Origin of the sequence: Epilithonimonas sp., assembly GCF_036780765.1 — a bacterium.
Lineage (GTDB): Bacteria > Bacteroidota > Bacteroidia > Flavobacteriales > Weeksellaceae > Epilithonimonas.
Map to the genome: position 1 here is coordinate 1 of NZ_DAIQCG010000013.1, position 45,027 is coordinate 45,027.

The 45,027-nt window shown below is 32.7% G+C and carries 38 protein-coding genes, 2 tRNA genes and 1 pseudogene; 8 read left to right on the forward strand and 33 right to left on the reverse strand.

The window, feature by feature from the left end; translation table 11 throughout:
• Positions 1 to 96: 96 nt before the first annotated feature.
• From V7P73_RS13475 to dnaN, 3 genes are all read right to left on the reverse strand, one after another.
• The gene (locus V7P73_RS13475) at positions 97 to 369 is read right to left on the reverse strand and encodes a Txe/YoeB family addiction module toxin (protein WP_333854483.1); all 273 of its coding nucleotides are present in this window, start codon (positions 367 to 369) and stop codon (positions 97 to 99) included.
• Complete coding sequence (locus V7P73_RS13480; RefSeq protein ID WP_333854485.1) at positions 366 to 599, reverse strand: hypothetical protein; 234 nt, start codon at positions 597 to 599, stop codon at positions 366 to 368. Before V7P73_RS13480 ends, V7P73_RS13475 begins: the two co-directional genes overlap by 4 nt.
• A gap of 128 nt (positions 600 to 727) precedes the next feature.
• Positions 728 to 1,858 (reverse strand): DNA polymerase III subunit beta, encoded by a 1,131-nt coding sequence (gene dnaN, locus V7P73_RS13485; RefSeq protein ID WP_333854487.1) that lies wholly within the window; start codon positions 1,856 to 1,858, stop codon positions 728 to 730.
• Positions 1,859 to 2,050: 192 nt separating this feature from the next.
• On the opposite strand from dnaN, the gene V7P73_RS13490 reads away from it, so the two are divergent.
• The 3 genes from V7P73_RS13490 to coaD all read left to right on the forward strand — a co-directional run bounded on the left by V7P73_RS13490 (position 2,051) and on the right by coaD (position 4,166).
• Positions 2,051 to 2,416, forward strand: a complete 366-nt coding sequence (locus tag V7P73_RS13490) for a diacylglycerol kinase family protein (protein WP_333854489.1) — start codon at positions 2,051 to 2,053, stop codon at positions 2,414 to 2,416.
• Positions 2,417 to 2,668: 252 nt separating this feature from the next.
• On the forward strand, positions 2,669 to 3,652 hold the full coding sequence (locus V7P73_RS13495; protein ID WP_333854491.1) for a D-alanine--D-alanine ligase: 984 nt from the start codon (positions 2,669 to 2,671) through the stop codon (positions 3,650 to 3,652).
• Positions 3,653 to 3,695: 43 nt separating this feature from the next.
• Complete coding sequence (gene coaD, locus V7P73_RS13500) at positions 3,696 to 4,166, forward strand: pantetheine-phosphate adenylyltransferase (RefSeq protein WP_333854493.1); 471 nt, start codon at positions 3,696 to 3,698, stop codon at positions 4,164 to 4,166.
• A gap of 59 nt (positions 4,167 to 4,225) precedes the next feature.
• On the opposite strand, the gene V7P73_RS13505 is transcribed toward coaD, so the two are convergent.
• From V7P73_RS13505 to V7P73_RS13525, 5 genes are all read right to left on the reverse strand, one after another.
• Positions 4,226 to 10,906: a T9SS type B sorting domain-containing protein gene (locus tag V7P73_RS13505; RefSeq protein ID WP_333854495.1), complete on the reverse strand. Its 6,681-nt coding sequence runs from the start codon at positions 10,904 to 10,906 to the stop codon at positions 4,226 to 4,228.
• 152 nt (positions 10,907 to 11,058) lie between these two features.
• A tRNA-Phe gene (locus tag V7P73_RS13510) sits at positions 11,059 to 11,131 on the reverse strand.
• A 70-nt stretch (positions 11,132 to 11,201) separates the two neighbouring features.
• Positions 11,202 to 11,274: transfer RNA gene (locus V7P73_RS13515), tRNA-Phe, on the reverse strand.
• Positions 11,275 to 11,366: 92 nt separating this feature from the next.
• On the reverse strand, positions 11,367 to 13,211 hold the full coding sequence (locus V7P73_RS13520; protein ID WP_333854497.1) for a lysophospholipid acyltransferase family protein: 1,845 nt from the start codon (positions 13,209 to 13,211) through the stop codon (positions 11,367 to 11,369).
• Positions 13,212 to 13,218: 7 nt separating this feature from the next.
• Positions 13,219 to 14,457 (reverse strand): aspartate kinase, encoded by a 1,239-nt coding sequence (locus tag V7P73_RS13525; protein WP_333854499.1) that lies wholly within the window; start codon positions 14,455 to 14,457, stop codon positions 13,219 to 13,221.
• 241 nt (positions 14,458 to 14,698) lie between these two features.
• Here V7P73_RS13525 and fbp point away from each other — a divergent pair, with 241 nt between their 5' ends.
• From fbp to map, 5 genes are all read left to right on the forward strand, one after another.
• Entirely contained in the window at positions 14,699 to 15,721 is a 1,023-nt protein-coding gene (fbp, locus tag V7P73_RS13530) for a class 1 fructose-bisphosphatase (RefSeq protein ID WP_333854501.1), read from the forward strand.
• A 60-nt stretch (positions 15,722 to 15,781) separates the two neighbouring features.
• Positions 15,782 to 16,789 carry an o-succinylbenzoate synthase gene (locus V7P73_RS13535; protein ID WP_333854502.1) on the forward strand — a complete coding sequence of 336 codons (1,008 nt, stop codon included), beginning with the start codon at positions 15,782 to 15,784 and terminating at the stop codon, positions 16,787 to 16,789.
• Between the two features lie 139 nt (positions 16,790 to 16,928).
• Positions 16,929 to 17,207, forward strand: a complete 279-nt coding sequence (locus V7P73_RS13540) for a co-chaperone GroES (protein ID WP_074235464.1) — start codon at positions 16,929 to 16,931, stop codon at positions 17,205 to 17,207.
• A 52-nt stretch (positions 17,208 to 17,259) separates the two neighbouring features.
• Positions 17,260 to 18,882, forward strand: a complete 1,623-nt coding sequence (groL, locus tag V7P73_RS13545; protein ID WP_333854504.1) for a chaperonin GroEL — start codon at positions 17,260 to 17,262, stop codon at positions 18,880 to 18,882.
• Positions 18,883 to 19,005: 123 nt separating this feature from the next.
• On the forward strand, positions 19,006 to 19,710 hold the full coding sequence (map, locus tag V7P73_RS13550; protein ID WP_333854506.1) for a type I methionyl aminopeptidase: 705 nt from the start codon (positions 19,006 to 19,008) through the stop codon (positions 19,708 to 19,710).
• 68 nt (positions 19,711 to 19,778) lie between these two features.
• Here map and V7P73_RS13555 read toward each other — a convergent pair whose 3' ends face one another.
• The 25 genes and pseudogenes from V7P73_RS13555 to V7P73_RS13675 all read right to left on the reverse strand — a co-directional run.
• Complete coding sequence (locus V7P73_RS13555; protein WP_333854508.1) at positions 19,779 to 20,147, reverse strand: septal ring lytic transglycosylase RlpA family protein; 369 nt, start codon at positions 20,145 to 20,147, stop codon at positions 19,779 to 19,781.
• Positions 20,148 to 20,666: 519 nt separating this feature from the next.
• Positions 20,667 to 21,968 (reverse strand): 30S ribosomal protein S12 methylthiotransferase RimO, encoded by a 1,302-nt coding sequence (rimO, locus tag V7P73_RS13560; protein ID WP_333854510.1) that lies wholly within the window; start codon positions 21,966 to 21,968, stop codon positions 20,667 to 20,669.
• 88 nt (positions 21,969 to 22,056) lie between these two features.
• A complete protein-coding gene (locus V7P73_RS13565; protein WP_333854512.1) occupies positions 22,057 to 23,448 on the reverse strand; it encodes an exopolysaccharide biosynthesis polyprenyl glycosylphosphotransferase in 1,392 nt (463 codons plus the stop codon).
• A 90-nt stretch (positions 23,449 to 23,538) separates the two neighbouring features.
• Positions 23,539 to 24,084, reverse strand: coding sequence for a dTDP-4-dehydrorhamnose 3,5-epimerase (gene rfbC, locus V7P73_RS13570; RefSeq protein WP_333854513.1), 546 nt, complete (start codon positions 24,082 to 24,084; stop codon positions 23,539 to 23,541).
• Between the two features lie 7 nt (positions 24,085 to 24,091).
• Positions 24,092 to 24,538, reverse strand: a complete 447-nt coding sequence (locus tag V7P73_RS13575; protein ID WP_333854515.1) for an adenylyltransferase/cytidyltransferase family protein — start codon at positions 24,536 to 24,538, stop codon at positions 24,092 to 24,094.
• A 162-nt stretch (positions 24,539 to 24,700) separates the two neighbouring features.
• Entirely contained in the window at positions 24,701 to 25,669 is a 969-nt protein-coding gene (locus V7P73_RS13580) for an NAD-dependent epimerase/dehydratase family protein (protein ID WP_333854517.1), read from the reverse strand.
• 7 nt (positions 25,670 to 25,676) lie between these two features.
• Entirely contained in the window at positions 25,677 to 26,750 is a 1,074-nt protein-coding gene (locus V7P73_RS13585) for a glycosyltransferase (protein ID WP_333854519.1), read from the reverse strand.
• Positions 26,751 to 26,872: 122 nt separating this feature from the next.
• Positions 26,873 to 27,553, reverse strand: a complete 681-nt coding sequence (locus V7P73_RS13590; RefSeq protein ID WP_333854521.1) for an NAD-dependent epimerase/dehydratase family protein — start codon at positions 27,551 to 27,553, stop codon at positions 26,873 to 26,875.
• Between the two features lie 33 nt (positions 27,554 to 27,586).
• Positions 27,587 to 28,906 carry a GH39 family glycosyl hydrolase gene (locus tag V7P73_RS13595; RefSeq protein ID WP_333854523.1) on the reverse strand — a complete coding sequence of 440 codons (1,320 nt, stop codon included), beginning with the start codon at positions 28,904 to 28,906 and terminating at the stop codon, positions 27,587 to 27,589.
• A 76-nt stretch (positions 28,907 to 28,982) separates the two neighbouring features.
• A complete protein-coding gene (locus V7P73_RS13600; RefSeq protein ID WP_333854525.1) occupies positions 28,983 to 29,711 on the reverse strand; it encodes a glycosyltransferase in 729 nt (242 codons plus the stop codon).
• Between the two features lie 59 nt (positions 29,712 to 29,770).
• Complete coding sequence (locus V7P73_RS13605) at positions 29,771 to 30,613, reverse strand: hypothetical protein (protein WP_333854527.1); 843 nt, start codon at positions 30,611 to 30,613, stop codon at positions 29,771 to 29,773.
• Between the two features lie 5 nt (positions 30,614 to 30,618).
• Positions 30,619 to 31,467 (reverse strand): DUF4422 domain-containing protein, encoded by an 849-nt coding sequence (locus V7P73_RS13610; RefSeq protein ID WP_333854529.1) that lies wholly within the window; start codon positions 31,465 to 31,467, stop codon positions 30,619 to 30,621.
• Positions 31,468 to 31,474: 7 nt separating this feature from the next.
• On the reverse strand, positions 31,475 to 32,608 hold the full coding sequence (locus V7P73_RS13615) for an EpsG family protein (protein ID WP_333854531.1): 1,134 nt from the start codon (positions 32,606 to 32,608) through the stop codon (positions 31,475 to 31,477).
• A 14-nt stretch (positions 32,609 to 32,622) separates the two neighbouring features.
• Positions 32,623 to 33,747: a UDP-galactopyranose mutase gene (glf, locus tag V7P73_RS13620; RefSeq protein WP_333854533.1), complete on the reverse strand. Its 1,125-nt coding sequence runs from the start codon at positions 33,745 to 33,747 to the stop codon at positions 32,623 to 32,625.
• Positions 33,744 to 35,195 (reverse strand): flippase, encoded by a 1,452-nt coding sequence (locus tag V7P73_RS13625; protein WP_333854535.1) that lies wholly within the window; start codon positions 35,193 to 35,195, stop codon positions 33,744 to 33,746. The genes glf and V7P73_RS13625 overlap by 4 nt, the downstream gene beginning before the upstream one ends.
• A gap of 53 nt (positions 35,196 to 35,248) precedes the next feature.
• A complete protein-coding gene (locus tag V7P73_RS13630) occupies positions 35,249 to 37,606 on the reverse strand; it encodes a GumC family protein (RefSeq protein ID WP_333854537.1) in 2,358 nt (785 codons plus the stop codon).
• 81 nt (positions 37,607 to 37,687) lie between these two features.
• Complete coding sequence (locus V7P73_RS13635) at positions 37,688 to 38,473, reverse strand: polysaccharide biosynthesis/export family protein (protein ID WP_333854539.1); 786 nt, start codon at positions 38,471 to 38,473, stop codon at positions 37,688 to 37,690.
• A gap of 42 nt (positions 38,474 to 38,515) precedes the next feature.
• Complete coding sequence (locus tag V7P73_RS13640; RefSeq protein WP_333854541.1) at positions 38,516 to 40,447, reverse strand: polysaccharide biosynthesis protein; 1,932 nt, start codon at positions 40,445 to 40,447, stop codon at positions 38,516 to 38,518.
• A gap of 13 nt (positions 40,448 to 40,460) precedes the next feature.
• Entirely contained in the window at positions 40,461 to 41,600 is a 1,140-nt protein-coding gene (locus V7P73_RS13645; RefSeq protein WP_333854543.1) for an aminotransferase class I/II-fold pyridoxal phosphate-dependent enzyme, read from the reverse strand.
• A 112-nt stretch (positions 41,601 to 41,712) separates the two neighbouring features.
• Positions 41,713 to 42,324: a NeuD/PglB/VioB family sugar acetyltransferase gene (locus V7P73_RS13650; protein ID WP_333854545.1), complete on the reverse strand. Its 612-nt coding sequence runs from the start codon at positions 42,322 to 42,324 to the stop codon at positions 41,713 to 41,715.
• Positions 42,317 to 42,922: a sugar transferase gene (locus V7P73_RS13655; RefSeq protein WP_333854547.1), complete on the reverse strand. Its 606-nt coding sequence runs from the start codon at positions 42,920 to 42,922 to the stop codon at positions 42,317 to 42,319. Before V7P73_RS13655 ends, V7P73_RS13650 begins: the two co-directional genes overlap by 8 nt.
• A 44-nt stretch (positions 42,923 to 42,966) precedes the next feature.
• The gene (locus V7P73_RS13660) at positions 42,967 to 43,269 is read right to left on the reverse strand and encodes a hypothetical protein (RefSeq protein WP_333854549.1); all 303 of its coding nucleotides are present in this window, start codon (positions 43,267 to 43,269) and stop codon (positions 42,967 to 42,969) included.
• A 107-nt stretch (positions 43,270 to 43,376) separates the two neighbouring features.
• Positions 43,377 to 43,658: a T9SS type A sorting domain-containing protein gene (locus V7P73_RS13665; protein WP_333854551.1), complete on the reverse strand. Its 282-nt coding sequence runs from the start codon at positions 43,656 to 43,658 to the stop codon at positions 43,377 to 43,379.
• Between the two features lie 31 nt (positions 43,659 to 43,689).
• A complete protein-coding gene (locus tag V7P73_RS13670; protein ID WP_333854553.1) occupies positions 43,690 to 44,145 on the reverse strand; it encodes a hypothetical protein in 456 nt (151 codons plus the stop codon).
• Between the two features lie 147 nt (positions 44,146 to 44,292).
• Positions 44,293 to 44,780: pseudogene (locus V7P73_RS13675) on the reverse strand (transposase); the annotation flags it as partial.
• Between the last annotated feature and the right edge of the window lie 247 nt (positions 44,781 to 45,027).

Here is a 45,027-nt window from a genome sequence, read left to right on the forward strand (position 1 = left end):
AAGGTCTGTTTTGATATAATCTTTAAGCCAATTATTAGAAATTTTCATTCTTTTTTATATTTGATTTTTTTGAACACCAAGTGTGCAAAGATTTAATTATTTATCGTCATAATGTCCCCAAGCAGAAAGCATAAGAACATTATCAGATTCTATTTCGTAAACCAAACGATGCTGTTTATTGATTTCACGAGACCAAGTTTCAATTTTTCGATGTTTGAGTTGTTCTGGCTTTCCAGTTCCAATTCTTGGATTTTCTAAACTTTCTGTAATAAGACGTTCTAGTTTTGACAGCAATTGTTTTTGTCCAGATTTTTTATATTTTCTCAAATCATCCAGAAATTTCTCAGTGTAACCAACAGAAAAACTCATAAAGAATCAAAAAGATTTTTGACATCATCTTTTGAGTTCAGCAATTTATCACTTTTGCTTTTCTTTGATTCATCAAGCATTTCGCCAAATTCTTTGCGAGAATACTTTATTTTTTCAGATGATTCAGAAGCATCTTCTTTTACCTTGAGTTTTTTGACACCAAGTGCTTTTAAAATTGTGCGGATTTTTTCAACTTCGGATTTATCCGCTTCAAATGTGAACGTTGTCATATTCCGTTGTTTTTATGTTAAAAAAAAGTTTTTAATTTAAACTAAAATTTGAGACTTGAATCATCAAATCTCAAATCTTATTATTTATAAAATTGATAAATAATCATTCATCAATTATCATTTATCACTTATAAACCGATCACAGGCATTGACAGCATCAGGATACTTTCGTTGTCTTCCAATCCGTCAACTGGCTCTACAATTCCTGGTCTGTTTGGTTGAGACATTTTCATAGTAATATCATCAGAACCTAAAACTGACAACATCTCTGTCAAGAATTTTGAACTGAAACCAATATTGATATCATCTCCATTATAATCGCAAGGAATCTGCATATCTGCTTTGTTTGCGTATTCTGTATCTTCTGCGTGAAGGTGAAGAACGTTCCCAGACAATTTGAATCTTACCTGATTTGTAGATTTGTTTGACATAATAGATGCTCTTCTGATAGAACTCAAAAGCAAACTTCTGTTGATTGTCAAAACGTTTGGATTTTCTTTCGGGATTACAGCGTTGTAATTTGGATATTTTCCGTCAATCAAACGACAAATCCAGATGTTATTTCCGAATGTGAATTTCGCCATATTATCGCTGAATTCAATCACAACATCTTCGTTGGAATTGTTCAGGATATTTTTGAAAATTGACAAAGGTTTCTTTGGCATAATGAATTCCAAAGTCTCTGGATGTATGATATCTGTTCTTTTGTAAACCACCAATCTGTGAGAATCTGTGGAAACAAAATTAGTTTCATCTTCTTTGAATTGGAATAAAACACCAGTCATCACAGGACGAAGAGAATCGTTACTTGTAGCAAAAAGTGTATTGTTAAGAGCCTCTGCCAAAACGCCTCCACCGATGGTTACTTTCTGAGATGCATCAAACTCCGGCAATTCCGGATAATCATCTGCATTGTCCAAAGCTACTGCAAAGTTGTCTTTCTCATCCAAAATTTCCAAAACGCTTCCGTTTCCGTCTTCGGAATCTTTAACTGCTAAAGTCAAAGGCTGTTCACCGTAAGTTTTCAAGAAATCCTGAAAAATCTTCCCCGGAACTGCTAATTTTCCTTTGTCATCCGACTTCACTTCAAGAGAAGTAATCAACGTCGTTTCACCGTCAGAAGCCGTAACTGTCAATAAGTTCTGGTCTAACTCGAAAAGAAAATTCTCCAAAATTGGTCTGGATTGTGAACCTGAAATCACGCCACTCACCGTCTGTAAAGCTTTTTGCAAATCGCCACTGGCAACAATAAATCTCATAAACTGTATTTATTTCAATTCCACAAATATAATGATTTCGGTTCGATTGTAAAAGTTGATTTTATTTAGTTATTAACAATTTTTGAATTGGAGTAAAATAAGTTTGAATAACTTTGTGAAAATTTGATTATTGCTGAATTTTTAAACACGCAAAGACTTAAAGAGATTATTTAAGTAGAATTTAAATTAATAATGAAAAAACCGCCATTTCATAAAAGTGTTCTGTTCACGTTTCGAGGAATTATTTGGATTTTGAAAAACGAAAGAAATTTCCAATTCCATATTCTAGGATTGATAATAAATCTTTTTTTGATTGTTTTGTTAAAACTATCAAAAATAGAAACAGCCTTAATTCTTCTTTGTTGTTTTTTTGTTTTGGTGACTGAAACTTTGAATACTTGTGTTGAAAAAATATGCGATTATATCCAGCCTAAGTTTGATTCCCGAATAGGAATTATTAAGGATTTGGCTGGTGGCGCTGTAATGTTGGCGACTATTTCTGCGATTTGCGTTGGAGTTTTGATTTATTGGCCTTATTTGAAATTGTTGTTTTATTGATTGTGAATAATTTAACACAAAGACACGAGGGTTTTTTCTTGATTTTTACAATGTTTTAAGGCACAAGGAAAATCAAAGATTTTTTTATTTAATGAAATTAAACTTTGTGCCTTAAATACCACAATAAATATAGATTCTTTGTGCATTTGTGTTTTTAATTCACGAACAAAGTCTGAATTTCAAAATTTACAGAAATTTTAATCACAACTTTTTACATAAAATCTTTACATTTGTTTTCAATATAATTCTAAAATGAGCAAAAAAAATGTAGCCGTTGTAATGGGCGGTTATTCTGATGAATACAAAGTTTCTTTGAAAAGTGGAGAACTGATTTTTGATTCGCTTGACCGTGAACTTTACGATGTTTACAAGGTTATAATCTTGAAAAATGAATGGTATTTGCTAGACGAAAAGGATAAAAAAAAATTCATCAACAAGGCAGATTTCTCTGTTAACATTGGCGATGGAGACCTCCTTAACTTCGATGTTTGTTTCAACACAATCCATGGCACACCTGGCGAAAACGGGATTATGCAAGCTTATTGGGATGCCATTGGACAAAAATACACCGGTTGCGATTTCTATCAAAGTGCATTGACCTTCAACAAAAAAGACACCTTATCTGTTTTATCAAAATACGGAATTCCTTCTGCAAAAAGTATTTATTTAAGAAATGGCGAGGAAATTTCTGATGACGAAATTGTTGAAAAATTAGGACTTCCGGTTTTTGTTAAACCCAATCAAAGTGGTTCTTCTCTTGGAATTTCTAAAGTGAAAGATAAAAACGAACTCAAAAACGCAATTGAATTTGCTTACAAAGAAGATGACGAAATCCTTATCGAAAGTGCTTTGATTGGAATGGAAGTTTCTGTTGGCGTTTTGGATTATCAGGGTGAAGTGATTGTTTTGGGAATTACGGAAATCGTTCCCGATAAAGAATTCTTCGATTACGAAGCTAAATATGAAGGTGCTTCTCAGGAAATCACCCCAGCAAGAATTGATGAAGAAACCAGAAAAAAAGTAGAAGAAATCTCTATCAAAGCTTACAAATCGCTTGGAATGAGTGGATTTTCTCGTTCGGAATTCATTATCGTTGATGGAATCCCGCACTTGTTGGAAATGAATACCAATCCAGGATTTTCGCCAGCGAGTATCCTTCCTCAACAAGCAAAAATCTACGGAATCTCTATCAAAGACCTTTGTGGGAACGAAGTAGAAAAAGCACTTAACAAATAATGACTAATTGTTAATTATCAATTATTAATAAATCTGAAAATAAATGAAAATTGCTGTTTTCCCAGGGTCATTTGACCCGATTACACTTGGTCATTATGATATCGTGGAACGTGCGGTTCCGCTGTTTGACAAAATCATCATCGCCATTGGAAAGAATTCTCAGAAAAAATATATGTTCTCCTTGGAACAACGTAAAGAATTCATCAAAAAAACTTTTGAAAAATTCCCGAATGTGGAAGTTGATGATTTTGAAGGTTTAACAATTGATTATTGTAAAAGCAAAGATGTGAATTTCATTTTGAGAGGACTTAGAAATCCAGCCGATTTTGAATTCGAAAAGTCTATTGCTCAAACGAACCGAGCTTTGACCAGAGAAAATACAGTTGAAACCATTTTCCTTTTGACCTCTTCTGGGAAATCCTACATCAGCAGTAGCATTGTGAGAGAAATCATTTCTTATGGTGGGAATTATGAGATTATGGTTCCGGATGCCGTGAGAGTTGAGAAAAAATAAATTTATAATTTTCTAAATACAAAAGGCGCTTGGTTAAGCGCCTTTTTTGTTTCAATATTTTAGTTTCTATTTTTAATTACCAAGAATCCCGTCAGCAATCTTCCGTCTGTTAAAATTATTTGATACCAATAGTTATCTGTCGGTAAAGGCCTGCCAGAGAACGTTCCGTCCCAAGAAAATTTTTCCTTTACCGTTTTCTGCAGAACTATTCTACCATTTTTATCTATCACACGGACTATAGTTCCCAGATAGTTTTCCAGATTTTCTATTTCCCAACTATCATTAACACCGTCCCCATTTGGCGTGATGATATTATTAATTTTGAAAATTATAAAATCCTTAACTGAAACTGCGCAAATATTAGATTTTTCTCTAACATATACTTTATAAACACCTGTAGGCAAATCTTTGTAAACATTAGAGTCTTGCCAACTATTTTGATTATTAAGTGAATATTCGTAAACAGAAGTTCCTTTTATAACGACAGTAGCATTAGCATTCTCGATACTTATCTTAGAAATCTCCGGACCCAATAAGCCTGGAATTTCATTAGAAGTAATATTAACCGTAATAGGGGTCCTCAAAACACTTTCGCAACCATTTACAGTTTGGGTAGCATAATAAGTAAAACTGTCCTGCAACGCTGTTGTAGCAGGAAGAGAAACTGTTGAAACTTTATCAGAATACCATTTGATAGCACTACCTGTAATATTAATATCTGAAAGTTTCGAATTTCTACTGATACAAAACAATTGTTTCAAATCGCCTGTTGGTGGCGATGTTGCCAATATTGACACCGTAACAGGAATACGATTACTTTCACATGTCGCTACAATCTGTGATGCAAAATAAGTTTTCCCATCAACCAATAATGTTGTAACTGGCAGTAACGAACCTCCCAAAGGAGAATCATACCACTTGACGGAAGTTCCTGTAATTTTTATTTCTGCAATTGTAGATTGATTTTGAATACAAAAATTCTGCTGGACAGCCGCTAAAGGAGTTGGCGTAGTATTGACATAGCTATTAATAACAACCTGAGTAGGATCTGAAATACAACCTATTGCATTTTTATATCTTACATTGTAGGTATTTGGAATCAAAGACTGATAAATGTTAGATGTAGACCAGGTAAGACCATCATCTATAGAATACTGAACACCCAAAGTATTAATAATGATTTCTCCGCTTGGATGATGACAATCTAATTGCTGCACTTTAACCACCGGCATAAGAGGTGTATCAATAGGTTTTTTTATCGTAACCAAAACAGCTACAGATTCGCAACCGGCAGAATTTTTTGTTTTCAATTGATAAGTACCCGGTGCTAATTGTCCTGAATTTGAATTAGGCGAATAAGTCATTCCATTATCAAAACTGTACATAGCAGATGGTGTTGAAATTGTAATATCACCAAACGGATTGGTACAAGACACTGGATTATTGACTGAATAGACTGGCAAAACTGGTGCATCAGGAGGAGAATCTATTGTAACACTAAGCGGCAAAGATGGACATCCGCTATTCGTGAGTTTTTGTCTTACTAGATAAGTTCCCGGCGCAAGTGTAACATTGGAGCTAGCAGACCAAGTTGCGCCGTCATCAAAACTATAAAAACCAGCTGGCGATATGACAGAAATACTTCCCGTACTTGCTGTACAGCCCAAAGGTTGTGTTATAGCAACCTGAGGTACACCCGGTGTAATTGGTTTATTATTAATAGTTACCATAGCCCCTAACGAAATACATCCCGCAGCATCCTTTATCATTAAATTGTATGTCCCCGGAGACAAGTTAGATTTTGTATCAGAAACTCCGAATGTCAATCCATTATCAAAGCTGAATTCTGCAGCGGCACTTGTAATTTTGATTTGACCTAATGCATTATTACAATCTGGATGGTTTACTGCAAAAAGAGGTGCCGGTAATGGTGCAGGAGTAGAAATAACCGCTGTTGCAACATTGGAGATACAACCACTTGCATTTTTAACTTTTACTTTATATGTTCCAGGTAATAATCCACTTTTGGTATTGCTGTAAGTAAACGTCAATCCATTGTCAAAACTATAGGTTGAAGCAGCACTTGTAACGGTAATGCTACCTGTAGCAACACTACAGGTTGGCGCAGTTACCAAAACATCCGGAGCCGCAATTGTTATTCCTGAATCCAGATTAACAATAGTTGTTTGAGAGTCACAGCTATAGGAATTGGTTTTGATTTTAATAATATATGTACCAGATCCCAAGTTGTTCTTGACCGGATTAGTTGTCCAGGAAGCACCATCATTAAAAGAATAACTGACTGCAGTTGTGTTAATTTTGATACTTCCGTCTGTACTATCGCACGCTGTTGGTTGTACCACAGATACTGCAGGAGCCGCAGCAATATTAGGAATGGAATTGATATTTGCGTAAGCAACTTGCGAAACACATCCAAAATTATTCTTAATTAACACATAATAAGAACCCGAATTCGCATCCGTTTTGATTGGATTGGTAACCCAAGTTGTACCATTATCAAAACTATAAAGATCCGCAATTGTATTTACAATAATAGTTCCTTTTGGTGAAGCACAAGTTGGCTGAATGGTCGTGACTTGTGGTGAGCTCAGGAAATATTTCTGAATATTCTCATTGGTCGCAGTAGAAATACAACCTGCCGAGTTTTTAATTTTAATACTATAATATCCCGGTGTTGGATTAAGCAATGTAGAACTTGTTCCCCAAGTTGCCCCATTATCAAAAGAATAAAAGGCCGCATTAGAGACTACTGTTATACTTCCGTTGTTGGTACATGTGGGCTGTACAACCTTTGTCATTGGTCTTGGAAGATAGTACGGCGCAATACTAACTGAAAATGATTCTGAAATACAGTTCTGCGCATTTTTAATAACAATATAATAATATCCGGAAGTTAAATTATTGAGGACAGGATTCGTAGTCCACGTATTTCCATTATCAAAACTGTATTGAGCTGCAGGAGTTGCTATCTTGATACTACCATTTAAACCACATTTAGGTTGGACAATTTCCACATCTGGTTTTGGAAGATAATATCTATTAAGCGTTAAATATCCGCTATAAAGATTGGAAGTACAATTCAAGTTATTTTTGATAGCAATATTGTATGATTTGGGTTGCAAATTCGAGAAAACAGGATTTGAGCTCCAAGTACTTCCTCCATCAATACTATAAAAGCTTGAGGGCGTAGTAATGGTTATACTGCCACCTACTCCACAAGATGGCTGAGTAAAAGTATAATCTGGATTATCAAGATAGAATTGCTTAAGATCAACAGAGGTGATATTGGATTTACAACTTCCGGTTTTAATTACAACATTATAATATCCAGAATTTAAATTATTAAAAACAGGACTCGCTGTCCAGGTGTAACCACCATCTATACTATAAGAATCTGCAACTGCATTAACAGTAATACTTCCTTTTGTACCGCAAGAAGGCTGAACAGTACTTACTGAAGGCGCAGCTAGATTTATCTCGTCCAAATACAAGCTGATATAATTAGAAGTACATCCTGCTTTTCTTACCATTAAACTATAATAACCTTTTGACAGGTTAGGAAAATCAGGATTTGTAGACCAAGAACTTCCCCCATTTACACTATACTGATCTGCAACTGAAGTAAATTTGACACTTCCCACTGTATTACCACAACTAGGACTTGTGGCAGTGTAAGTTGGATTTTCAAGATACGCCTGATTAAAAGATGCATAGCCGGCTTCTGACACACAATTCAGATTATTTTTAATCATTATATTATAACTGTAGCCTGACAAATTATTAAAAACAGGATTGGTAGTCCAGGTAGATCCGCCATTGATACTGTAATAATCTGCAACTGTTGTAATAGTAATACTTCCTTTTACAGTACAGGTTGGTTGTGTAACGGTGAAATTTGGCTTTGGTAGTTTTTGTTCATAAAGTGAAACATATTGGGCATCTGATTTACAACCCATACTATTTTTGACCATAATAAAATATGTTCCTGCGGGCAATATTTTGGAATTTGTTGTCACCCAAGTAACTCCACTATCGAAGCTATAAAAATCATGAACACTATTAATCGTTATTTTTCCATTTACACCACAACCAGGATCCTCTTTTGTATAGATTGGATACGGAAGTCTTGCCGGATTCAGTGTAATTGTTTGTACCTGCGAAATACAATTGGCTGCATTTTTAATTTTAATTCTATAAGTTCCAGCCGGCAACTCTGCCAAATTACTTGTGGTCCAAGTAACGCCGTTATCAAAACTGTATTGCGCAGCTTCTGTCTTTATATAAATAGTTCCGTCTGTTCCGCACTCTGGCTGGATAACTTCATATTCCGGAGATTGAGCTTCAAACTTGTTGACATAGATTGTCTTATAGTAGGAAATACATCCCAAATAATTTTTAACGCCAATGGAGTAATTCCCTGCAGCAACATTATTCAGAACGTTGGAAGTTCCCCAAGTCGTACCACCATCGAAGGTATAAAAATCTGACGGGGTATCAATTGTAATACTCCCCAGAACAGAGCAAGCAGGACTCACCAAAGTATACTCTGCATTACCTAATGTTTGACTTTCTATTAGCACAACCTGCGGATTGGATATACAGCCTGCAGTATCTTTTGTTCTTACAATATATTTACCAGGTTGTAACTTGTCTGCAACAGGATTATTGCCCCAGGTTACACCATTATCAAAACTATAATATGCCGCCCCTGTAGTTACAGTAATTGTCGCAGTATCTCCACAAAATCTCGGTTGAGTAGGATAAGCACTAGGATATGGCAATAATGACTGTACAATATCCACTTCTTGAGCATAAGAAATACAACCTTTGACGGTTTTAATTTTTATAAAATATTTTCCCGGATAGAGATTAGCTTTTGTTCCATTTGTAGTCCACGATACGCCATTGTCAAAACTATATTCTGATGCCGGAGATGTAACCTTGATGGTTCCGGATGACACAAAACAAGAAGGCTGGGTTACGGATAATGTTGGAGAAACAGCAGTTACACTTGGTTCGATACTAACACTTGCAGTGCTGCTGCAACCATAACTATCTATTACGGTTACACTGTAAACTCCAACGTCTGTAACGGTGATTTTTTGTGTGGTAAGATTATTATGACTCCACAAATAAGAACTTCCCGCTGGAGCTGTAAGCTCTGTACTCCCAGAACAAACATTCAGAATTCCCGTTATGTTGGCAGTAGGATTTCTAACTTCCAGGGAAGCAGGAATGATTTTGTAACAGCTTGGATCTCTGGAAACTCTAACATAAATTGTAGTTGTACCAGAAGAATAATTTGTAAAACCAGATATCGCATTACTATTATTGAAAGCATCACTATAATTTTTGAAATAGGTAAAACTAAGTCCCGAAGTGGAGTTTACGATTTCACTATCCAAATCGGTAAGATTAAAATTTTCTATACCATCTTGGCCGATATCACACTTATTAAGTTTAGCTGTCACCACCGGTATATTACAAGAAGATGAGCAATTGAGAAAACTAATATCCCACCCTTCATTAGCATCACTATCGGAAGCATTGGAAAAGAAATTACCACCTCCACAGGAACTTCCTTGGATGTCATAATTAATATCTACACCTACATTATAATTCGCTTGAGTTATATTGGGGATATCGGTATTATTAAGAACAAAATTGAATTTTTTGTTGACATTATCTATTATTGCAGCCTGAGTGGTATGAACAACTGTTCCAGCATCATTAGAAAGTTTCAGTGTAATATTTTTTACAGAAGCTGTTACGCCACCAGAATTAGGTAAAGTAAAAACTCCGGAAACATTGATTGGTAAAGTGGGACAAACAGCATTCAAAGGATCCAAAGTAATACTTCCCACAAAACTCTCATCAGAATGCAAAAGACAAATATCATCTACATAAGCATAACCAAAATGCCCTCCCAATCCACATCTGGATGCCATAAACTCAACAGTAAATTCCTCATTATTCGGAATAGAAGAGATATCAAGCAAACCTGACTGCCAATTTGCGGTATAAAGCGTCACATAACCGTAACCACCATCTGGAACTTTTGTAAAAATGCAATTCTTCTCATCTCCTACCAAACAAAACTCACTTACTACTACGTTTGATTTATTTAAAATCCTGGCTTTGAAAAATGCCTGATTATCGGTATGACTGTTATCATAAACACTTTGCAAAATAGCTTTGTAATTGAATTTTAAAAAATTTTCATTGTTTGTTTTAAATCTTTTACCTTGAACAATAGATCCGTAGGTACTGGAATTAGTATGATTGATTTTCAAAGCATATTGGTCAAATGCCTTAATATCTCCCATATATTGATCTATGAGGTTGGATGGCACTGTGGTCGCCATCAGATTATTTGCAGAAGGACTGTATTGCTCTATATAAGAGTCTGCTTTATTGGAAATAGATCTACACTGCGTTGGCCCTGGTGGATCACCTATTGTATGCAAGAAATTTTTAAGATAATTGTTACCTCCGACAGTTTCTATTTGTTCAAAACCACCATTGGAACACATCTCTACAAGGACTGGTGTAGCAGCTTTTTTTAATTTTTGATTTTCCAAAAAGACCTTACTGGTACGGTCTTTTAAGAAATTTTCTTTAAGTTTTTTATCTGTAATAATTTTTCCAGCTTTATCTTCAACAATTCCGTTACTCAGGTAATTAAGATTATCATTTTGCTGAGCATTAAAAAATGACATTGTAAATAAGACAAAAAGGAAATAAGACTTTTTCATGCAATAAGTATTATGGAAATAAGTTTGCACAAAAGTATTCTTTTTTAAGAAAACTTTAACAAATAATTTTCAAATTAATGCATAAAAAAAACCGCCTATAAATAAGCGGTTTTAAGTGGTTTCTCCAGGAATCGAACCAGGGACACACGGATTTTCAATCCGTTGCTCTACCAACTGAGCTAAGAAACCAAAACTTGTTTGATTCGTTGATGTAACGTTTACATCTATTTTTTTTAATCGTTTAAATAACGACTTTTTGTGGTTTCTCCAGGAATCGAACCAGGGACACACGGATTTTCAATCCGTTGCTCTACCAACTGAGCTAAGAAACCATCACTCATTTTGTTTTGAGTGGTGCAAAAGTATAGCCTTTCTCGTTATAATGCAAATTATATCAAGATTTCTTTACACTTTTTATTTAAAATCATTGATTATCAGAAGATTTTTTTTCGGTTTGAGCTTTGAAAAAATCACTTAATTCTTCCAAAACCGGTTTGATCGTATCTTCTGGAAGATCACTAATCCTGATATACATCAAACCATCAATCGCATCATTGAAGTTTGGATCTACGTTGAACGCTATCATTTTCGCATTTTGTTTGATGTATTTTTTGATCAAAACAGGCAATCTCAATTCTGGTTCAAGATCGTCTATGATTTTATCCAATTTATTAAGATCAGCATCCATATCTTCAAAGAACAATGCTTTGTCGCGCTCTTTCATCACAACCTTAAATTCATTTTTCGGATGGATGTATTGTGCAACAGCAGAGTCATAATAATGAGATCGCATAAACTCTATCATCAATGATTTTGAAAATTCTGAGAACTTATTACTGATACTCACGCCTCCCATCAGGAATTTATGCTCAGGATTCCTTAGGCAAACGTGAACAATTCCGCGCCAAAGTAAGAATAAGGGAAATGGTTTTTGCTGATATTCTATGGAAATATAAGCTCTTCCCATTTCTATCACTTTTCGGAAAAATGGTTGCAATTCTGGGTCATACTCAAAAAGTGAACTGGTGTAGAATCCTCCAATTCCGTATTTTTTCATTACCTCAGAACCCAAAGCCATTCTGTACGCACCGACCAATTTTTTTCCCGCATTATCCCAAAGAAAAAGGTGATGATAATGATTGTCATATTCATCCAAATCAAAAGGAAGATTCGTTCCTTCTCCAATGGCTCGGAATGTCAATTCTCTCTGGCGTCCGATTTCCCTCATTATAGAAGGAATTTCTTCGGATTTTGTAAAGAAAACATCATAATCTCCGTGTGAAAAAAGCTTCTTATTTTCAGTAACTTTTAGCTTTTCTATTTCATTAATAATATCCTCAACAGGCGTTTCGTCTATGATATTCTGTACGATATTATTTTGTTTCTGAAGCGGATTTTTAAGTGCCATATTGGGCAACTTTAGCTTTTCTGTAATGCTTTTTCGTCTTTCATAATAAGACTTCAGCATATAAACTTTGTTATAAAGATAATCACCTAATTCCTCGATGGTTTCTTCTTCTTCCATCTGTTTCACAGAGATAGGTTTACCAATTCTAACTCTAATTGGTTTATCTCTTTTACGCATCATTTCTGTTGGTAACATCAAGGTTTGTAAATCCGGATGCAACTTCGAAACATTGTAAAACATTTTACTATTAGTGGCGTGGAAATACATCGGAATTACCGGAACTTTGGCTTTTTTAATAATCTTCAAAGCTGTTTTTCCCCAAGGCCTATCCAATATTTCTCCGTATTCATTATTTTTATTGGAAACTTCGCCAGCTGGAAAAATCCCTAGACATCCACCTTCTGACAAATGTGTGAAAGTTTCTCTCATCCCACTAGAACTATTGAAAGCATCTTTCCTGCCTTCAAAAGGATTGACCGAGATGACGAAAGGTTCCATTGGTTTAATTTTCGATAAAAGGAAATTCCCCATCACTTTGAAATCTGGACGTACGCGTAAAAGAATTTTACACATCAAAATCCCGTCTAAAGCACCCAACGGATGATTAGAAACAATGATGAAAGGTCCTGTTTTTGGAATTTTTGCCAGATCTTCTTCGAATACAATATAACTGAGTTCCTGCTCTTTGATAAACTCATCAAAAAACTGCACACCTTTGGTATGAATCAGCTTGTTATAAAGCGCGTTGACTTCATTTATTTTAGTAAGATGCATAATCGCCGAGGCAACCGGTCTCTTGAGAAAACCAATCTTGTCGAGTCCCGCGGCTTTTATCAAATCTTCTTTTGAAATTAAACTCATAGTGTTTTTACATGGTTACCATTTGAAAAGTTTTTTTGGAAATCTGTTCCAGCAACACTTTTTTGTCTTTGTAGAATTTTTCTAAATTATCTAATTCAGCATTTCTGACAGTAAATAAAGATACGTTTTTTGTCATTTGGGTAATGAAGTTTTGTTGTAATTCTTCATTAAAATCATTCGAAGTTCCAAATTTGTCTTCTAAGCATAATGCTAATGAAATTGCTGAATTCTGCATCAAAGAAACTTTAATTTTATATTTTGCCAAAAGTGTAAAAATTAAACTAATGTGATCCTCTGCTATGAATGAGAAATCTCGCGTTTCTACATTCAGCAAGGTTTGATTTTCTTTAAGGATATAACTTTCGATCAATTCATTTTCTGTGGAATTTCCTACTTTAGTTCCTGGTTCTTTAGGTTCTACAAAGGATTTTACAAAAAAAGGAATATTCTTTTGTTTAAGTGGTTGAAGCGTTTTTGGGTGAATAACCGAAGCTCCGTAATAAGCCATCTCAATCGCTTCTTCGTAAGAAATATGTGACAACAACTCAACATTTTCGAATTTTCTCGGATCACCTGTCATTACACCGGGAACGTCTTTCCAGATAGTCATTTCGTCTGCATTTAAGCAATAAGCAAAAATCGCTGCAGTATAATCTGAACCTTCTCTTCCAAGAGTGACTGTGAAATTATTACTTTCAGAACCGATAAATCCTTGAGTTACATAACAATTGATTTTATCCAGTTTAGAAATATTCTGTTCAGTTTCCTGCCAATTTACAATACCTTCTCTATAATTTGTATCGGTTTTGATATAATCTCTTGCATCCAACCAATGATTGAAAAACTGAATATCATTAAGATACTCACTCAAAATTTTAGACGAAATCATCTCTCCACAACTCACAACCTGATCGTAAACGAAGTTGTAATTCGGAGATTTATTTCTTCTTAAAAAAGAATCAATATCGTCAAAAAATAACGATATCTCTCCAAAAACCGCGTGACCTTCTGAAAATAAACCTTTGGCAATATCGATGTGATTTTTCTTGATTAATTCAATTTCTGCTTGATAATCCTGTTTCTTGAAATAATATTCGACTACCTTTTCCAAAGCATTTGTCGTTTTTCCCATTGCAGAAACTACAATTAAACATTTTTCAAACCCCTGAGTTTCTAGAACTAAGGCCACATTTTTCACACCTTCAGCATCCTTTACAGACGCACCACCAAATTTGTAAACTTTCATTAGATTTTTTACCGTTAAACTTTTTTATTATGAAATTAAGAAGTCGTTAATTGATTATTAACCTTCAAAAATATTAATAATGAACGAAATATAAAAATCAGGCTCATAACTTCTAATGCTTCACATCGAGATAATGAAACCATATTAATTATTTCATGATTAATATCATCAAAAATTGATGAATTTTGTTTCATTTCTTTGAAAAAAAAATTAGTTTTGTAGAAAATCAAATTAACCCAATATGTCACATCAGGCTTTACAGACTTTAGGAGAATTTATTATTGAAAAACAAGATGATTTCAAATATTCTACCGGAGAACTTTCCCGTCTCATCAGTTCTATCAGAATTGCATCAAAAGTTGTCAACCGAGAAGTGAACAAAGCTGGAATTGCTGATATTATTGGAAATGTAGGCAATCAAAATGTGCAAGGTGAAGATCAACAAAAACTGGATGTTCTGGCGAATGATATTTTCATCACAGCATTATCTCAGAGAGAAGTTGTGTGCGGAATTGCTTCCGAAGAAAGTGATGATTTTATCGAAATCAAATGCACAGAAAATGCACACCTTAGTAAGTATGTTGTTCTGATTGATCCTTTGGATGGTTCTTCTAATATTGATGTGAATGTTTCAGTAGGTACAATTTTCTCAATTTACAGAAGAGTTACCAATCCAGGAGCACCTGTTGAATTGAGAGATTTTTTGCAAAAAGGTGTCAACCAAGTTGCTGCTGGTTATATTGTCTACGGCTCTTCTACAATGATTGTTTATACAACAGGAAATGGAGTGAACGGCTTTACGCTTGACCCTTCTATTGGAACTTATTACCTTTCTCATAAAAACATCAAATTTCCAACGGCAGGAAAAATCTATTCAATCAATGAAGGAAATTATGCTAAATTCCCACAAGGTGTGAAAGATTATATCAAATATTGTCAGGAAGAAGAAGGTGACAGACCTTACACATCTAGATATATTGGATCTTTGGTTTCTGATTTCCACAGAAATATGCTGAAAGGCGGCATCTACATCTACCCTTCCACTTCACAATCTCCAAATGGGAAATTGAGATTATTATACGAATGTAATCCAATGGCATTTTTGGCAGAACAAGCTGGCGGAAAATGCAGTGATGGTTTCAAAAGAATTATGGAAATCGAGCCAACAGAGCTTCATCAACGTGTTCCGTTTTTCTGCGGAAGTGCAGCGATGGTGACTAAGGCTGAAGAATTTATGACAAAAGCAGTTAACCACAAAGATTAATTTTTAATCTTTAACCTATACCAAAGATCGATTTTGTCGGTCTTTTCTTATTTTTGTAAAATGAAGACTGCAAAATTCCATCAATATATTCTCAATTTTAAACAACCTAGCGGCACTTCGCGAGGTGTTCTTAATACCAAAGAAACTTATTTCATCGAAATTTTTGAAGATGATAAAAAAGGCATCGGTGAATGTTCTCTTTTCCGAGGATTGAGTTTTGATGACGATGATGATTATGAAGATGCTTTGGAATGGGCTTGTCGTAATATCAACCTTAAACTAGAAGAATTACAAGAAGAATTAATCAATCATCCTTCCATAATTTTTGGAATAGAGCAAGCTTTGCTTAATCTTGAACATCAGGGAGATTTGTATTTTCCAAGTGATTTTACAGATGGTAAAGATTCAATCAAAATTAATGGATTGATTTGGATGGGAGATTCGGACTTTATGCAATCTCAAATTGAGGAGAAATTGGAGAATGATTTTACTTGTATCAAACTGAAAATCGGAACCGATTGGGATTCTGAAAAAGAAATATTAAAATCTTTAAGACAAAAATTTCCAAAAGATAAAATCGAACTTCGTGTAGATGCAAACGGCGCTTTTTCTCTGGAACAAGCTAAAGTTGTTTTGCAGGAATTGGCAGATTTGGACATTCATTCTATCGAACAGCCAATAGAAGCTGGAAATTGGGAAGCAATGGCAGAACTTTGCAAAAACACACCAACTCCAATTGCTTTGGACGAAGAATTAATAGGTGTTTTGAACTTCGAATCTAAAAAAGACCTTCTGCAAGAAATCAATCCTCAATATATTATTCTGAAACCAAGTTTAATTGGTGGTTTCTCAGGAACTGATGAGTGGATAAACTTGGCAGAAAAAAACAATACCGGTTGGTGGATTACCTCAGCTCTTGAAAGTAATATTGGACTGAATGCAATTGCACAATACACTTACACCAAAAAAAATCCAATGCCGCAAGGTTTAGGAACAGGAGGATTATTCACTAATAATTTTGAGACACCTTTATATTTGAAAGGCGAAAATCTTTGGTTTGAAAATTAGATTTTCCTGCCAAAATTTCAGTCTCAAAAGTAAATCTCTGCCAAATATTACCTTTACATTATATCTTCTAACATCTATTGCTATTGGCACATTCTTGGAGAAAACTGTTGAAGAATAATATTAAAATCAAAATATAATTATGTCAGTAAATTTTAAACCATTAGCAGACAGAGTTCTAGTAGAACCAACTCCAGCTGAAACTAAAACAGCTTCTGGATTGATCATTCCGGATACTGCGAAAGAAAAACCACAAGAAGGAACTGTAGTAGCTGTAGGTCCAGGTAAAAAAGACGAACCAACAACGGTAAAAGTAGGCGACAAAGTTCTTTACGGAAAATATTCTGGAACCGAATTGAAGTTTGAAGGTAAAGATTACTTGATCGTGAAAGAAGGAGACCTTTTAGGAATCATTGGTTAAAATTTTTAAAACGTAAAATAAATTGTACAACGTACATTAATACAACAAAAAAATGGCAAAAGAAATAAAATTCGATATAGAATCTAGAGACGCTCTTAAAAGAGGTGTTGATGCATTGGCTAATGCAGTAAAAGTAACTTTAGGACCAAAAGGTAGAAACGTAGTAATCGAGAAATCTTTCGGCGCTCCTCACGTGACTAAAGACGGTGTTTCTGTAGCAAAAGAAATCGAACTAGAAGATAGAGTAGAAAATATGGGTGCTCAAATGGTGAAAGAAGTAGCTTCTAAAACCAATGACATCGCAGGAGACGGTACAACAACCGCTACAGTTTTAGCTCAGGCAATCGTAAGAGAAGGTCTTAAGAACGTAGCTGCTGGTGCAAACCCAATGGATCTTAAAAGAGGAATCGACAAAGCAGTATCTGCAGTTGTTGAGAATTTGAAATCTCAATCTCAAACAGTTGGAGATTCTACCGAAAAAGTAAAACAAGTAGCTTCTGTTTCCGCAAACAACGACGAAACTATCGGTTCTTTAATTGCTGAAGCTTTTGGAAAAGTTGGAAAAGAAGGTGTTATCACTGTTGAGGAAGCAAAAGGTATTGATACAACGGTTGATGTTGTAGAAGGAATGCAATTTGACAGAGGTTTCCAATCGCCTTATTTTGTGACTAATCCAGAGAAAATGGTTGCTGAATTAGACAATCCTTACATTCTTTTGGTTGAGAAAAAAATCTCTTCAATGAAAGAATTATTGCCAGTTCTTGAGCCAGTTGCACAAGGTGGAAAATCATTATTAATCATTTCTGAAGAAGTTGAAGGTGAAGCTTTGGCAACTTTGGTAGTTAACAAATTGAGAGGTTCCCTTAAAATTGCTGCTGTAAAAGCGCCAGGATTCGGTGATAGAAGAAAAGCAATGTTGGAAGACATCGCAATCTTAACTGGTGGAACTGTAATCTCTGAAGAAAGAGGTTTCACAATGGAAAACGTAACTATCGAAATGTTAGGAACTGCTGAAAAAGTTTCTATTGATAAAGATAATACTACAATCGTAAATGGTGGTGGCGACGAAGCTCAAATCAAAGGTAGAGTTTCTCAAATCAAAGCTCAGATGGAGACGACTACCTCTGACTATGACAAAGAAAAACTTCAGGAAAGATTGGCTAAATTAGCTGGAGGTGTTGCTGTACTTTATGTTGGTGCTGCTTCTGAAGTAGAAATGAAAGAGAAAAAAGACAGAGTGGATGATGCACTTCACGCAACTAGAGCTGCAGTTGAAGAAGGTATTGTTGCTGGTGGTGGTGTTGCTTTGGTAAGAGCCGTTTCTGCACTTAACTTCCAAGGTGATAATGCTGACGAAACAACTGGTATCAAAATCGTGAAAAGAGCCATTGAAGAGCCATTGAGACAAATCGTTGCTAATGCTGGTGGAGAAGGTTCTGTAATCGTTGCTAAAGTAGCGGAAGGAACTGCTGATTTTGGTTACAATGCTAAAACTGACGAATATGTTAATATGCTAGAAGCTGGAATCATCGACCCGACTAAAGTAACAAGAGTTGCTCTAGAAAATGCAGCTTCTGTTTCCGGAATGCTATTGACAACAGAATGTGTTATAACAGAGATAAAAAGCGCAGAGCCTGCAATGCCAATGGGCGGCGGAATGCCTGGAATGATGTAACAGTCTGTTACTGAAATAATATAAATTAAACCGTTCAGATTTTCTGAGCGGTTTTTTTGTGACCTCGAACTTAAAATCCACGTTTATCATTATTTTGTAACTTTAAAGCTTAAAATCCAAACAATGTCAATCAACAACGAATCTGAATTGAGAGGATTGCAGGAAGCCAGCAAAGCGGTTGCCTATACTTTGAAAGCAATAATAGATTTTGCAAAACCCGGAATAAGCACGAAAGAGTTAGATAATTTCGGAGGAAAGATTTTAGCTGATTTTGGAGCGAAATCTGCGCCTTATTTAACTTATGGATTTCCTGGCTGGACTTGCATCAGCGTAGATAATGAATTTTGTCACGGCATTCCTTCAGAGAAAAGAATCTTGAAAGAAGGAGATTTAATCAATATAGATGTTTCTGCTGAACTGAATGGTTTTTGGGCTGATAATGGTTCATCCTTGGTCATTGGAAAGAATTTTCATCAACATCAGAAATTAGTAGACGCTTCCAAAGAGATTTTGAAAAAAGCGATTAATAATATCAAAGGCGGAGTGAAAATTTCGGACATTGGACATCTGATGGAGACCGAAGCTAAAAAGAGAGGGTACAAGGTTATTACGAATCTAGGAGGTCACGGCATTGGCAGAAGCTTGCACGACTCGGTAGTTGCGATAGAAACCTTTATTTCGACTTCTTCATCTATTGCTCACACAACTAATGATGGTTGGACAATGATTGGAAACAAAGGTGGTTTTATGGCGCAGCACGAGCACACCATTGTCATCACAGACGGAAAACCAATTATCCTCACAGAAATGAATGAAATCTGGAATTAAAAACAGAATCACATAAACAAAAAAACCACCTCGCTTTGAGATGGTTTTTCTTTTAATGTAAGATAATCTTAGTCGATAATTTCGTATTCAATGGCAATAGTCCCTTTTCTGGTATCTGCGATTGAACTAAATGCAGCTTTAGATAGATCAAAGGCTCTTGACGAATGGTAAGGACCTCTATCGTTTACTTTCACTACAACACTTTTCCCTGAAATCAAATTAGTAATTTTTACTTCTGTTCCAAAAGGAAGGGTTTTGTTAGCAGCGGTTAATGCTTTGTTACTGAAAATTTCTCCGCTTGCTGTTTTTCTACCGTTAAATTTATCGTGGTAGAACGATGCAAAACTTGTTTTGGCATCTGTGGCATCACTCTTGAAAGAATAAATACCAAGTGTTGAAATCATCATTATGATTACGAGAATAACTCTTTTCATCATTTTGAATATATTTATTGGTTTTGACTCTGCAAAGATATTCGGAATAATAGCTGAAACCTCACTTTTGGAGTTCAACCAAGATATTCAAGCTAAAAAGGAAATTTCGAAAGCTGTAATTCGGCTACAGTAAGCTGATTACAAGATTTGTTAAAAAATGTTAATTATTTTTTAATTTTCTTAAATTTATCCAATTGAACCCATTCATTAAAAACAGACAAATCATTGAAAATCAGTATTTTAAATATAATACAATAATTTAGTAATATTAATTAATGATAATATTAAATCAATGTTAGCTAAATATAAACACATTAAAACGAAATATCTTATTACTTTAGTTAAATTCATATTGATTTTTTATCAATAATTCAAAATATTAAAATTTTAACTAATTAAAGTGTTGAATAAAACCACAAACAGCTGAATTACAATAACTTAAATAAAATCAACATTTTTTTTAACATAAAACAAAAAAACCACCTTAAAAATAAGATGGTTTTTATATCAAATAATTTTGATTTATACTAATTCTCCAATCAAATCATAATCTTCAGCAGAAGTAATTTTGACGTTGGCGAACTCTCCAATAGAGATATAAACGTCTTTCGCAGGCACCAAAACCGTATTATCTACATCCGGAGAATCATACTCGGTGCGTCCAACAAAATAGTCGCCTTCTTTTCTGTCAAAAATACATTTGAAGGTTTTTCCGATCTTCTCTTGATTTTTCTCCCAAGAAATTTGTTGTTGGATTTCCATTATGTCTTCTACTCTTTTCTGCTTCACCTCATCCGGAATATTATCTTCCAAAACATACGCTGTCGTATTTTCTTCGTGAGAATAAGTGAAACATCCCAATCTGTCAAATCGTTGATCTCTCACCCATTGCTTAAGTTCTTCGAATTTTTCTTCTGTCTCACCTGGGAATCCAACAATCAAGGTTGTTCTAATCGCCATATCCGGAACTTTCTCCCGGAATTTATCCAGAAGTGCATTTGTTTTTTCAAATGTAGTTCCTCGTTTCATCGCCTTCAACAATTCTGTATTGATGTGCTGAAGTGGAATATCGATATAGTTACAGATTTTAGGTTCTGTTCTGATAATATCTAAAACATCCTCTGGAAAACCTGTTGGAAACGCATAATGAAGACGAATCCACTCGATTCCTTCTACCTTGATTAATTCCTGCAAAAGTTCTCCAAGAGCTCTTTTTTTATAAATATCCAATCCGTAAAAAGTCAAATCCTGAGCAATCAGAATCAATTCTTTAACGCCTTTCTTTGCTAATTTTTGAGCTTCGATGATTAATTTTTCAATTGGAGTAGAAATATGATTTCCTCTCATCAATGGAATTGCACAGAATGAACAAGGTCTATCGCAACCTTCAGAAATTTTTAGATAGGCGTAATGTTTTGGAGTTGTTGTTAATCTCTCTCCTACCAATTCGTGTTTGTAATCTGCACCAAGATGTTTTAATAAAATCGGTAAATCACGTGTTCCAAAATATTGGTCAACATCGGGAATCTCACGAATCAAATCCGGTTTATATCTCTCCGAAAGACAACCTGTCACGAAAACTTTTTCTACAACACCTTGATTTTTCAAATCAACATATTCTAAAATAGTGTTGATACTTTCTTCTTTCGCATTATCAATAAATCCGCAGGTGTTGATAACCACAACATCACCTTTTTCCTCGTGAACTACTTTTTTTCCATTAGCTTCCAGCTGACCCATCAAAACTTCTGAGTCATAGACGTTTTTGGAGCATCCAAGTGTCACAATATTAATTTTCTTTTTACCTACAGATTTGGTACGCATTATCTACAATTTTAAGTTTGCAAATTTAGGAATAAAAAAAGGAATCAATTTTTGATTCCTAGTTATTTGTATTTATTAAAAATAATTATTAATAAGCTTGATCGTCTCCTTTGACAATATTATAGAACGTAAGAAAAATAATTTTAAGATCTAAGAAAAAAGTCCAGTGCTGTATGTACCAAATATCTTTCTCTATCCTTCTCTCCATATCTCTGTCAGAAAATATCTCGCCTCTGGATCCCATAACTTGTGCCCAACCTGTGATTCCTGGTTTTACAATGTGTCTGGTCATGTACTTCTTCGTGATTTTGGAGTATTGCTCTGTTTGTGAAAGCATATGAGGTCTTGGTCCGACTACTGACATATCCCCTAGAAAAACGTTGATAAACTGCGGCAACTCGTCTATACTAGTTTTTCTCATAAAGGCTCCAAATTTGGTTATTCTGGAATCATTTTTCTTCGCTATCTGCAAATCAGCAATCTCATTAACTGCCATACTACGAAACTTCACACAATCGAAAGGCTTATTTTTCAAACCTGACCTTTTTTGCAAGAAAAAAATGGGGCCTTTGCTTTCCAATTTTATTATTAACGCTACAATAGGCATTAACCAAGATAAAAGAAAAATAATAACAAACAGTGAAAACAAAATATCAAAAGACCTTTTTAAGAGTTGTTTTTTTGGATTAGACAAAGGTTCTTTGATGAGTTTAAGAAAAGGCATCTCATGAATCACATCAACATAATAAGATCCCAAATGGTTATTTTTAAATTCGGGAACCATATAAATCCTGATCATCTTGTGTTCTGCGATATTCACAATTTTTTCATACAAATCGATATCAATTTTATCATCACAAAAGATAATATTATTAATCTTCACTGTTTCCAAATCGGAGAAAAGTTGGTTGATATCTCCAATATTCTTTTCTTTACAATTATCTTTATCGTATATATAAAATCCTCTAATGCCCAGACTTCTTCTAAGTCTTCTGTCTGAAATCAATAATTTGGAATAATTGCTTTCTCCGACAAGAACTGTAGTGAATGCATAAAGCTTTCGTCCGATAGTCACTCTATTTTTTTTCCTGTATAAAAATAAAATAAACCGGCTTGTAAACATTAAAAAGCTTACGATTATAAAATAAAGAGAAAAATTGGCATAATTGATATTTTGTGAAAACATCAAAAAAAGATAAATCAGAAAAAATACAATAAAAAGAAAACAGGATTTTGTTAGCGCATTGAACTGTAGCGATGATTCTTGTAATGTATTGGATTTATAGAGCCTCGTGAGCTGGGTAATTATAACCCAAGAAAAATTGACTATAACAAATTGAATTTTGTAATCTATATTAAACAATTCACTTCTTTGGTCTTCAAAAAAGTAAAAGTTGTATAAATATAGAAAAAGATTGATTACAATATAATCTACAACAAGAAATAGTTTCGGTAAGTGTCTAAATAAATAAACAATCATATATCCAGCTCTATTAGATTATAGTCATCCCTAACTTTGTAACAAGGTAAGTGAATGAGTTCATTAAAGTGTGTTTTTTTTGAGTATGTATCAAAAGTTTTTAGATGCAAACGGTGTAAGAACTGCATCTTTGTCAGAGAGTAGAATATCCTCCAAGGGCAGTTGCCAGTCTATTGCAAGATCTGCATCATTCCATAATACACCACCTTCAGAAGCTTTGTTATAAAAATTATCACACTTGTAAGAAAATACTGCTGTCTCAGAAAGTACTGAAAAACCATGTCCGAAACCTCTTGGAACATAGAGCTGTAATTTATTTTCTTCTGTAAGCTCGATACCAAACCATTGACGAAATGTCGGAGAATGCTCTCGTAGATCTACTGCCACATCAAAAACTCTACCTTCTAAACAAGAAACCAGCTTAGCCTGTGCATGATCTCCTTTCTGGAGGTGTAAGCCTCTTAAAACGCCATAAGAAGATTTGGAAATATTATCTTGAACGAAATGTCCGTTTTGACCAGTGAGTTCTGTAAACTTTTGTTCATTGAATTTCTCATAAAAATACCCTCTATCATCATTAAAAATAGTTGGCTCAATTATGTAACAATCTTTAAGAGGAGTTTCTTTTATTTTCATATAATTATTATCCCAAGGTGGAATCTATTTTTTTTAATTCTTGTTCAAAAACAGCTTTTTTGAGTGCTGAGCTAGAAAATCTATGATCTCTTTTGTTGTAGAATATCTCTATTCCTTTTTCATCACAATAGTCTTTTCCTGTAAAATTTTTGTCTTTATAATCGCTACCGATAATACGTACATCTATAACAAAAGACTGTAAAATATCCATAAGATCCTCCTCTGTATTATAGGGAATAATCTCATCTACATCTTTACAAGCCTTTAGCTGAATATAACGTTCTACAATAGATTGTGACGGTTTGTTTTTATTCGGTCGATCCAAGGTAGGGTCTAATTGCAAACCGACTATTAAATAGTCACATACTGTTTTGGCTTCTTCAAGCATTTTTATGTGCCCTGCATGCAATAAATCAAAAGAGGAAAAAGTAATCCCAACACGTTGTGTTTTCATAGAGTTAGTTTTAATAAATACAAAAGTATAATTTTTAACTATTATTAACTAATTTATCAAAAGGAAATCTCAAAATAAATTATTCTTATTGCAATAATTTATTTTGAAAAAAGCATTTATAATAAACAGACACAACCAATAATACATTATTACACAGAGAATTTATTCCAAATACAAATTATCATTATCATTATACCAATCCTTCAAAGCTTCTTCAAAACTATATTGAAATTGATAATCGCTTTCTTTTAGTTTTTTTCCACTTATATTAGTAGATATCATTAGTTTTTTTACTCTATCAGGATGTATTCCAAATGACTTGCCTCCTAATGCACCAATGATTCCGGCAGCAAATTTCAAAACTCCGCCAGGGATTTTATAAATGGTTCTTTTCATATCGGTAGCTTTCATCATAGCATCGGATATCTCTTCTATAGTGAATGCTGGCTCATATGTACAGTTATAAATTTCGACATCGCTTCTATCCATCTCTATTCTATAAAGCATGAAATTCACCAACTCCTTTACATAAATGCTCGCCTTTATGGTATCCTTTCTACCTGGATAAAAAAATCTATGCTTTTTTATGCCCCAATATAATCTGGTAAAATTGCCATTTTCTCCTTTCCCAAAAACCACACCAGGCCTTACAATAGTCAATTGCCTTTCTGTATCTTTTTTTGCTTGCCAAATCATGTGAATTTTTTCTGCAACCAACTTCGATATGCCGTAAGGTGTATTTGGAGTAGGTAAAGTTTCTTCCGACTTCATTTCTTCTGAGGCACCATAAGGAGCTATTGAGGACGTAAAGAGAATCTTTTTTATTCCAAATTTTTCAGCAAAAGCGGTTACATTTTCGGCACCATATATATTGGTTTCAAAATACTCATGGTTTGGATGGCCTGGTGTTGTATGAACTGCGGCAAAATTAAAGATTATATCATTTTGATCTACCACAATATTTAAATTGATGGGTTGTTTCACATCACAATTGATATACTTTGACTTACCATCATGATTATTTTCTCTGATATCTAAATTATAAATATTACCGTCTGGATATTTTTCTTTTAAAAGATTAACTAGATGAGTGCCTATAAACCCTGACCCTCCAAATATAAAGTAGTTCATTTAATCGTTATTTTTCGTAAATTTTTATTAGTTCATCAAAATTTTTATCCTTATCAAAAAAAGACTTACATCTTTGGTAAGATGCCTTACCCATTTTTAATCTTAAACTGTCATCTTGTAATTTATAAATTGCTTGAACAGCTTCATTAGTATTGTTAATCAAAAAACCAGTAACGCCATCTTTTACAGAATCTTTATTACCTACAATATTACTAGCTACTATCGGTTTCCCCAGAGCCATTGCTTCTAATATAGCAATTGACAGACCTTCCCATAATGACACTTGCATATAAACATCAAAACCAGCAGTAATTGATAGCAGCTCTTCTCTTGTTCTAACCCATCCTGTAACAGTGATATTGGGAGCTGTAAGTTGATGCCTTAATTCTCCATCACCAATCCAAACAAAATTAACTTCGGGCATTTTATTAGCAATTTCATTAAATCCCAATGGATTTTTTTGAGCATGTAAAACTCCTATAGTACCTACTGTGAATTTTTCCCTATCAATTTGAAGTGGTGTGAATTTTTGATTTTTGAAATCGATACCGTTTCTAACAAAAAATGTTTTGCCTATTTTTTTTGCAAACTCTAATTCAGTTTCCCCAGAAGCTATGGTTGTTCCTCCAAAAATTAACTGTATATATTTTTCTATAGTATGATAAAATTTTTGAGAAGACTTGGAAATATCTTGTCGTAAAAAAGCATAACCATGAGGAGAGTAAAAAATATGATTTCTTGGAATAATTCCAAAAGCTCCTATTCTTCCTAAAACTCCTGCTTTAGAAGAATGTAGATGTAATATATCAGGTTTTTCTTGTTTTAAGACTTTTCTTATTTGGAATAAAGAATCAAAATCTGAGCGTGGTGTAATATTACGAGCCATTTGTATTTTAATAAACTTTACCCTATCAGAAAAATCTTCTTTTATTTTGGATTCTTCAAGAACATCTCTTTTACTATATATAATAATAATTTCAAATTTTTTATCATTAACTACATCTATCATATATGATGTCAAGTCACGTATATAAGTATATATACCTGTACTAAATGCCTCGGCTATATGTATGATTTTCATGGATAATTAAGGGGTATTTATGTTTTTATGGATTATTTTTATAAAATACAACGATTATCAATTGTACATTTATTAAACAATTTTAAATTAGTAAATCATCTAGTCTGACATTAAAAAATCAATCAATTATAATACCTATTTAAAATCTGTATTAAATATTTTTCCTTATTTTCAAGATTATTATCGTAGAAATAATTTTCAATCTCAGGGATGTTAATATCATAGCCTGTACCGGATTTGATAAGATTTATTTTTATTTTTTTTGAATAATAAGATTCCATCACTTCAATTATTTCAATTATAGAATAATTATCCAAATAGGCAATATTTAAAATATGATTTTCTTTATTATTTTCTATAAGGTTATTACATATGGACTTAATATCTTTTGCATCGATTAGATTCCTCGTAGCTTTAGTATGGACATTAATAACTTTGTCATTTTTGACAGATCTTACCAAATAGTTCATTAATAAATTAGGATTTCCTCCATTTCCAACGGCATTACTTACTCTTAAAATAAGCCATTTTTTCATGGTATTTTTAATAAGCTGCTCCATTTTTAATTTGTGGAGAACGTATGGACTCTCATTTTTTGTAGAATCGTATATACTACAAGAAGAAAAGTAAATAAAAAGCAATTCCGGATTATTATTCATAGTTTCCAAAATTAAATTTTCTTCTCTTTCGAACTCTTCTTTTCTAATTTCTAAAGAATTGGAAACACCTGACGCAAAATATATACAATTTTTATGTCTGCTATCCTTAAACAAATTGGCAATAAGCCCATTCCCTATAACCATAATATCTTTTTTTTTGAATATTATAAGATAAATTTAATTAGTCATTTTTAATAAATAGACAGATTCATTATCAATATCTTCTACTTGGAATAATAAATTTTTTGCAGTGGATAATGATATCGTTTTATTTTTTATTAGAATTGGGTTTAAAAGTTCTTTTTGTTCTGTATTGGGAATTTTATATAATGAATAATTTATTTTTTTTGCCTTAGAGAAAAAAGATGAATCTTGAAAAGATTTTAAATCAATTGTAAAAGTATTTGTAGAAGAACTAAGATTCCCAAGTAATAGATTGACAGATTTATTAGGCTGGGAATAATAGGCAATAGCAACAGTTCTTTCTGAGTCTACATTTGTATTAAACCTTGTGTTTAGACTTTCTGCATAATACTTATAAACCCACCATACAGATCTTGGTTTCCCCTGTGGAGTTAGTAGCCCATCTATAGAATTGTTCCAACATGTATTTTCTGTCTGCTGACCTTGTGGGGCATCTCCACAGGTTTTGCATCCGACTACTTTTTCTTTGTCTAATATATTGATGTATGCAAGAGATGTAAGTGGTTTGAAATAATCTTCTGGCCCTACAAACTCAGGAATTATTATATCTTTAATTTTTAAATTAGGATACTTTTTTATATAATATTCTCGGGCATGATAAATATTTTTTTTCATATTAAGGGCATCATCTATATTATAATTCTGATGCCAATCTAGCAAATCTAGTGTAATGTTATTTGCGCTACAAAAGTCTAGAAACTTTTTGAAATATTCATCCGTAAACCATGAAATTGATGGCCCCATAATAGTAGCCTTCTTCCCTCCAGGTAATGATCTTATTTTATCATGCATTAATTTAAAGGTTTCAAAAAAATTTTGTTGAGAGCCTTCAAAAAAAACAGTTAAATCTGGTTCATTCCACAAGTCATAGACCACATTATTACCATTTTCCTTATAAAGTTCCTCTACCAGGTTTAGTAAATTCTGTTTATCACTATACGGTTTTTTCCACATGCTTGAGCGGTGAAAAAAGAAATCTGTTACAACTAGTATAGGCGTTATATTATATTGTTTCAATATTTTCAATTGCTCTATCCTCTTGGTTTTATCTGCCATCGAGCTTCCTATTCTCCAATATCTTGGTTTTAATTGGACAATATCATTTTCTAGTGGCTTGAGATCATTAAAATGTAAAAAGCCAACAACAGATTTTATATTAGATGCCTTTTTTGAAAAATCTATTTCAATTTTTCTCTGGGAAAATAAAAAATTGGACACAAGTAAAAGTAATAACACCATAATAACACTTGAAAATATGATACGGCGACACATATTTCTAGAGATTTTATACATAAAATTCATTTTCTATTTGTTATCATTATTTTATATGTTAACATTCAACAAGAGTAATTTATCTGAAATATTACATTTATTTTTTTAAAAATACATTTATTTTTTTTAAAATACATTTATTTTTTAAATAAAAATCAGCAGTGTACCAAAAAATAACGAGTCTTTTGTATAACTTACCTAATAAAGGTCTATCACTTTTTTTTATTGTAGTGACAGTATTAGAACTTCTTCTATATAATACAAGAGGTTTATTTATAAATTTAACTCTACCAATAATTTCACCAACAAAGCCCAACCATATATCAAAAGCAACTTCCCGATTTTTAGGAAAAGGGAGGGCTTTTTCTAAAACTGTTTTACGTAAAGCAATAGAATAACCATAATATGTATTGTATCCTAAATTTTTTAAAATCCCCGGACCTGAATTGAAAATACTGAAAAAAGATTCATTAGTCACATTTAATGATTCGTCTGTAACTTTTGCATCGGCAACTACCAAATCATATTCTTGCAAATAAGAAACCATTGTAGAAGTCTTTTCTGGCAGCCAAATGTCGTCTTGATCCGAAAGGAAAATGATATCTCCAGTGGCTTTTTTTAATGCATTTTCAAAGTTAGATGTAAATCCTTTCTCCCCTTCGTTTATAAATAGATTTATCCTTTTATCTTTGATATCTCTAACGATTTCAAGTGTATTATCTGTAGAGTGGTCATCAGAAATAATAATTTCATCATAATCGCTTATTTGTTGAAGAATTGAGGATAACTGATCTTTAATATATTTTTCTCCATTGTATGTTGCCATACAGACACTTATTCTCATAATTTTAGTTTTTTTAAAATAATTTCTACAATAGATGGCCTCTACTTCATCAATAATCCCGTCGTAATCCCTTTTGTTATAGATATTAGCTTAGCTTTTTTATCATTTTCAAAAAATAATACAGATAAATATCTTAAGCCAATATATTTTACTATTAAATGAATCTTTTTTCTTTTTGGATATAAATGGGGAAATTTTCTCCAAACATAAATTTGGTTCTTAATAAGATAAAATGTACGAAATGCAGAATAATTATCAGAAATTTTCCCAAGTAAGTTATTTTCAGAATAACCAATTTTGTGATTGAGGATTATATCTGTTATAATAATGGTTTGCAACCCAAATTCCTTTTTTGCTCTGTAGCAAAATTCAAAATCCACAGCATCAATAAATAGTTCTTTATTGAATAGGAGCCCTTTTTGAAATGTTGATTTAGGAAACATAGAGCCGGACGTTATACATTCTTTAACAAACATTACTGGCGCATCTGTTTCATAGGCTAACTTATCTTTTCCTGTATAATTTACGCCAAAAATACCAATATTAGGATTTTTATAACCTGAAATGAATTTTTTATATTTTGACATCATTCCTTTCTCAAAAAAACTATCTTGATCCAATGTTAATAGATAATCAAAATCATTATACAAGAGCCATTTTACGCCTGCATTTAATGCTTCTCCAATACCTACATTAGAACCGGTGCCTAATAAAATTATTTTTGTACTTAAAGATTTTATATCTTCAGATTTATAATTTTTATTTTCTTTGGGGGTATTTTCCCATACAATCAAAGTATCAATATCATCAATATAAGTTTTTATGTTACTTCTCAGTTCAGAAATATCCGGAAAAAATGTTATGACAATACCAACAGATTTCATCAGCATCAATTTAATTTAAAACTTTCAATATTTGGGCTTGCATATCTGGAAGAAAACTTATTAATAATACTTTTAATTTTATATATGAAAAAATTATTATTTTTGGGCTTTTCATCAGAAAAAAACAATATTGGATATTCTTTTACCCCTATGTTATTAGCTTCTAAGTAAATGTTTAATAATCTCTCAGCCATAAATCCATATATTCTTTTCTGATAGGGTGTATAATTAGAAATATCAATTAATTTTTCAGTCTCATTTAACACGTAAAAGAGCCAAGTACAATATTTATCAAATTCTTGCCAAGACATAATAAACATATTATATGGATGAAGCTCATTATTATGATGCATGATTTTATTAAAAGCCTTGGAATATTTTTTTTCTTCCAAATTATTAATAATTTTTTCCAGTTTTTTTATGTCCTCAGAATAATGTCTGATACAATAATCTGCATATAACGATAATCTAAAACTTTCAGGTTTCGAAATTATAACCTTACCTTTTTTTAATATTTTTTTTACATCATCAGGAATATTAAAATCAATTTTATCAAATGATTCTATAGGCAAAGTTCTGCCTGACCCTGACAATTTTTTATTTTTAAAATCAAAATAACGTCTATAATGAGCAAGTCCAACATAGTCAACATCTTTTAAATTTTTCCATGCCCAATATATTCCTGTTAACTCACAATAACTTGAATTTTTATAGCTTATATTGTCTCCAGTATCGTCTACAATTATATTTAAGTTTTGCTTAGAAGTAGACTTACCAACATGTATGGGTAAATAATTTTTGTTAACTGCTTTTACATCGTCTTTATGACAACAAACTAATATTTTAAGATTCATCACTTTACTAAAAATTATCTATAATTTCTGATTTATATGGATATGTATCATTATCATTATTAATGATATAAACTTTATTCCAAAAGAATAAATATAAAAATATTATAGTAATCATCATTATTATATATTCTAATCTTTTGTTTCTCATAAGATATAAGGCTCTGGGCAAAAACAAACACTCACTTATGAATAAGAAATAGAATGCTACCCTAAAAGACCAGACTGAAACAAGTGATGTTAGAATTAATATTGATCCTAATAAATTTATAAATGCGAATGAAAGTAAGCTGTCTTTTTCTAGAGAATTTATTTTGAAAACATAAATAGTCATTAAAATTATACTTATTATAAAATGGAATATAAATAAAGAGGTATAATCAATTGTATCACCACTTAAATAGAATAAGAATTTTGATGGTAAAATTCCAGACAATACTAAAAATCCAATTAAAAAATCAAAATAGATAAAAATAAAAATAGAACAGAAAAGTGTGATTATAAGTGTGATATATTTTGCCTTATATTTTAAAACTGATAATAAATAAGCACCAGCAAAACCAATATAGAAAATACCTGTATTGTGTGTATACTTAAGAAGTATTAATAATAAGATGACTTTGATCCATTTTCTATCTTCCAAATATTTGAACCCATATAACCCTATTCCCAAAGCAATAGTTTGCCTTACCAAATTTAAAGACTGGTTATAATATCCAAAAAGGAAAATAAACATTACTAACCACATAGATGACTTCTTTCTATTTTCAAATGCGGATAGATAAACAAGTAGTGTAATTACAAAACTTGTAATAAAATAAATTATATTGACTTTTTCACCAAAACGTGACCCTATAAAATTAAGTAATAAATAGACAAACTCAATATCAGAAAAAGCATCTCTTGTGTAATATTTATAAAATTGGTTCCAATCATTGACATGTTTGAAGACACCCCAAACTCTATCTACATATATCTTGGTATCTGTTCCAACTCCTGAGTCTCGAAAACCCGCCAGAAGCGAAGGTGCTAATACCGCAATAGCAGAAAAAAAGAAAAATAAAATTTTATTTTTATCAACTGTTTTTTCTGCTAAAAAAGTACAAAAAATACTTATAAAGAAAATTAATAGATAGGGTAACATAACAAATGTAAATCTTACTTAAATATTTCCAAGACCTTTTCTATAATCGGAGCCATATCATAATACTTATACTCAGCTAATCTTCCGCCAAATATGTATTTTGAATTTTGGTCTGCCTGGTCTTTATATTTCTGATACAAGGTATTATTTTCTGCGTCATTAATAGGATAATAAGGTTCCATGCCCTCTTTCCACTCTGTAGAATATTCTTTTGAGATAACGGTTTTAGCATTTTTATCCACCTCGTCTCCAAACATCTCAAAATGTTTGTGCTCTATAATCCGCGTATAGGGTACTTCTGCCTCGGTATAGTTAATAACGGCGTTACCCTGATAGTTGGACACTTCATGAATCTCATGCTCAAAGCTGATAGTCCGGTAAGCCAGTTTACCAAATTGATAACCAAAGAACTCATCAATGGCTCCTGTAAAAAGGATCTTGTCCGCAATGCTTTCATAATACTCTTTATCTGCCATGAAATCGACATCACATTTTACTTCGGTACCGTCCAACAAACCCTCTATCAATTTATTATACCCACCAACCGGGATACCCTGGTACTTGTCATTAAAATAATTATTGTCATACACAAACCTTACCGGCAAACGCTTGATAATAAATGCCGGAATTTCTGTAGCAGGCCTCCCCCATTGCTTCTCCGTATAACCTTTAATCAGTTTTTCGTAGATATCTTTTCCTATAAGTAAAATGGCTTGTTCTTCAAGATTACGGGCTTCTTCTATACCAGCAGCTCTCATACGCTCTACGGCTTCCTGTTTCTGCTCTTCTATTTTAACCTTAGCTTCCGCAGGGGTTTTCACGCCCCACATCTGGTAAAAGGTATTCATATTAAAAGGCAGATTAAAATAATCACCTTTATAATTAGCGACGGGACTATTGGTATAACGGTTAAATTCTACAATAGAATTCACAAAATCCCACACCTCCTTATTTGAGGTATGAAAAATATGCGCACCGTACTTATGCACATTAATTCCTTCAACATTCTCGCAATAGATATTACCGCCAATATGTGGCCTTCTGTCAATCACAAGACATTTCTTTCCCTCTTTCTTTGCTAGATGGGCAAATGTTGCACCGTATAAGCCTGCGCCAACTATAACATAATCGTATTTCATGATTTAGTTTTGAGTTTATTATTTATAATATTTTTTACAATTAGGTAAAAAGGGTCATTCGTGAAGACTAAAAAGAATAAATATATAAATATCCCTCCCATTATACAAATTATAAAATCCCATATAAAGCTAACTTCAATTTGTTTCATAAAATAAACAGTTATTAACATTACAAAAGTTGCTATAATATTTCCCCAATAGCTTTTTTTCCAAATAACAAATATCAATCTTCTTCCTATCCACCACATTGTAGCTGTGACGACAAATTCTGCAATTAATGTTGCTAATGCAGCTCCATTTTGGCTGTACTTTGGAATCAACCATAAATTTAGCAAAAGATTAATTATTGCTCCAGCAGCCGTAGAGAAAATTACAATCTTCTCATGTCCCTGTGGATACAAAATTTGGATTCCCAAAACGTTAGATATGCCTATAAAAATAATTATTGGTGCTAAAATCCTTAATGTCAATATTGCATCTGCATAAGTATCTCCGCAAAAAATAGGAATTAAGAAATCTGCTAATATTACAAGACCAAAAGAGACAGGCAATGTGAGTAAAATTATAAAGTCTAAAGATTTTTGTGCTAACTCCCGAAACTCTGTAACTTGATTATTAGATATCATATTAGACATACGGGGTAACAAAACAGCACCCAAAGATGTCACAATAGTTAATATGACGTGAGTCAATTTTGTTGCAGATGTGAAAAGTCCTACACTTTCATTATTTTTCATAAAACCCAACATAATTACATTGAGATTGATGTATATACTTACGATTAAATTAAGAACAAAAATTCTAAGAACAGGCTTAATATGTCTAAATGGCTTTAAATCCTTAACAACTAAATCTGATATTTTAACGTACTTTCTTAGTCTAAAAAAATTAAAAATGTTTCCCCCTAACGCACCTACAGTAATACAGATTGCATAGTATAAAATATCTTGTTGGGTCTTAACAAACAAGAAAAGAAGAATAAGTCCAAATGATCTAACAATTATTCCTCTTACTGTGATGTATTTGAAATCTTCTACTCCTTGGTAAAACCAATCGCAACCTATAGTAGTAAGTATTATCGATACACTTAAAATTAAAAAAAGCGGTACATTAACCTGTACTTTATCTACTGTCATTATTATTATAAAAACCAAGAAATATCCTAAAACCGTAAGAATCAAATTTAAAATTAAGATTTCTAAAAGCGTTTTATTTCTTAAGGCTACATTATCTCTTACTTTAGCTATTTCTCTTATTGCGTACATTGGAATCCCTAATGATGTAAGCAATAATATATACTGAATGATAGACTGGAAAAAATTGACCTCACCAATTCTTTCCGCCATCAATATTCTCGACGCATAAGGAAAAGAAATCAAAGGAAAAAGTATACCTAAACTAGTGTTTAATAGATTATAAACAAAATTACCTTTAATTGATTTAGCCATTATTATAGTATAAGCCACATTATACAATGTGGCTTAGTATGTTTGTTTTTATTTTAACTTTTAAAAATCTGCCACCATTTTTTTTCTTCTGCCTGATAACCATAGCCATACTTATTGCCATACCCAAAATTACTCTTATGTACATCATTAACGACAAAACCTACATTTTTAATTTTCTTAGTGTCAATATTCTTATTAGCGAAATCAATAAATTCTTTTTCAGTTGTTTCAGATCTTGTCACATATACGGTAGCATCTGCAACATCTGCAATTAATAAAGAATCGGATACTAACATTAATGGTGCGGTATCAAGAATTATGTAATCATAATCAAGTTTTAATGAGTCTAAAAGCTCCTCGTATCTACCATTTTGTAGCAGTTCTGTTGGATTAGGAGGTATCACGCCGGAATAAATAAAATCGCAGTTAGCATGAAATCCACTTGGATTAATAATCTCTTTTGCATTAGTTATTTCACCGTATAAATATTCAGAAAGTCCTTTTGAATTTTTCATTGAAGGATTATATCTCTGCAACTGAGGATTTCTAATATCAGAGCCAATTACCAATACTTTTTTCGATGGTGATGCAAATGCTAGTGCTAAGTTTACCGAAACAAAAGTCTTCCCTTCTCCTTTTACAGTAGAGGTAACAAATATCTTTTTAGCATAGTTACCTTTTGGTAGTACGTAGTTTAGATTAGTTACCAGAATTCTAAAAGCTTCTGCTAAAGGGGAAAGATCGTTTTTTGTAATAACTTTACCGTCATTTTTATATAATCTTGGAATCTCACATAAAATTGGATTATTAGTCAGTTTTTCAAGATCATGCTTATTTATAATTTTATTATTCAACAATTCTTTCAAATAAATAATAGCTACCGGAATTAGAAGCCCAATAACAAGGGAAACTAATAGAGCGATTAATTTTTTGGGAGCAATCGGTTTTTTAGCAACATAAGCATAATCTACAACCCTTGCTTTCTCTCCAGTCATAGCCATAGAGATTGCTGCTTCTTCTCTTTTTTGCAGCAGTAACAAGTAAAGATTTTCTTTTATTTGCTGCTGTCTTTCAATATTTCTAAAAAGTTTTTCTTGCTTCGGTAGTTTTCTTATTTCACTATCACTGCTACCATTTTCAGTATCAACTTGTCTTTTTGTTGCATTAAGATTTATTAAATATCTCTGAATACTTTCTCTCATGGCAGTCTTCAGACTTTGGATATCTTTTGTGATTTCTTTTACAAGTGGATTATCCGGTGTCGCATTTTCCAAAAGTCTGTTTCTGTCTATTACAAGTTTATTATAGGCAGTTATATTAGAGGTAGCTGTTGTATTATCTAATCCGATATTAGTAGGTAGTACTTGATAATTACTGGATTGTGCATCAATATAATTTAGAAGCATTTTACTTATTTCTATCTGCGTATCTAGCTCCAAACTTTTTCGCCTTGTTTCTGTAGATATCTGCAAATTTATTCTAGCTTCTGTGGCTATATCTACAATATCATTTTCTACTTTAAATCTTTCTTTATCACTTTCTACATCTCCAAGTTCCTTTGAGATAAGCACGATTCTTTCATCAATGAAATCTTTAGTTTGCTTAGATTCGGTATTTTTATCAGTAAGCGCATACTCATTGTAGACAGTGACAAGGTTATTAAGTATGTTTTTAGCTTTATCCTTGTTGGGATGTGCCATAGACAGAGAAATTACAGTTGCATCCTTATCCGCAAGGTCCACTTCTAAATTTTCCTGGTAATCGTTAACAATCCCATCAAAATCAGAATATGTAATGTAAAAATCATTCAAATCCAGTTTTCTAACCTTATACCTGTTAAAATTTGGATTTTTGGTAATCATTAGATTAGCATATGGCAAACTAATAGTTTTATTGAAAGTAGTAACAATATCTTGATTCAGCTCTTTTGATGAAAGAACAATTTTATCACCGGATATTTTGACGTCAATTGGTTTTTTTGGTAATTCTTCATATTCCTTCTCATTGATTACCAAAACGTTAAAAGGATTAGTATCCTTATAAAGTTCTACATCGTGAAATTTTTCTCTAGAATATATAGAAACTTGAAATTTAAGATTCCTAGCAACATCTTCTACGATTCTTTTAGACTTAAAGATTTCCAATTCATTTTCTATGCTGTTTGTTCCCATACCAGCAAAACCTCCTAATCCAGATAAAACCCCAAAGTCTCCTGATGCATTAGACATTTTTTTTGCATCTTTTATTAAAACAGAAGATTGTATCTTAAAAACCGGAGTAGTAAAAAGTATGTAGCAGATTGCCAAAATGATTGTAAAAAAAACTGAAAGTACAAACCAATACCATTTCTTCACATATGGTTTAATTATCTCTCTTAAATTAAGTTCTTCTTCCTTTTTAGTCAATTCCATTAAATGAGTTATTATTTTTAAAAATATGTCGTAAAATTTACAAATATTTTAACGTTATTTAAAATACTGGTTATTATAGTTTTATCTAAATATAAGTGCTAATACACCCACAACCACCGATACAACAGATATAATTAATCCAATTTCTGGCCCATAAGAAGAGGCACTTTGTCTAGCTTTGTTTGGAGTAACATAGATTACATCATTTTGCTTAACGTAATAATATGGAGAGTTAAACAAATCTGCACTGGTTAGATCTATGTATTGTTTCGTTGTAACACCATCTACATTTCTTATCACTAAAACATTTTTTCTTTCGCCATAAATAGTCAGGTCTCCTGCCAATCCTAAAACATTAAGAATAGTTGTAGGTTGCCCGTTATCAATTGTAAAAGTCCCTGTTCTATTGACTTCCCCTAATACGGTAACTTTATAATTTACAGTTCTTAAATTAACGCCTGGATTTTTAATGTATTTCGAAAGTTTATCTTTTAGCATCTCCCTCAATTGATCCACGTTGAGACTTGTGGTATTAATAGAACCTAAAATTGGGAAGTCTATATTACCCTTACTATCTACAATGTAAATAGGTTCTACAGAAGCACTTCTACTAGGTACAGAAGAGTACTGAGACATATCCGTTGAATAGTAATTTTGATTGAATGGTTTAGCTACTTCATTGTCTTTAGCCAGCACTACAATGCCTAACATATCACCGGGTTGTATTGTTGATGTATTTGCTCTTATCGACTCTTTTATAGCAACATCCTCGATGTTTTTAAAGTATTGAATATTTTTTTTCGTATTACACGAAAAGATCATCAATAGGACAAAAACCATAAAAAATACAGATAAAACTCTTCTCATAAACTTTAATTCTTAACTGAAGGTTTGCAAATATAGGAATTCTTATTTATCTAACGATTCATAAATAGAATTATTGCTTTTAAATTCTTTTACGATAGATTTTAGGATTCTCACAATTTCCTGCTTCTCTTCTTTTTTAGAAAACTCGATGACAAGATCCGTTAACTCATCTATTTCTAAGAATTGCATAGATGGATCTTTAGAAATCATAATCTTATCGTGCGAAGTGGGAAGAGTTCTTGTATTATCACTCAAAAGTTCTTCATATAGCTTTTCGCCAGGCCGAAGTCCTGTATAGATAATTTTTATATCAATATCTGGCTCAAACCCGGATAGCTTTATCATTCTTTTCGCTAATTCCAGAATCTTAACAGGATCTCCCATATCAAAGACAAATATCTCTCCTCCTGAGCCCATGGTTCCAGCATTGAGCACCAATTCGCAGGCTTCTGCAATAGTCATAAAATATCGGACAATATCCGGATGAGTAATGGTAACTGGACCTCCTTTTTCTATCTGTTTTCTAAAATGAGGGATAACAGATCCATTGGATCCCAAAACATTTCCAAATCTGGTTGTAATAAATTTGGTAGTATTACCTTCGACATTCTGAAGAGACTGAACAAATAACTCTGCAACTCTTTTTGAAGCCCCCATTACATTGGTAGGATTAACAGCTTTGTCTGTAGAAACCATTACAAAACGGTTGACCTTATACTTGCTGGAAAGTAAAGCCAGATTTTTAGTTCCCAATACATTTACCAAAACCGCTTCATGTGGGTTATCTTCCACCAAAGGAACATGCTTGTAAGCCGCTGCATGATAAACCATAGAAAAATTATATTTGGCAAATAATGGTTCCAAACGACTTAGATTGGAGATATCAGCTAATATGAATTTAAAGTTAATATGAGGATATAGCTCTCTCATTTCCAACTCGGTATCGTATAATGGTGTTTCGGACTGATCCAAAATTATGATTTGCATTGGTTCTAACAGAGCAACCTGCCGTACAATCTCTCCTCCAATAGAACCAGCTCCTCCTGTTACTAAAATTGTCTTCTGAAAATGTCTTTTTTTAACTTCAATATTATCCAGTTTGATTTGCTTTCTATTTAATAAATCTTCAATCTGAATTGTTTTTATATTTCGAATAATATCGTTTGTCCGAAGTTTTTGCATAGCCGGAGCTTTATAAATTTTCAGATTATTCTCCAAAAGTAAATTAACCCAAAACTCCAATTCTTCTTTTTGAAGTGCTTCTTTTATAACCAACACACCATTAATATCATTAATACCATTTTTCAAATTATTAATGAAATTTTGTTTTGTAATAATCTTTTTATCTAATAGCTTAATATTAACTTTTTTATTACTGTAAGATATAAAACCCTGGATATCAAAGGGAAGATTAGGATTAGAAAGAATAACCTGAGCAATAGCAACAGACAAGTCATCATCACCTAATATATAAATTTTCTTTCTGCTAAGACTTCTCTTATTTTGTTTAATGAGATTAAATACGCCTTTCACACAAACTCTAAAAACAAATAAACAAAGACAAGAGATCGCAAAATACAATCCCAAAAATGGTATCAATACAACTTTTTGCTGTGATCCAAAATAGTAGCTGTAGTTAATTATAATAATGGTTAAATTACTACAAAGATTTGCAAGGAAAATCTTAAACAAATCAATAAAAGTAGAATGGCGTATTACTCCAAGGTATGTTTTGAATATATACATATAAAAAACATTGACCAAAGTAATAAACATAAAAACATAGGGTAAAGGAAAAACATTATAATGTTTCACCTCCAGCCCCATTACTAATAGATGAGATGCAAAAAGAGATAAAATTAATATAAGTATATCAATAACTAAGATAACCCACCTTGGCAAAAATTTTAAATCTGCAAGATCAAGTATATTATCATTGAGTGAAAATCTTAAAAGATTTTTAACCTTCTCCATTTTTTTTGGTTAGCTATTTTTGAAATTGGTAATTATTTACAACATCATGAATTCTTTTTTTATCATCACTTGTAATATTAGAACCCGAAGGCAGGCACAAACCTCTTTTGAATAAATCTTCAGCAACAGTCTCTCCATAATATGGACAATCTTTGAAAACTGGCTGAAGGTGCATTGGCTTCCACAGTGGACGTGTTTCTATGTTTTCTTCTGCAAATGCAGTCATTAATTCCAGATTAGTTTTTTCTGTAAAATTTGGATTAATTGTAATACTCGTCAACCAATGATTAGAATAGTAATCTGAGTTTAATTCGGAGAAAACTTCAACAGCATCAATATTTGAAAATAATTCTTTATAAAAATCGTGATTCTCTCTTCTTTTTTGCACTCTTTGTTCCAAAACTTCCATCTGCCCTCTACCAATACCTGCACAAATATTACTCAATCTGTAATTATATCCAACCTCAGAATGCTGATAATGTGGTGCAGTATCTCTTGCTTGGGTTGACAAAAATATTGTCTTGTCTTTTTGTTCTTTTGTATTAGTGACCAAAGCACCTCCACCTGAAGTTGTAATGATCTTATTGCCATTGAAAGAAAGTAAAGCAAACTCTCCAAAAGTACCACATTGTTTGCCTTTATAACTAGACCCCAAAGCTTCTGCGCTATCTTCTACTAATGGAATATCATATTTATTACATACTTCCATCAGCTCATCCATCATTGCCGGCATGCCATAAAGATGAACAACTATAACGGCTTTTGGTTTTTTATTTCTTTTGATTCTATCAAGAATAGCTTGTTCTAAGTAAACCGGTGACATATTCCAATTAGACTCATCAGAATCTACAAAAACAGGATTTGCTCCCAAATATTTGATTGGATTAGCAGATGCCGAAAAAGTGAATGACTGGCAGATTACTTCATCTCCATAACCGACTCCTAATTGCACCAAAGCTAGATGTAAAGCTGCCGTTCCAGAACTGAGGGCAGCTACGAGTTTTTTCCCTCCAAGAAATTTTTCTAGTGCATTTTCAAATTCATCAACATTTTTCCCTAGCGGAGCAACCCAATTTTGATCAAATGCTTCCTGAACATATTTCATTTCTCCTCCACCCATATGCGGAGATGACAGCCATATTTTAGATTTCATTGATTATAATTAATTAAAATAATTCAATTTTTATTTTTTTTTGTTAACAAAGTTAATATTATTTAACTTTATTAGGTAATAGTTATTTATTCTGGTTGAAATATTATTTAGACTATTTTGAAATATTCTTTATTATTTTCGCAGGATTACCTACTACTACCACATTATCAGGCACATCATTAACAACAACTGCCCCTGCCCCAACGATTGACCATTTTCCTATTGTCACATTTTGTTTAACAGAAGCACCAATTCCCACGTGAGCTCCTTCCAAAACTTTGACGTTCCCTGCAAGAGCAGCATTAGGAGATATGTGTACAAAATCTTCAATTTCACAGTCGTGGTCTATACAAGCAGAAGTATTGATAACACAGTGATTGCCTATTTGCACAGAAGAGTTAATTATCACTCCTGCCATTACTACATTTCCCATTCCAAAAGCAACACTTCTAGAGATAATAGCAGAGGGATGGATTAAATTAAAGTTTGCAGATTTATATTTTAAAGAATTACTTTTTCTATTATAATTGCTTCCTAATGCATAAAATATATTTTCTTTCCCCGACAGAGAATCACTATTATGGGAAACAGCGTAATCTAGTATAGTTGTAACATCTATATTTTGATCATAAACTTGTTCAATTTTATAACCTAACTCTTCGGCTATTTCTATTACCACTTTAGCATGGCCTCCTGCGCCTAAAATATTAACTTCTTTACTCATTGCCCGTGAAATTTTCTGTAGTTGCTACGCCGGCTGTGTTAATTCCTTCGCTCTTGATTACTTTTTTAATAGTTAATAAAAAAATTTTCACATCCAGCAATAAACTCATGTTCTCAACATAGTATACATCATAAATAAATTTCTGAGTCCAGGTGATTGCATTTCTTCCATTGACCTGTGCCCAACCTGTAATACCCGGTTTTATGAGATGTCTCTTTTTTTGTTCCTCATTATATAAAGATAAATAGTTAACCAAAAGTGGTCTTGGTCCTATAAAACTCATATCCCCTTTTAAAACATTAATTAATTGAGGTAGCTCATCCAGAGAAGTCTTTCTAACAAATTTTCCCATTTTCGTCAAACGAAACTCATCTGGTAAAAGATTACCAAATTCATCCTTTTGATCTGTCATGGTTTTAAATTTAATAATCTTAAAAACTTTTTCTTTTTTCCCAGGACGGTTTTGAAAAAAGAACACGTTCTTTTGATTAAAGAAATAAAGTAAAATAATAATCGCTACAAATACCGGAGAAAGTATCAGAATTAGTAAAAATGCAAAAACAAAATCAAATAGAGGCTTTATGAAATTTTTATACATCTGGTAAAACAAATCCGAAATTTAAATAATTTCGGATTTTAGATTTAAATATTAATTTTATTTTTTTTTCTTTTATAATAAAATACCAAAGTAACTGCTGTTAATATTAACACTGGTAAAGCACCATTAATTGGTACAGGTTCCCCAGGGTTACCAGGAGCTTCTGGCTGGTCGCCAACTGGAGGCAATGCTGATGCAGTTGTTTGATCTTCTTCAAAAGTTGCACTTTGAGTAACTGCAGTTTCCCGAGCCATTTTTGTCTGCTCGTTATCAAAGGTATTCTCTTGAAATTGAGCAAAAGACATAAAACTTATGCTCAAGTATAATAAGGTCAAATATTTTTTCATCGGTAGTTTAAAACTAAACATATTTTTCAGATTGTAAAGATATAAAAATTTAACAAAAATCTTAAAATTATTAATATTAAATAATATTAACAATTAGTTTCACAATTCTATTTGATTATTTTTTTGGTTTGGATATTTCCCGAGTTCTCTTCCTTAATGATATATACTCCCGAGTTAAGCAAATCACAATCTAATCTTATTTCTTTTTCAAAGGATATTTTTGACTTTATTAATTTACCACTTACATCATACAATTCAACCTTGCCCAAATTATTGGATGATTTTACAACGAAAGAGTTTCTATCTCTGTAAACCAAGAAATCAGATTTCCCAATACCGTCTGTTCCCAAAACATCTGCTTTCATACACGATTTCAAATCTGCTATCATCCGTTCCTTGACTTGCACTGAATGAATAATCCTAAGTTGTAAGATCAATATATAGACCTGTCAGTTTGTCTTTTAAATAGATTTTTTGACTCTCAGCAAAAATCCCTTCTCTTTTACTTAAACTTATTTTGTAAAGTCCAATCATCGCATGTTTAAATCCCAACGCAATAACATCTTCGCTATTCAATGGATTATTGCTAGCTTGGATTTGGAGTTTTTGGGCATTAACTTTAGAATAAAATAAATCATCACCTACAGCTAACAACTCAGCATCATAATTATTTGTTGCACCATCCATATGCGCTATCAATATTGTATTCGTCATATTATAAGGAGAAACAATCTTAACCCAGTAACGATTGATTTCTTCATTAGCATTTTTATTATTGTTGTTGAAATGTCCTGTGCTATTATTGGTTCTGATTGAATTATCAAATTTTATAGTTCCAAAATTAAATACAGTCCCAGTCGGAGGTGTTCCTCTCATTTGTACAATGAAACCTTGTGCTACTTTTATAAACTCATTAGGTGTTGGGTTACCTGTTGCAGTTTCTACACTAGTAGGCGATGTTTGCTACAGCAAGCGTAATAGTAGCATAATTGTTACCTTTATAAGATGAACCTTCCTGTGTTCCACTAGCAGAGAAGTTTGTTCTAAAGGTCGGTTTTGCCAAGCAACGACTTCACTGGTAACAGCATTAGTTATCCGAGAAATTGTTGAAGTAGAAAACTCAAAATTATACATCTCCCTAATCTGTTCTTCAATATCTGAAACGCTCATTCCTTTAGCATAAATTGAGATAATGATATTCTCCAAACCATCGATGATATTGTGTCTTTTGGGAACTAATGCAGGCTCAAAACTCCCTTCTCTATCACGAGGAACTTTAATTTCGGATTCGCCTAAGGATGACTTAATCTTCTTAGTTCCGTGTCCGTTACGGTAGTTTCCATTGGTGGTCTTTTCGTGCTTTTCATTGTCCAGATGGCTGTCTAATTCAGCATCTAACATATGCTCAACCCTTTTTTATGCAGCTCTTTGAAGAATGATGTTAAATCTTCTCCACTATTAAAAGATTTGTAAAAATCCTTATTTTTCAATAATTCTTCTTTGTTGATCATAACTATGTAATGTTAAAAATAGTAAAAAGTTATTTGGCTTCGCCGAACCACTTCGTTAGGTTTCCGCAAAATTATTTGAGCCTTGAGGGCTCATAATTTTTCAAAATAACTTTTCAACTTACACAGTTAGTGAGATACTACCGCTTCACAAAGCTTGTCCAACTTTGATTTTTTCGTTTGGCATAATGATTTTCAGGATTATAAGTTGCCTATGAACCGCCAGTCCCACTATAAACCGCATAATTAT

What these genes read in the sequence shown, in the direction of transcription:
- V7P73_RS13475 (WP_333854483.1), bottom strand. Translation starts at nt 369, where the DNA reads ATGAGTTTTTCTGTTGGTTACACTGAGAAATTTCTGGATGATTTGAGA.
- V7P73_RS13480 (WP_333854485.1), bottom strand. Translation starts at nt 599, where the DNA reads ATGACAACGTTCACATTTGAAGCGGATAAATCCGAAGTTGAAAAAATC.
- dnaN (WP_333854487.1), bottom strand. Translation starts at nt 1,858, where the DNA reads ATGAGATTTATTGTTGCCAGTGGCGATTTGCAAAAAGCTTTACAGACG.
- V7P73_RS13490 (WP_333854489.1), top strand. Translation starts at nt 2,051, where the DNA reads ATGAAAAAACCGCCATTTCATAAAAGTGTTCTGTTCACGTTTCGAGGA.
- V7P73_RS13495 (WP_333854491.1), top strand. Translation starts at nt 2,669, where the DNA reads ATGAGCAAAAAAAATGTAGCCGTTGTAATGGGCGGTTATTCTGATGAA.
- coaD (WP_333854493.1), top strand. Translation starts at nt 3,696, where the DNA reads ATGAAAATTGCTGTTTTCCCAGGGTCATTTGACCCGATTACACTTGGT.
- V7P73_RS13505 (WP_333854495.1), bottom strand. Translation starts at nt 10,906, where the DNA reads ATGTCATTTTTTAATGCTCAGCAAAATGATAATCTTAATTACCTGAGT.
- V7P73_RS13520 (WP_333854497.1), bottom strand. Translation starts at nt 13,211, where the DNA reads ATGAGTTTAATTTCAAAAGAAGATTTGATAAAAGCCGCGGGACTCGAC.
- V7P73_RS13525 (WP_333854499.1), bottom strand. Translation starts at nt 14,457, where the DNA reads ATGAAAGTTTACAAATTTGGTGGTGCGTCTGTAAAGGATGCTGAAGGT.
- fbp (WP_333854501.1), top strand. Translation starts at nt 14,699, where the DNA reads ATGTCACATCAGGCTTTACAGACTTTAGGAGAATTTATTATTGAAAAA.
- V7P73_RS13535 (WP_333854502.1), top strand. Translation starts at nt 15,782, where the DNA reads ATGAAGACTGCAAAATTCCATCAATATATTCTCAATTTTAAACAACCT.
- V7P73_RS13540 (WP_074235464.1), top strand. Translation starts at nt 16,929, where the DNA reads ATGTCAGTAAATTTTAAACCATTAGCAGACAGAGTTCTAGTAGAACCA.
- groL (WP_333854504.1), top strand. Translation starts at nt 17,260, where the DNA reads ATGGCAAAAGAAATAAAATTCGATATAGAATCTAGAGACGCTCTTAAA.
- map (WP_333854506.1), top strand. Translation starts at nt 19,006, where the DNA reads ATGTCAATCAACAACGAATCTGAATTGAGAGGATTGCAGGAAGCCAGC.
- V7P73_RS13555 (WP_333854508.1), bottom strand. Translation starts at nt 20,147, where the DNA reads ATGATGAAAAGAGTTATTCTCGTAATCATAATGATGATTTCAACACTT.
- rimO (WP_333854510.1), bottom strand. Translation starts at nt 21,968, where the DNA reads ATGCGTACCAAATCTGTAGGTAAAAAGAAAATTAATATTGTGACACTT.
- V7P73_RS13565 (WP_333854512.1), bottom strand. Translation starts at nt 23,448, where the DNA reads ATGATTGTTTATTTATTTAGACACTTACCGAAACTATTTCTTGTTGTA.
- rfbC (WP_333854513.1), bottom strand. Translation starts at nt 24,084, where the DNA reads ATGAAAATAAAAGAAACTCCTCTTAAAGATTGTTACATAATTGAGCCA.
- V7P73_RS13575 (WP_333854515.1), bottom strand. Translation starts at nt 24,538, where the DNA reads ATGAAAACACAACGTGTTGGGATTACTTTTTCCTCTTTTGATTTATTG.
- V7P73_RS13580 (WP_333854517.1), bottom strand. Translation starts at nt 25,669, where the DNA reads ATGAACTACTTTATATTTGGAGGGTCAGGGTTTATAGGCACTCATCTA.
- V7P73_RS13585 (WP_333854519.1), bottom strand. Translation starts at nt 26,750, where the DNA reads ATGAAAATCATACATATAGCCGAGGCATTTAGTACAGGTATATATACT.
- V7P73_RS13590 (WP_333854521.1), bottom strand. Translation starts at nt 27,553, where the DNA reads ATGGTTATAGGGAATGGGCTTATTGCCAATTTGTTTAAGGATAGCAGA.
- V7P73_RS13595 (WP_333854523.1), bottom strand. Translation starts at nt 28,906, where the DNA reads ATGTATAAAATCTCTAGAAATATGTGTCGCCGTATCATATTTTCAAGT.
- V7P73_RS13600 (WP_333854525.1), bottom strand. Translation starts at nt 29,711, where the DNA reads ATGGCAACATACAATGGAGAAAAATATATTAAAGATCAGTTATCCTCA.
- V7P73_RS13605 (WP_333854527.1), bottom strand. Translation starts at nt 30,613, where the DNA reads ATGAAATCTGTTGGTATTGTCATAACATTTTTTCCGGATATTTCTGAA.
- V7P73_RS13610 (WP_333854529.1), bottom strand. Translation starts at nt 31,467, where the DNA reads ATGAATCTTAAAATATTAGTTTGTTGTCATAAAGACGATGTAAAAGCA.
- V7P73_RS13615 (WP_333854531.1), bottom strand. Translation starts at nt 32,608, where the DNA reads ATGTTACCCTATCTATTAATTTTCTTTATAAGTATTTTTTGTACTTTT.
- glf (WP_333854533.1), bottom strand. Translation starts at nt 33,747, where the DNA reads ATGAAATACGATTATGTTATAGTTGGCGCAGGCTTATACGGTGCAACA.
- V7P73_RS13625 (WP_333854535.1), bottom strand. Translation starts at nt 35,195, where the DNA reads ATGGCTAAATCAATTAAAGGTAATTTTGTTTATAATCTATTAAACACT.
- V7P73_RS13630 (WP_333854537.1), bottom strand. Translation starts at nt 37,606, where the DNA reads ATGGAATTGACTAAAAAGGAAGAAGAACTTAATTTAAGAGAGATAATT.
- V7P73_RS13635 (WP_333854539.1), bottom strand. Translation starts at nt 38,473, where the DNA reads ATGAGAAGAGTTTTATCTGTATTTTTTATGGTTTTTGTCCTATTGATG.
- V7P73_RS13640 (WP_333854541.1), bottom strand. Translation starts at nt 40,447, where the DNA reads ATGGAGAAGGTTAAAAATCTTTTAAGATTTTCACTCAATGATAATATA.
- V7P73_RS13645 (WP_333854543.1), bottom strand. Translation starts at nt 41,600, where the DNA reads ATGAAATCTAAAATATGGCTGTCATCTCCGCATATGGGTGGAGGAGAA.
- V7P73_RS13650 (WP_333854545.1), bottom strand. Translation starts at nt 42,324, where the DNA reads ATGAGTAAAGAAGTTAATATTTTAGGCGCAGGAGGCCATGCTAAAGTG.
- V7P73_RS13655 (WP_333854547.1), bottom strand. Translation starts at nt 42,922, where the DNA reads ATGTATAAAAATTTCATAAAGCCTCTATTTGATTTTGTTTTTGCATTT.
- V7P73_RS13660 (WP_333854549.1), bottom strand. Translation starts at nt 43,269, where the DNA reads ATGAAAAAATATTTGACCTTATTATACTTGAGCATAAGTTTTATGTCT.
- V7P73_RS13665 (WP_333854551.1), bottom strand. Translation starts at nt 43,658, where the DNA reads ATGATAGCAGATTTGAAATCGTGTATGAAAGCAGATGTTTTGGGAACA.
- V7P73_RS13670 (WP_333854553.1), bottom strand. Translation starts at nt 44,145, where the DNA reads ATGAGAGGAACACCTCCGACTGGGACTGTATTTAATTTTGGAACTATA.